Genomic DNA, 56,483 nt, shown 5'->3' on the forward strand with positions numbered 1-56,483 from the left:
GTTCTAATGTCTATGACCCCATCAGATCCTTGGCTGATCGCGTGGCCAAGCTCGCTGGCCAAGGCGAACAGTGAACCTTCTGCCAACTCAACATGCCGGAACAGCGACTTCGCTTGCGTGAAGTCGATCACGAAATCATGGCAAGGGTAGTCCTGAGCTAAGCTAACCACAGCATCTTCGTCGGCATTGCCTGACAGCGATGCCAATTGGATTCCGTACTTGATTCCCTGCTCCGTTCCGCGTTTCTGTCGGCCGAGAATTGCGGGGTCTACTCTGGCTACCAATGGCGAAACGATGTTCGTGGCCATCGAACCACATATTTCTGCAGCGAGCTTGAAGCTGACACTACCCTGGCTTAGCAGGATAAGATTGGCGACAGAGGTTTCGAAGAATTTCGCTGACGCCTGCATGATAGCTTCGAGGGAGGCCCGCGTAGACAGACTTGAATCCACGATTCCGAGCTCGTCTCGCTGCAACCCTTGAGCATCAATGGGACCTAGTTCCGCGAACGGAGACATCCACAGACGATTGGCGCCAAGTGCAACGATCGTCCCGGCACTCTTGCACTGAGCCGGAAGCAAGATATCGAAGCTGTCGTAGCAAGTTTGGAAAATTCGGGAGATTTTGAAAGCGGCGGTATCAGAGCCGCCGGGAGTGATCAGAATTAGTAGGACTTTGTCTGATCGTCGGGCAAATAGCACTTCTTTGCGAAGCGCCTCATACCCTGTTTCGTCTATTTTCCCAGCGTACAAGTAGATGTCGCTGGAGTGTTCTTTTGAGGCCTTCAGGCCAAGTTTACCGAGCTTAGTTTTCGAGGATGTCGATCCTGCCATGCGTTTACTAGTCCCTCCGTTGGCGCCTTGCAGAGGTGTCCCCGCAGGCGGACCGGGTAGATAGGTGCGACAAGTGGTCGGCGCAAGTACCCCTTAAATAAAAATTTGCGAAAATTTGCGACCGCTCCTTCCCGCCTCCGGAAATGCCCGTCGGCGCCCATTTGGCAAACGCATGGTCGAATCGGTGGATCACCGTTACGCTACTTGGATGGAACCGTCGTTTGACCACTCGAAGTATTCGTCGATCGTCTTCATCGACAGCATGATTGCTCTTGAAGGCAAGCCACTGGAAAAGCTGCCGTGGCACGAGCTTGATGCAACCGGTCCTATCCTCGTTCTCGTAGTTCCCCAGGTAAATGCGGAGATAGACAAGCGGAAACGAGATGGCCGATTGGCGAAGCGTGCTAGAACCTTCAATCGCCTAATCGCTCCTGCCGCTGAGACTGCGGCGCCGCATCAGATAGCCAGCGGTCCTCCTGCTGTCGAGATCGCAATTGCCAGACCCACCCGCATTAACTGGGATCAGTATGATGATCTCGACCCCGGTGAGGGTGACGATCGTGTCGTCGCCCAAATTCTCCATGCACGAGACGTGCCGGAAGAGCGTAAGCGACTGCTTACACATGATACAAATCCAATCGCGATTGGATCACGTCACGGGCTGAAGTCCTGGCGGATGCCTGATCATTGGTTGTTAGAGCCCGAGCCGAGCCTGAGCGACAAGGAGGTCGTCCGGCTGAAAGCCCGAGTGCGCGAACTGGAGGAAGCGCAGCCGTCGATAGACGTTTCCCTGCAATTTCCCTTGCCTCAGCCCAAAACGATCTTCCGTGTTGAACCGGTGCCTAGCGATGCCAGGAGGGCGATCACCGCGCACGTCATCCAACGGAACCCCAGTCAGGACGACGATTCTCCATATAGTCTCCGCCGTGACTACAGCTATGGGGATCGCTATCGCGACTACCGGGCCAAGGTCGTGCCGGCATACACCGCGTCAGTCCACCGGTTTCTTGAAGTCCTCTACGCGCAAATTCCCTTCACGTTCAACCTGAAGAACGTCGGGAGTTTGCAGGCTGAAAGCCTGGTGATCAGGCTTACGAGCAAAGGCGGCTCTCTTCACAACCGCTTCACCTATTATCCGATCTTTGGCCCGGCTGCCCCTAAGCCGAGATCAAGCATCTATCCCATTCGGTTTGCTGAGAATGCCCGTAGTCCATTAGTCGTTGGCAGGCATGAGATGCAATTTGCTATCGGCCCGAACCGAACTCCCATCGTTGAGATCCATTGTGCTGATTTCCGGCATGGTCGCAGTTGGCAATTCGAAGGGATTGCGACGATCGATCCCCAGCACGAAGGACCGTTCGCGATCGAAGTTGAGGTCACGGCGTCCAATATGCGCGGAATTCGGACTGAGGTGTTCGATTTTGCCCGCACAGTTGAGAATGCAAGAATTGGCGATCTCGTTGATCTGTTAGGAACAAGCTACAAGATTGCCTTCCCCATGATGGAACGCTTCAAGGCCGAGGTCCGAGCCAAAAATTGGGACTGGATCGAAGCTGTCGACGTTGATGGCCAAGAGGCGGAGGTCGACGAAGACGATGATGAACCGTACGATGAAGATACTGACTGAACAAGCTTGGATCACTTTGCCCGATCAATGCAAGGATGCTTGTCCCTTCGGGATCGGCAGAACCCTGAAATCGTCGGCCACCAATAGCTCTGAATTGTTGTGCCCTATGAATTTTGCCATGTACGAGGTAGCACGACCCTCACCCGTCGAATTTCGATGATCGTGATCGAGAGCCTGGATATCCATCTCCCTTATCGAGAACCGTTCCTTGATGGCTGAAAACCGTTGTTCGTCGGCTATAAGTTTTCGAAATCCCTCTCGAACTTGATCCGTGAAAATCCAGATCGAATGGATATGAGGATTCTCAAGCTCTCCGATCGATTTCCAGTATCTCGATCCGTTCATGTCCAGGCAACCGATTGCTAACGGCTTTAGCGGGTAGAAGAACGGTCGATGGTAGTTCCGTCCGATCAGGTGCCGGCAGATGTAGTTGTACAGGTCGGTGAACGTACCAAGCTCCGATTTCGCCTGTGAGCTATCGATCCATGCGGAACTTTCAGGCCGCTGATTTCGACGGTTGTGATCGAAGGAGATTGTGATCAGAAACCCGTTCCGTCTCTTGAATGTTGAGACGGAATCGAACCTGCCTTTGTGCTCGTCAATGAATTGATTGATCCGGTCATCGAACCACGATGCGTATTGAGACGTGATGGTCGTTGGAGAGGGATTTGAGAAGGACTGCAACATGAGAGTGGCTTTTTTCAAAGGGATATAGACCCATCGGAATCCGGTGGGCGGGAAATGGATTTGGGTGTTCGGAGTCGTGCGAGGATAAGCCGTCGGCACGGGTCGAAAACCGATGTCGGATGGGAACACTGGGAAAATCGGAAAAGGTGGTTCTAGGGGTTCTGAGAAGATAGCCGGTTAACCGGCACGGCTATTTATGGCGATGAGATCGCAAGGGTTTTCGTCGGGAATAGAAAAAATCTCTCGGTCACTGAGCCGAAGCAGGCTCGTCGAATACGTTGTCCCATCCGTCAGACCAGCCAATAGGCATCCCGCGATCACTGCCGGAGATCGTACCGTCTTTGTCGACCAGAACCTGTGCAATGATGTCTGTTGGTTCCTCGCTTCTCACGATTACATAGCGCGAAACACCATCGGCCAGCTCCACTTTGAAGCTACGATTGTACCGTTGCCCTTCCTCGTTGGACCTTTCGATGTGGTCGATCAATCGATCCCGTTCATCGGCATTCAGCTCCTGGCCCTCCAAGAAGGTCCTGATCCTCTCCATTTTAGGCCGTCTACCATCTGCCGCTATCCTCAATGACGTAACCAAAATGCTCAGGCGATTAGCCACTGCTGCTCGCCGCTCATAAATGTCTGGAGCGGACATGTCCTGAACCGACGCGATCAATGTACGCAACTCGTCGGCGGAGATGGTTGGCAGCATGTCGGCTGTGGATTTTTGCTCACGGATTTGCGCGATCAGTGCTTCCTCGGCAGCGATTGACGCTTCACATTCGTCAAGCTTGCCCTTGATGAAGGCCGTGGATGATCCCGGTTCGGTCAACAGTTCGAAAATCCGCTCCCGCTTGGCACTGAGTTGGCGAATCTTATCCTCGATCGCCGTGATTTGCTGTTCGACCGATACACGCTCGGAATTCTCGGCCGCAGCCCTCAACGTAGCGGTGAGGTCGATCTCTTTGACGAAGTAGAGAAAAGACGTCTCGAAATCGGAATATCTCCAACTGACGCTTTCACACCCGAGACCGCGAACCGCGTTTGTGCATTTCAGTGCCTGCGATCCTTTGGGCGGGCGTCCTTTGTGGACGAACCTCATCGGGGCGCCGCAGTACTCGCATTTGGCTATCTTCGTGAACAGATTCCGGTATTCAGGGCCTTTTCGTCCTGCCCCTTCAACCAGTCTCTTTCGGCGCGACGCTTGGACGCGATGAAACTGGTCTTCGTCGATGATCTTCGGAAAGTAGTCCGCCACCGGTTCGCCGTGCGGAACACGATCCCCGTGGTCGTCATAGCGATGCGGCTGAAACTCTCCGAGCACGGCTCGATTGTTGAGAATCTTTGTGATGTAGGATTCGTGCCAGCCGTTCGATTTGGTGAATGTTGGTATGGCTGACTGATTGAGGCGACGCGCGATGGAAAAGGACCCGTTACCTGTGTCGGCCAACTGAAAAATCTGACGAACAATTTCGACCCTGTCGGGAACTAGGTCAAACCCCGCTCGGTCTTCCTGCAATGATAACCAAGCCGGGCAGACCTTGGTCAGTTTCCTACTGCCAGCATTCTTCCGCTTGTTCTCCCAAGCTGCACCAACGCGCATGCTCTTGGTCTTGGATTCCTCATATGCTCGACCCAGGACGACAACCGAGTAGATCACATCGGCGAAATTGGTATCGCCGGCTCGATAGACGTGATTATCGGCGAGGGTAACGACATTGATTCCGCCCTTCACGATATCGAAAAATATGGGCACGGAATCGAGTATCTGCTGACGGCTGATACGATCAAGCGACTCGACCAGTAGATACGAGCCTTTGGCGATTTGCCCGCCCTTCACAAGGTCCAGAAATCTCCCGAGTGCCCCAGAAGAGAAGTTGGCGCCCTTGAAAGCCGAGACGCCTATATCCTCAAGCTTGAAATGTTCAACGAGCTGTAGGCCGTGTTGTTCGGCATACCTCTTTGAGGCCTGCTCTTGCCTTCGGAGACTATCACCTCGCAATTGAATGTCGGTGGACATTCGGATGTAGGAATAAGCCAGCGGACCGGGAAAATCAGAAGCCATACGAAGCTATGTAGACCGGCCGAAAGTCAAGCTCAACGAGCTTTGGCATCAGCGGCTGACGAGAAATTAATCCGCCTTACCATCTGCATGCCGACCTTGCCCGGCCCGACCATCACCTGGACATCGACCGGCACGGCCTCGATGCCCTGGAAAGCGACCGTGCGAACCCGCGCCACCATGTTTCCCGCCCCCGGATTCAGGCTCCTGCACGGCGCTGCGATCAGCCCGCCCAAGACCTCACGCCAGACAACCACAGATTTGTCGCTGAGGCAAGAACATTACAAGAACATCGATTCGGCCGCGGCAACGGTGCGTGGCCGAACCGGTATATTGTCGCCTCCCCAGCCTACCGGTCCAGCCACACCTTCTCGAAATGCTGCTCGAGATTGGGATGCGCCGGATTGTCCTTCACCGCCGCCACCGAATGGGTGAACAGCGAGCGCCAGTAAGGCTGGATGAGGATGCCGGAATCCTGGAGGATCTGCTCGACATCCTTCATGATCTCCTTGCGCTTTTCGACGTCCGGCACGGCAAGCGCCTCGTCGAGCTTCTTGTCGAACGCGGGATTCGCGTAGCCGGATTCGTTCCACGCCTCGCCGCTGCGATAGGCGAGCGCGAGGTTCTGGACGCCCAGCGGCCGCATGCCCCACGACGTCATCGAGAAGGGATATTTGGTCCAGTTGTTCCAGAAGGTCGAGCCCGGCAGCACGGTGCGCTTCACCTTGAAGCCAGCCTCGCGCAGCTGCGCGGCGATGGCGTCTCCGGTGCTGCGGTGCCAGTCCTCGTCGCCGGTGATCAGCTCGTGCTCGAAATCGAGCTGCCCGGCCTCCGCCATCAGCTTTTTGGCGCCTTCGAGGTCGCGCGCCTTCTTCGGCAGCGCGTAATATTCCGGATGCAGCGGGCTGACATGGTGGTTCTCGGCGACCGTGCCCTTGCCGCCATAGCCGAGCGTCAGCACGGCCTGATTGTCGGTCGCCATTTGCAGGGCGCGGCGCACGCGTATGTCGTCATAGGGCTTGTTGGTCACATTGGTGCGGGCAAGGATCGTCGCCGCCGTCACCACTTCCGACTTCACCAGTCCCAGGCCGTCCATGATCGCGACATAGTCGGCGGTGGTCTCGAAATTGATGTCGATCTCGCCGGCTTCGAAGGCGCTCACCCAGGCGCCCGGATCGGTGCCGTAGTCGATGAACTCGATGCCGTCGAGATAGGCCTCGCCACCCCACCACTTGCCGTTCTGGCGCCGCTTGACGACGGCCTTGGTGCCGACGTCGTAGGAGACCAGTTCGAAAGCGCCGGTGCCGACCGGATGCGCGACGAGATTGGCGCCGGCCTTCTCGTAGCCGCGATGCACGATCAGCGCCAATATTCCGTCATCGACGGTATGATCGAGATGTCGGATGAGGACAGTTTCAGCATCACCGTGTGGTCGTCGGTCCTGATGATGGCGCCGTCGCGCGCCTTGCCGGTCTTGGCGTCGATCAGCGCGGTCATGCGGCCGGCCATGGAATTGCCTTCGGCCGCCTTGTCGCACCAGCGCTCGAGGTTGAAGACCACGTCCTCGGCGGTGAAGTCGTCGCCATTGTTCCAGGTCACGCCGCGTCGCAGATTGAGCGTGTATTCGGTGGCGTCGTCATTGACCTTCCAGCTTTCGAGCAGCGAAGGCTTGAACGTGTAGTCGGTGTCGTAGCGCACCAGCGTGTCGAGGAACTGGCGCGCGATATTGGCCATTTCCGGCCAGTCATAGGCGCGCGGGTCCTTCTGCTCCTTGACGAAGGTGGAAACGCGCAGCACGCCGCCCTTCTTCGGCTCGGCGGCTCGCGCCGGCGTCGGCGCGGCGAGCCCGATCAGGCCATAGGCGGCCACCGCCGATGCGCCGAAAATGCTTGCCATCGCCAGGAACTCGCGCCGGTGAAGGCATCCGCCCCGGACCTCCGCCGCCAGGCCCTCGACCAGCGCATGATGGCGGTCGAATTCGCAATGCTCGCTATCCTGCCCCATTTATCTCCCAGCTCCGAAAAGATCGACGAACCAGTCCCAGAAGCCGTCGACGTCGATATCGACGGCCACCCGCGCGTTTGGCGGCCTCTTTGATACATTGTTGAAATCGGCGATGGTCATGCCGCGGGTGACCTCGCCGCCGGTTTCCAGATGCACGTAATAGCTTTCGAACCTGAACAGCGACGGTTTTACGATCGCGGCGAGCGCAATCACGTCATGCAGGTTCGGGTCGTCGGCGCCGAATTCGTCCTTGCGCCGCATCATGAAGTCCAGCACCCGCACCACCACATCCGCTTGCGGACCTGATGCAGCCCTTATCCGGTCGAACACATGGCGCGGCAGCTCCGGCTTCAGCGTGACGTCGAGGCCGACCATCGTCAGCGCGCAGCCGGATTCGAAGACGATGCGTGCGGCTTCGGGATCGCAATAGAGATTGAACTCCGAGGCCAGGGTCATGTTGCCGCCGCGGATGGCGCCGCCCATGATGGTGATGCGTTTGATCAGCGACGGCAGCTCAGGGTGTTCGATCAGCGCGGTGGCGATGTTGGTCAGCGGCCCGACGGCGAGGATCTCGAGCCTGCCCGGGTGCTGCTTCGCCGCCTCGTGGATCAATTCCGTTACGCCGCCCTCGGCAAAGCCGCGCCGCGCGGCGGGCAGCACCACGTCGCCCAGTCCGGTCGTGCCGTGGCTGACGGCGGTGCACAATGGCCTGGCGAGCGGGCGAGAAGCGCCGACATGCACGGGCGCGTCGCAGCCGAGAAAATCGATCAGATCCAGCGTGTTCCTGGCCGTCTTCTCGATCTCGACATTGCCGCAGACGGCGCCGATCCCGACCAGCTCGATCCTGTCCGCGCAGAGCGTCGCCGCCGCGATGCAGACGGCATCGTCGGTGCCGGTGTCGACATCCATCACCAGCGGGATTCTGGAAAGCATGGTCACGTCGCGGTCTCTTGCGTTGCCGGGCTTGCACTGTGGGACAGCGGAACGGGCATTGGAAAGTCTCATATATCGAGGGAGTTAAACGTTTACCTACGGCAATGCCAGCCAGCTGTCAACACGATCGGCCGGCCGGAGCCCCTGCTCGCCACCTGTGCCGGTCGACTTTGCCGACGTAAGAGGCTACGGGATCAGGACGACGGTGCTTGGCAAGCAATGCGAGGACATGTGGCGGCGACCATCAAGGATATTGCGAGAGGTGCCGGCGTATCCATCGCCACCGTCTCCAAGGTCCTCAACCGCAAGGACGCCTTCATCAGCGAGGAAACGCGCAGCCGCATCTGGTCGCTGGCGCGCGAGCTCAACTACACGCCCAACTCCATCGCCCGCTCGCTGGTCACCCGTCGCTCGCAGGTCCTCGGCATCATCGTTCCGGATATTCTCAACCCCTATTTCACCGAGCTGGTTCGCGCCTGCGACGACGCTGCCCGGCAGCGCGGCTATACGACGATCCTGTGCAACTCGGATGGCATTCCGGATAAGGAGGAGGCGCATCTGGCCTTCCTCGCCGGCCATGGCGTGGACGGCATCGTGCTGGCGGCGAGCGGCGTGATCCCGAATGCCGGCCTGCTGCGGGGCCTGAACATCCCGTTCGTGTCGATGGACCGCGAGGTCCCGGAGCTCGATTGCCTGGCGGCGACCGTCGATACCGACTATCGTAACGGCGCCTTCCAGTCGGCCGGCTACCTGATCGCCAAGGGTCATACGCGCATCGTCTTCCTCAGCGGTTCGGCGGAAAGCTCGAACACCAGGATCAGGCTCGCCGGCTTCGAGGAGGCGCACCGCCAGGCTGGCATCGCCGTCGATCGCGACCTCGTCCGCTGTGGCGAGTTCCAGCACAGTTTTGGGCGCCAGGCGACGCGGGAGCTGCTGGAAAGCACCCGGTTTTCGGCCATCTGCTGCATGAGCGACATGCTGGCCATCGGCGCCACGGTTGCGCTCCGCGAAAAGGGGCTTGTTGTCCCCGACGACTGCGCCGTCATGGGCTTCGACAACATCTATCTGGCGCCGCTGCTGGAACGCCCGCTGTCGACGATCGACCGCCGCATCTTCGAAGCAGGCACCATCGCCATCGACGCGCTGGTCGACTTCCTCGAAGGGCCCGACCGGCGTCGCGCGGCGATCGTGATGGAGCCAAGCGTGGTCGAGCGCAAGACGGCCTAATTAGCGCAGTGGGACGACGCCCGGAGCGCTACCTAATGCATGTCGCGCAAAACCGAGGTCACTTTTGCGCGACATGCATTAGGCGGTGATGAAGGCATCGACCGTACCTGAAAGCGATCGATCGATTGCGATGTGGGGTGGAAGCCACTCCATGACAGGATATCGGAAAGGCCAAGGCATGGCGATCCGGCGCAAAGAGCCGCTTTCCAGAAAAATCTCATTTACAAGGTCTATGAACCGCCCGCGGTCTCGTTCAACTCGTTTCAAAGTTTGCGAACGAATATAAGCCCGGGGGATTCGTCGCTCCTTCAGCGCTAAGACAGCCTCCGCGATGGATCGAGGATCGGGTGGAACTGTAAGCGAATAATCGTCATCCAGATAAAGGTCTCGGCCACCATGGTTCGGGGTCGTGACAACAGGTAGCCCCGCGAGAAGATATTCTGTGCTGGCGAACATTGGTCCCTCCATTTCAGAGAGACAAATTCCCACGGCTGCACGATTTAGATGCATGTTCACGTGAGCCGGCGCCAATCGGACAGGCTTGCCGGTGCTGTCAAACTCATTGATAAACACGTGACCCGGCGCGAACTCCTTGTGCCGATTTATTCGCGCCCTTTCCGACTCCGTCGTAGATGATCCGACTAAGTCACGATAAAAGACAAACGCGCAACGCTCGATGCCAAGAGACAAGTCGTGGCGTTTCCACGAAGCCAGTTGCGCATTGTAGATTGCATCAAATTCTACAGGGACGTTCTTGAGGGGCCTGAATATGTATTCGGAGGTTGTTGAAGTCTTGTTGTGCAGGACAGCCGCCTCACCGGACTGGTTCAAGAGGTCAGCCTCGGCTTGTGTGTTGCATAGGAAGATCAGCGAGTGACGGGGGTTCCTAAGTCTATGCAGAACGGCATAGGTCCGGATCGTTTTGACGCTGGAATTGTTTTCGATGGACCAGGTTGGCGAGATGAGAAACCAGGCACGGTGGCTGCGTGGAAGGAGAGGTATGTGACTTGCCAATCCGAGGGGCGTACCGGACATTCCCGAATAGGATATGAACGGATCGTCCGACAGCAAACTTGCCTGAAGAGCAGGTTGCGACTTCGCGGAAGGGTACCCTTTCCGGAGATAGCGGCGATGACGCAGCATTGCTCCGACAATTTCGAATAGGGTAGGAGGGCGATACCCGTGCTGTAGAGTCAACATGCGGCAACTACGCGGCCGACTTCAGCCGCTTCTCCTCCACGCAATCCCAGAACAGGGCAGCTATATCGGCGCCGCCGAAACGCTGCACCTCGCGCACGCCGGTCGGCGAGGTCACGTTGATCTCGGTCATGTAGTCGCCGATCACGTCGATGCCGACCAGGATGAAGCCGCGTTCCCTGAGCGCCGGTCCGATGCGGGCGCAGATCTCGCGCTCGCGTTGCGTCAGCTCGGTTTTTTCGGCGCGGCCGCCGACATGCATGTTGGAGCGGGAATCGTGATCGGCCGGCACGCGGTTGATCGCGCCCACCGGCTCGCCGTCGATCAGGATGATGCGCTTGTCGCCCTTGAGTTCCGAGAACTCGGTGACGAAGATCTTTTTCCGGGCGACCGTGCGAATCCGCGCCACCATCTTTTCTCAAGCCCCCGGATACCGGCTCGCTCGCGGCCCTGCGTCAGGTTGCGAGCGAGATCAAGCCAGACAACCACAGATTTTTGCTTTGGGCAAGAACATTACGGGAACATATCGACGCTGAGGTTATGCCAGCCACGCACGATCCTAACGGTGTCCAAGCTGGGGCGGGAGGCACGCGAAAGTCGCGGCATCAACGGCCTCGCCAAAGAAAAACCCTTGTCCGAAGCGGCAATTCATATCCCGTAGACGTGCGCAGTCATCGCCCGTTTGTATCCCCTCCGCTACAACACGAAATCCGAGTTCGTTCGAGATCCTGATGATCGATTCGACGATGATCTGCTTGGAGCGGCTCTCTCCAAGCCCCGTGACAAAGGTGCGATCGATTTTGATCTCCGTAATTGGAAGCTCTTCCAGGTAGCGCAGGTTCGCGTAGCCCGTCCCGAAGTCATCGATCGAGAGCCCGACCCCAAGTTGACGAAGGTCTCTCATTATCGACAGCATTTCAGCGGAGCTTTCGACCATCAAGCCCTCGGTAAGCTCAAGCGTGATCCAGGCGGGATTGACCTCGCGTTCCGACAGAACCTCGGAAACGAATTGCGGCATATCGCGAAGCTTGAATTCGATCGCCGAGACGTTCATCGAGAACTTGAGCGCAGTCGACCGGCCGTCGTTTGTCCGCTGCGCATAGTCCACGACTGCCCGCAAACCGCGGAACCCGATGTCAAGTATGAGGCCCGTGTCTTCGGCGTGCTCGATGAATCTACCGGGCTGCTGAGTTCCGAACAGGCCGTGATGCCATCGCAACAAAGCCTCACCGCCGACCAGAGTTCCCGTGTCCAGCTCGACCTGCGGCTGATAATAAAAACCGAATTCGTCATTGGCCAATGCCTGCTGCATTTCGCGGGTCAGGCGCAGCCGATTGCGGGCCTGCCGCTCATCCTCGGGTTTGAATTCGCGAACCTCCAGGAAAGCCGATGATTTTGATCTGCGCAAGGCAACGCCGGCTTGGCGGGCCAGAGTCATCGCATCGGCCTTCGGGTGTCCGACGACATAACCCATGGCGAACCGCATGTTGATGGTGGCGCCGGCAACGACGAAGCTTTGCGAAAGGACCGACCGGATCGTCGCATTGGTGATCTCAGCACTTTGGCCGGGCGTCAGCGGATGCGCGACGCCAAATTCGTCTGAGCCGGTCCGCGAGACGACGGCGATGCTCGCTCGGGCGAGCCGCTGCGCAATCTGTTTCAGGACCTGATCGCCGACGTCGTAGCCGTAGCCTTCGTTGATGTCATGGAACCCTGCCATGTCGATCTTGGCGATCAGGATCTGTTCCTGCCGGCCAACCAGGAGATTTCCAATTTCCTCGATAAAGGCATACCGATTGAGGGCCCCGGTCAGAAGGTCTGAGCGCGCACTATGCTCGATCTGCTCAGCGGCGTTCTTCCCTGCGGTCACATTGCGGATCAATCCGATGTAGTGCGTTGTCTCCTGCCCATCCGCACTGACCGGCACGAGCCGAAGATCATTCCAGAACAGACTGCCGTCTTTGCGATAGTTCCTCAAAGTGACGGATATGCTCGTCCGCCTCGCAATTGCCTTGCTAACCGCATGTATTTCAGGCTGGAGCCGGTCGCTACCTTGCAGAAAGCGGCAGTTTTTCCCGACAAGCTCGTTGCTGACGTAGCCTGTAATCTCCTGGAAGGCCCGGTTGACGTACACCAGCGCGCAATCCTTGTCGCGGAGATCACTGATGGCCACGCCGTCTCGTGAGAGATCAGGCAGCCTATTCGTGATTGTTTCCGGTAAGTGGTCGCGAAGCCAGTCCGAGCGTTCATTCCCTGTCGAGGTAACCAGCGCGCCGAAACCGGCCTTGAATTTTGGTGGCATGGCTCGCCTGCAAGACATGTGGGTTCAGGCAGAAAGTATCAGCCGCCATCACACTTTCTACTGGGAGGAATAACAGGGCAGATGTTCACGTCCAGCGTAGCGGCGCCAGTCTGGTGCGCCACTTGGTGAGGCGGGAGCGCGAAAAATGAGTACTCCGCTGGCAGACTGGCGGACCTTCCGAAGTCCGTCGGGAATGAACCTTGCTGTGTTCGTTCGCGCTAATCGCTCAGGACGATGCGAAGCAGGTCGACGGTGCTCCTCGCCCCGGTCTTCTTGATTAGGTTCTCGCGGTGAAACTCGACGGTTCGGGGGGCGATGTTCAAGATGCGGGCGATCTCCTTGCTTGAGTGCCCTTTGACGATCTGGGCCAGCACCGTCCGCTCTCTTGACGTCAGCGCATCATGTCCCGGAAATGAATTCGGCAGAATGTCCGGCGCGCCGTTGGGCTTCTTCCCGCCCTGCTGTTTTGGTTGCCTGAGCTCAGGGGACTCAAGAAACTCCCAATCATTGTTTTGCCTGATAATCGTGCCCTGATGGGCGCGCGCCACCTCGAGAAGGTCCACGATCCCGCTTTTCGCCATGGAATAAGTGCACAAGACGAGCATTTTCTGGCCAGCGACGGACCGGTCCAGGTCGTGCTCATATTCGCAAAACTTCTCCCAATGGTCGGTGCCGAGCCAGAATGCGTTCCCGCTGATCCGTATTCCGTCATAGCCTTTCGTCAGTGCGTTCCGAAGCTTTTCGTTCCAGCTTCGGATAATCCGTTTCAGGTCAAATTCACCGCCGGGCAGGTACCACTCGGCAGCACACACCATTTCGATCTGGCCGGCAGATAGCCGCGCGTCGATATCGGGAATGGAACCTCGCAGCGCGTTTCTGGCTTCTTCCTCTGTGATCGGCTCGGAGATCGCCCATAGGCAAAACTCGTTGTTCTCCAACCCGGCCTGAAAGTATGCGACGTTGGCATCTAGCAAATCTTGTGCGGCTTCGTAGAAAACGCACATATGCATGCCCCAAGAAATCTCGCCGAAAACGCCTATCCCTGACTTGCGCTGTGGGCCGGTCCCATCGCCGTCATGCCATTCTGAGGAGTGCCTGGAGGTCATCGGAAAATCACCTGCAGCGCAGGCGTTGCATCTCCTTAATCGCAACATAGGGTCGCACATGGACCGGAAAGCGACGAGGCGCTCGCCGCGACATGAAAACTCAAGATGGGCATCCCTTGCCTATCACTCAAATAGATTATACTGATGTCATTAAGCGATTTGATAGCTTAATTAAAGGACGTTTCCTTGGAAATTCGACAGCTGCAGCATTTCGTAGCCGTGGCGGAGGAAAAGCACTTCACCCGTGCCGCGCAGCGCGTGAACATCGTGCAGTCGGCGCTTTCAAATTCGATCCGGTTGCTCGAGGAAGAACTCGACGCCAAATTGTTTATCCGGAGCACGCGTCAAGTAAGGCTGACTGACGCTGGACGAATCTTGCTCGACAAGGCGAGGAGTGCGCTGGATTCCATCCGGGATGCGCGCGAGTCGGTTGCAGCTGTCCGCAATCTGGAACGAGGAACATTGAGCATCGGTACGGTCCAAAGTCTGCCGGCGTTTCTTGATCTGCCCTCGCTCATCGAAAAATTCCACGCCTTGCATCCCGGCGTTGAGGTCAAACTCCGCCAAGGCAGCTCTTCGGAACTCATCGAAAGAATGAGAAACGGTCGTCTCGATCTGGCGTTTTTCCCCCTCAGCGAGTCACCAGCCGATATCAAGACCGATATGATTGCCTGCGAGCCTCTCGTCCTGGCATGTGCTCCAGGGCATCCCCTCGCGGGGGCGCAAGGCGTCTCTTTTGCCGCTCTGAAAGATGAGCCCTTTGTCGATTTCGAACCGACCTGGGGGACGCGATGGCTGGTTGACCAAGGATTTCTCGGCGCCGGCATTGGCCGACACATTGCCTTCGAGGTCAGCGATCTCGAAACTCTCTTCGAGTTGGTGAGGCGAGGCATGGGCGTGGCTCTTTTACCCGAAGCGATCGCGGAAGCTCGTCTCCCCTCGCTCGGAATTGCTCAACTCGCCGGGCCGGAGATTTGCTGGGAACTCGTGGTGGCCTACCAGACAGTAGAAGGCGACGATGAGGGACCGCCAGATCATGCTGCGCGAGCCTTTTTGAATCTATTGGATATGCCATAGGGTCAGTCGAACGCCACTGCCCGAACTGACCCATAGCGCAGGCCGAAGCTACCCCCGCTTGCCTTCCACGCAATCCCAGAACAGGCTGGCTATATCCGCGCCGCCGAAACGCTGCACCTCGCGCACGCCGGTCGGCGAGGTCACGTTGATCTCGGTCATGTAGTCGCCGATCACGTCGATGCCGACCAGGATGAAGCCGCGTTCCCTGAGCGCCGGCCCGATGCGGGCGCAGATCTCGCGCTCGCGTTCCGTCAGCTCGGTTTTTTCGGCGCGGCCGCCGACATGCATGTTGGAGCGGGAATCGTGATCGGCCGGCACGCGGTTGATGGCGCCCACCGGCTCGCCGTCGATCAGGACGATGCGCTTGTCGCCCTTGCGCACGTCCTTGAGATAGCGCTGCACGATATAGGGCTCGCGGAACAGCTGGCCGAACATCTCGAGCAGCGAGGCGAGATTGCGGTCGGCTTCAAGCAGATGGAAGATGCCGGCGCCGCCATTGCCGTAGAGCGGCTTGACGATGATGTCGCCGTACTCCTTGCGGAAGGCGGCCACCTCCTGAGGGTCCTTGGTGATCAGCGTCTCCGGCATCAGGTCCGGGAATTCGGTGACGAAGATCTTTTCCGGGCTGTTGCGCACCCAGGCCGGGTCGTTGATCACCAGCGTCTTCGGATGGATGCGCTCCAGTATATGCGTGGTGGTGATGTAGTTCATGTCGAAGGGCGGGTCCTGCCTCAGCAGCACCACGTCCATCTCGGAGAGGTCGGTGCGCACCTTCTCGCCGAGCGAGTAGTGGTTGCCCTTCTCGTCGCGCACCTGCATCTCCTCGATGCGCGCGAACACCTTGCCGCCCAGCATCGACAGCCGGTCCGGCGTGTAGTGGAAAAGCTTGTAGCCGCGCCGCTGCGCCTCCAGCGACAGCGCGAAGCTGGTGTCGCCGACGATCGACACGGTCGAGACATGGTCCATCTGGACGGCGATCTTCAGCGGCATTTGCGGTCTCCGGGGAACTCAGACGCCCGATATAGGGAAATCGGCGGCGCCTGCCAATCGTGCTCGCTTGGTGCAGACGCTCAGAGACCCGTTTCGAACTTCGCTCTGGCGAGTCATATGGTGGTGGTTTCGAGAACCGGAGCGGAGCGGACGTTTGGGTCCGTGAGCACCGGAAGCGCAGAAACCGCCATCAGATGGCCGCCAGAGTAGAATTTCCAAACGGTCTCAGCGGTCGAAGACCAGCCTGGAATAGCCCATAAACGACAGCGCCATCGCGACGATCGAGGCAAAGGCCAGAGCCGCGAGCGGCGGCAGCGTCGGCAGGGCGAACAGGATGGCGCAATAAACCAGGTAGTTGACGATGCCGGTGGCGATGCCGACGCCGCCATAGCGCGCACCCTCATGCGCCAAGCCTCGGCTCGACGGCGAGAAGGTCAAATGGCGGTTGATCTGCCAGGTGACGCAGAGCGCGAAGCCGATCGACAGCACGCGCGCCGCCATCGGGCCGAGCGGCGTCGCGGCAAGCAGCAGCCAGAGCGCCGCCGCGTCGGCGACGAAACCGATGCCGCCGGTAAGGATGAAGCGGACGAGGCGGCCCACTATGCCGCCCGCGAGGCCTTGCCCGGCTCGCTTTTCGATGAGGCCTGCCCGGATATCCCGCGCTCGGCCCGGCCGGAGGAAATCGACAGGTAGAAGATGCGCTTCTGCTCGGCCCGGCCGCGCGACACCGAATCGAGGATCAGCCCGGTCATCATCGAGAGCATGGCCAGAAGCAGCATGCCGATCGACAGCACCCAGGTCGGCATGCGCGGCACCAGTCCCGTCTCGGCGAATTCGACCAGCACGGGTATCATCAGGCCGATGCTCGCCGCCAGGAAGAACAGCGCGAACGTGCCGAAGAAGCGCAGCGGCTGCGTCTCCTTCACCAGCATGGCGAACATCCACAGGATCCTGGCGCCGTCGCGGAAAGTCGACAGTTTCGACGACGAGCCCTCCGGGCGGCGGCCGTAATCGAGCGCCATCTCGCTCACCGGCAGCTTGAGCTGCGAGGCATGCACCGACATCTCGGTTTCGATCTCGAAGCCGCCGGACACGGCCGGGAAACTCTTGACGAAGCGGCGCGAAAACACCCGGTAGCCGGAGAAGATGTCGGTGAAGTCGGTCCCGAACAGGCCCTTGTACAGGCGGTTGAAGACGCGGTTGCCGAAGGCGTGGCCGTTGCGGCCGGCATCGTCGGTGACGCCGCGCCTTGTGCCCACCACCATGTCGGAGCGCTCCGTCTGCAGCACATTGATCAGCTGCGGCGCATCTTCCGGCGCGTAGGTGCCGTCGCCGTCGGCCATCACATAGATGTCCGCGTCGATGTCGGCGAACATGCGCCGCACCACATTGCCCTTGCCCTGGCGCGGTTCGCGCACGACGGTGGCGCCGGCGGCGCGAGCTTTCAGCGCCGTGAGGTCCTTGGAATTGTTGTCGTAGACATAGATCGCGGCTGAAGGCAGCGTCTCGCGGAAGCGCCGCACGACCTCGCCGATCGTCAGCTCCTCATTGTAGCAAGGCAGGAGCACGGCAATAACCGGCTCGTGGCGGACTGCATGCGGCATGTCTGTCTCCGGACGCTCGACCAGCCTCCGGCCGTCCCTGTGCCGGCCCCCTCGAGCCGTTTTACTATTTATTGAAGCCGTTAAGGCTAGGTTTAAAACCGATCCTCTCCCTGCAAAGGCCACCGCAATGGGCACAGCCGAAACCGGCGCCGCCACCTGGAAGTCCGATCTGGCGCTGGCGCTGCTTGCCGCCCTGCTCGCTTTCGCCGTCGATGCGTGGGCCGGCTTTGGCCAACTGACCGATGCCGGCGGCGACAACGACAATCTGCTGCGCCTCGTCGAGGTTCGCGACCTGCTGGCCGGCCAGGGCTGGTTCGACCTGCACCAGTACCGGATGGGGCTGGAAGGCGGCTTCGTCATGCACTGGTCGAGGCTGGTCGACGCGCCGATCGCCGCCATCGCGCTTGCCGCCTCGGCGCTCACCGGCAGCAGGCCGCTTGGCGAGGACGTGGCGCAGGTGCTGTGGCCGGCGCTGCTGCTTTGGTCGGCCTTGTTCTTCACCGCCCGCGCCGCGCGCAGCTTCGGCGGCGGCGCGGTGCTGCCCGCCATCCTGATTGGCGCGGCCGGCTACTATTTCATCGGCATCTACGACCCCGGCGCGCTCGATCATCACAACGTCCAGCTGATGCTCACCATGGCGAGCCTCGCTTTGCTGCTCGAGGCGCCTTCCCGGCGCTGGGCCGCGCTGATGTCCGGCCTCTGCGCCGCGCTGACGCTCGCCGTCGGCATGGAAACCGTGCCCTACGTCGCCACCATCGGCCTTTGCGTGTCGTTGTTGTTCGTCGCCGATCCGGGCGGCGAGCGGGCGATCGCCCGGGATTTCGGCCTCGGCTTCGCCGGCGTCGCGGCGCTTGTCTTCCTGGTCACCATCCGTCCGTCTGATTGGGGCGCGGCGCAGTGCGATGCCTTCTCGGTCGCGCAGTTCGCCGTCGCGGCCATTGCCGGCATCGGCCTGGCGGCAATCGCCTCCGCCGAACCCGCCGCAGGCAGCTGGCGGCGCAGGCTGGCGTCGCTTGCCGCGCTGGGCGTCGTGCTCGGCGTGGTCGTGGCGGTGCTGTTTCCGCAATGCCTCTCGGCGCCCTACGCCTCGCTTGACCCGCGCCTCAAGGAATTGTGGCTCGACCATATCGATGAAGCCCAGTCGCTGTTCACCCTGCTTGTCCGCGATCCGGCGCGTGTCGCGGCGCGTTATGCCACGCCGCTGGTCGCGATCGTCCTGATGGCACGGCACTTGCGCCGCGGCGGCTGGCGGCGGCAGGACAGCCTCGTTGCGGCACTGCTCGCCGTCGCCTTCGCGGTCGGCGCCTGGCAGGTGCGCGGCACCACCTTCTCGATCGCCTTCGCGGTCGTCCCGCTGTCGGCGTGGATCGCCAAATGGCGGGCGCGGGCCGAAACCAGTTCCTCGCTTGGCGTGGCGCTGCGCCTTGCGGCTGTCTGGCTGGTCTCGATCAATCCGGTATGGACAGGCGTCGCCGCGGCCGCCTCGGTCGCGTTCGAAAAAGGCAAGGCCGTCGCTGACGGCACCACGACGGATCAGACCTGCGAGAAGAAGGCCACCTTCGCGCCGCTTGGCGCCATGGCCGATACCACCGTGCTCACGATTTCCAATCTTGGAGCGCCGGTCCTCGTCTATAGCGACCATCGCGTCTTCGCCGGTCCCTATCACCGCAATGTCGCCGGCAATCTCCTGGCGCTGGACGCCTTTCTCGGCTCGGCCGACAACGCGCGAGCAATCGTCGAGGCGCATCGCGTCGGCCTCGTCGCCGTCTGCCCCGGCAATGTCGAGACCCTGATCCTGACCCGGAAAGCCCCGCAGGGCTTCCTTGCCGGCCTGCTGCGCGGCTCCGTGCCGGACTGGCTCGAGCCGGTCAGCGGGAAAGGCAGCCCGATCGAGCTCTACCGCGTAAAGCAAGCCGGCTAAAGCAATGTCCCGAAAGGTGCGAAGCGCTCATCCGTTCGCCTCAAACGGGAGCATCCCGGAAAAGATCGTTCGATATTTCTATTAGAGATTACGCATGAACGACTATTGGGCTAGATTACCGTTTTTTGCCCGAAGCTGAACAACCGCCAGCGAGGCAAGCAACTTTTGCATAACGGAAAATCGATTTTCCGATACTTTTCCTAAACGCTTTGCTGCCAGTGTGGCCGAAAATACCGACATCAGAACAGAGGCATGATGCAAACGACGTTTGGCACCAGTCAGCCAGGCAAGGAAAATACGGATCTGGCCTTCACGGATTCGTTGACCGGGCTCGGCAACCATCGTCGCTTCTTCGACAAGGTCGATCGCCTGATCAGCGACCGCGCCGACGATCCCGCGCCGTTCACCGTCGGCATCCTCGACCTCGACGGCTTCAAGCCGATCAACGACCTGTTCGGCCACAAGGCCGGCGACGACATCCTGATCCAGGTGGCGATGCGGCTGCGCGCCTCGATGGATGGCTACTCCACCGTCTGCCGCATCGGCGCCGACGAGTTCGCCTACCTCTACCCGATGGTGTTCTCGGAGGAGCAGGCGGCCGAGAAGTCGCGCATGCTGATCGAGATTCTGTCGGCGCCCTATGATGTCGGCGAACGCACCGCCAGGCTTTCGGCCTCGGTCGGCTGCTCGCTTTTCTATTCCGGCGACGAGACCACCGAGATCCTCATCAACAAGGCCGAGACCGCGCTCTATCATGCCAAACGCTCGGGCCGCGGCCGCGTCGTCGTCTACACCCGCGAGATGGAAGAGGCGGCCAAGCGCGTCACCCGCATCGAGCAGGCGCTGCGCCGCGCCGTCTCGGCCGGCGAGGTCGAACCGCATTTCCAGCCGATCGTCGACTTGAACAGCCGCCGCACCATCGGCTTCGAGACGCTGGCGCGCTGGACCGACCGCGACCTCGGCGTCGTGCCGCCATCCGTCTTCATCCCGATCGCCGAAGAACGCGGCATCATCGGCCCGCTGTCGCAGCTGGTGCTGCGCAAGGCGACCGAGGCGGCGCGCAGCTGGCCGAAGGAATTGTTCCTGTCCTTCAACCTGTCGCCGTCGCAGCTCGTCGACCAGAACACCGGCCTGCATATCCTGGCCATCCTCGACCGTACCGGCTTCGATCCGCGCCGGCTGGAGATCGAGATCACCGAGACCGGCCTGATGAACGATCCGGCCTCGGCCGAGAAGATCGTCGAGGATCTGCGCCGCGTCGGCATCCGTGTTTCGCTCGACGATTTCGGCACCGGCCAGTCGTCGCTCGGCCGCCTGCGCGAGTTCCATTTCGACAAGCTCAAGATCGATCGCGCCTTCGTCTCCTCCATCCTCGACGATCGCCCGTCCGAGCACATCATCCGCGCCATTCTTGCCATGTGCGAGGGGCTCGGCATGGATGTCGTCGCCGAAGGCATCGAGGACGAGGCGCAGGCCGACCGCCTCGTCCAGTTCGGCTGCGCCGGCGGGCAGGGCTATCTGTTCGGCAAGCCGGCCGACGCCGACGCCACGCTCGGCTATCTGCGCGATTCCTATCGCGGAGCGCTGCACGCCAAGGCAATCTGACAAGGTCTGTTGATATTCAGGTGAGGCCGGTCTGCAAATGGCGGTCTCCTGCGCTTCCGGTGCTCACGTACTTTAGGTACGCTCCGCTCCGGTTCTCGGAACCCACCATTTTCGATTCGGCCTGACCTGAATCTCAACAAACCTTGAGCTGCTTCCGGGAGGCGGAAGTGCAGACCTCATTTGTCGGACATAAGCTTCCGAAATCCGACGTTTCTCCCTTGCTCCCGCGCTTTGTCTGGCTAGGATGCGCGCCGGCAAAACGGGAGAACGGATCATGATGCCATCGGCGCGTTTCGCCGACCTTGACGGCGCCTCGGTGCTGATCACCGGCGGCGGCTCCGGCATCGGCGCCGCGTTGACGGAAGGCTTCATGCGGCAGAACGCGAAAGTCGCCTTCATCGATATCGCCGACAAGCCAAGCACTGCCCTTGCCGACCGGCTGGAGAATGAGATTGGCCGCCGCCCGCTCTATCTCAAGGCCGATCTGCGCGACATCGAGGCGCTGCGCGCCGCCGCGGCCAGGGCGGCTGAAGCGCATGGCGACGTCACGGTGCTGGTCAACAATGCCGCGCTCGACGAGCGTCACGCGGTGGAAGACGTCACCGTCGAGTTCTGGGACAACAATCTCGCCATCAACCTGCGCCCGCATTTCTTCACCGCCCAGGCCGTGGCGCCCGGCATGAAGCGCGCCGGCGGCGGCTCGATCATCAACTTCACCTCCACCTCCTATCTGATCAACCACCCCGACATGCCGGCCTACACCGCGGCCAAGGCGGGCATACTCGGCCTGACCAAGGGCCTTGCCGGCAAGCTCGGCGCCGACCGCATCCGCCTCAACGCGGTCGCGCCGGGCTGGGTCATCACCGAACGGCAGCGCGAGCTTTGGGTCACCGATGCGGGGCTTGCCGCCCATGTCGCCAAGCAATGCATCAGGCAAGTGATGCAGCCCGACGACATGGTGGGCACGGTGCTGTTCCTGGCGTCGGATGCTTCGCGCATGCTCACCGCACAGATGTTGATCGTCGACGGAGGCTTCCTGTGAGCCCGGCACCCGCGGTCGCCGCGCTCGACTGGGGCACGACCAGGCTCAGGGCTTGGCTGCTCGATGGCACCGGCAAGGTTCTTGCCGAGCGGCGCGGCGACGACGGTCTGATCACCGCCCGCGAAAAAGGGTTTGCCAACGTGCTGGAAGGCCATCTTGGCGCCATGGGCGCGCCGGACACGCTGCCCGTCATCATCTGCGGCATGGCCGGTTCCCGGCAAGGCTGGATCGAGGCGCCCTACGTCACCGTGCCGGCGCCGATCGGCGCCATCTTGCGCGGCGCCGCCCGCATCGAGGGCTCGAGCCGCGACATCCGCATCGTGCCAGGCCTCGCGCAGCGCCTGGCCGAAGCGCCGGATGTCATGCGCGGCGAGGAAACCCAGCTTGCCGGCGCCGGTTTGCCGGCAAAGGGACACCATCTCGTCTGCATGCCCGGCACGCATTCCAAATGGGTCGCGGTCGACGCTGGCGCCGTCGAAGGTTTTGGCACCTGGCCGACCGGGGAATTGTTTTCGGTGCTCGCCACGCACTCGATCCTGAAACATTCGCTGGGCGAGCATCCCGCTCCGGTCGCCGCGGACAGCCCATTCTTTCGTCAGTGGTGCGAGCGGGCCCTGGGCGAGGGTGGTGATGTCACCTCGAAACTGTTTGCCATCCGCGCAGCCGGCCTCTTGCAGGATCTGCAGCCCGCCGATGCGGCGGCATGCCTGTCCGGACTTCTGATCGGCGGCGAGATCGCCTCGGCAAGGCGCCGCTATGGCGCGAGCGACGCACCGGTGGCGCTGGTCGCTTCGGGCGCGCTGGCCACGCTTTATGGCGCGGCGCTCGGCCTTTCCGGCCTTGCTTTTCGCACTGTCGACGCCGATGAAGCGGTGCGCGCCGGTCTCGTCGAGGCCGCGCGCGAGAACGGCATGATTGGAGGCGCTTGATGAGCCAGACCGCACCCTTCCCGAAGCTGAAACGCGGCCTTGTCGCCATCCTGCGCGGCCTCAAGCCGGCGGAAGCGGTGGCGATCGGCCGGGCGGTCCACGACGCCGGCATCGAGGCGATCGAAGTGCCGCTCAATTCGCCGGAGCCGTTCGCCTCCATCGCCAGCATCGTCGAGGCGTTGCCTGAGACCGCGCTGGTCGGCGCCGGCACGGTGCTGACGGCGGCCGACGTCGATGCCTTGCACAAGGCCGGCGGCCGCCTGCTGGTCAGCCCCAACATCGATCCCGAGGTCATGGGCCGCGCCATGCATCATGGCATGGTGACGATGCCAGGCGTGTTCACGCCCACCGAGGCTTTCCAGGCGATCCGGCTCGGCGCCTCGGCGCTGAAATTCTTCCCCGCCAGCGTGCTTGGATCGAGCGGCATCGCGGCGATCCGCGCCGTGCTGCCGGCAACGACGCTGGTCGGCGCCGTCGGCGGCGTTTCCGACAAGGATTTTGCCGGCTACAAGGCGGTCGGCGTCAGCGTCTTCGGACTGGGGTCGAGCCTCTACAAGCCGGGCGCCAGCGTCGAGGACGTGGCGCAGCGCGCCCGCGCCGCGGTCGCCGCCTGGGATGAAGCTTTCGGAGTGGCGTGATGGACGGCGTTTCGGTTTTTTCCGACCATATCTGCGAGCTCGGCGAAGGCCCGAGCTACGATCCCGCCACCGACACGCTGTTCTGGTTCGACATCGTCAACGGCGAGCTTCTGGAAAAGCCGCTTGCCGGCGCGCTGAAGGTGCATGATCTCGGCGTCATGGCCAGCGCCATCGCCGTCATCGACGACGACCGCCAGCTCATCGCCACCGAGGTCGGCCTGCAGGTCCGGGACGTCAAGACCGGCAGGCTGACGCTGCACACGCCGATCGAGGCCGACAACCCGCTGACGCGCTCCAACGATTCCCGCGTTCATCCCTGCGGCGCCTTCTGGACCGGCACGATGGGCAAGGACGAGGAGAAGGGCGCCGGCTCGATCTACTGGTTCTTCAAGGGCGAGCTGCGCCGGCTGTTTTCGGGCATCACAGTCTCGAATTCCATCTGCTTCTCAGAGGACGGCAAAATCGCCTACTACACCGACACTGCGACCGGGCTTCTGATGCGCGTCGCCTGCGATCCGGCGACCGGCCTGCCGGCCGGTGAAGTGAAAGTGTTCGTCGATCATCGCTCCTCGAAAGGCTATGTCGACGGCTCGGTCGTCGACCGCGACGGCGTGCTGTGGAACGCCGTCTGGGGCGGCAGGGCGGTGAAGGCCTATGCGCCCGACGGCACGCTGCTGCGCGAGATCGCCATGCCGGTGACGCAGGCGTCCTGCCCCGCCTTTGTCGGCCAGAAAGCCGACCGCCTAGCGGTGACCTCGGCCTGGAAAGGCAAGGACGAGAAGCAGCGCGCGCTCGATCCGCAGGCCGGCATGACCTTCCTGCTCGATATTCCGGTCAAAGGCCGCTTCGAGCCGCGCGTGCTGATCGCCTGAGCGGAACGGCGCGCAGCTGTCGCGCAACCGTCCGGCCCGGTCGGTTTCCCGCAAGCCAATCATCGGCGCCATGCGATGGTGGCGGCCGACGTCCCTCCAGAGCAGTCCACCCATGCCGCGTAGCAATCCCAAGCTGATCCTCGTCCATGAGCCCGAGAAGGCTTGTTTCGACCGGCTGGTCGCGGACGGCCATGCGCCGGATCGCGCCGCCGAGATATCGTCCTACCTGGCGCAGTCGACCGATCTCGCGCCCGATTTCGATGCGCTGGCCGTCGCCTGCGACAAACGCGGCCTCGCCTTCGTACCGGTGGAACTGGATGCCGCCGCAAACGCGCTCGCCGGGGCTGACCCAAACGTCACGCTGGTCTGGACGCTGACCGACGGCATCGCCTATTTCCGTGGCGGCGCGGCCCCTGCGCTCGCCCGCCTCAACGGCCTGCGCACCATCGGTGCCGACGATTCGCTGTTCGCGCTTTGCCAGGACAAGTTCCGCTGCGGCGCCGTGCTTGGCGCTCTCGGTCTTCCGGCGCCGCAAGCAGGCCTTGCCCGACACGGCGAATGGCTTGTCGAGCCGCCGCCGTCGCCTGCCGGTTGGTTCGTGAAACCCAACCGGCTCGGCGCCAAGATCGGCATCTGGCCGGATTCCCGCGTCACCGATCTCGGCCATGCGTCGGAGCTTAGCCGGCGTGTCTTTTCCCATTATCGCGACGATGTCGTCGTCCAGCCCTATGTCGCCGGCCGCAACGTGCGCGCGAGCTTCCTCGGGTTGAAACCCGAAACCGGCGTCGAAGCTTTGGGCATCTTCTTCGTCGATTCCGGCGGCGACTTTCAGACCATGGCCGATAGCATGGCGCTCTATGGTGAAACCGGCCAGGCCGCGAAGGATGCGGGCACCTATGCCGAGCCGGAGCTCGAGCCGGTCGGCTCGAGCCAGCCGGCGGCCGACCGGAAAATCCGCGCCATTGCGCAAAAACTGATAAGCGGTCTTGGCCTTCGGGATGTCTTTTCCGTCGATTTCAGGGTCGAGGCCGACGACACCGTGCATCTCATCGAGTTCGAAGTGTGCCCCGGCCTGCCCTGTTTCGATTTTCGCGACTATTGCCGCACGCAGTGGGACCTGAGCCTCGCCGATGCGATGGCGGAGACAGCGGCCAACAGGCTCTTTGGTTGAGACAGGCTCTCGGCGCGATAGCCGCGCCTTGACGCTTGATTCATCGCCTCTACTGTCGCGGCTGTGTCAACGAGAGCCGCGCAATGAACACAACGCCCGTCAGCGTTCAAAGTCTCCACCATCATTTGAAGCGCATGAGCGGCCGCGACCCGCATGAGGAGCATCGCGTCGCCACGCCGCTCGAGCTGCTCTTCGACCTGACTTTCGTCACCGCTTTCGGCCTCGCCTCCTCGCAGCTGGCGCATGCCCTGGCCGAGGGCCATTATGCGGCCGGCCTGCTCGGCTTCGGCTTTGCCAGCTTCGCCATCTGTTGGGCCTGGATCAATTTCTCCTGGTTCTCCTCGGCCTATGACACCGACGACTGGGTCTTCCGCCTCATCACCATGGTGCAGATGATCGGTGTGCTGGTGCTGGCCATCGGCCTGCCGCGCATGTTCGCCTCGATCGAGCATGGTGAGCATCTCGACAATTCCGTCATGGTGCTGGGCTACGTCATCATGCGCGTCGCCATGATCTTCCAGTGGCTGCGCGCGGCCAGGCAGGATCCGGCGCGGCGCGGCATCTGCCTCACCTATGTCACGGCCATCGCCATCGCCCAGGTCGGCTGGGTGGTGCAGATCCTGGTCGATTTCTCGATCGAGACCAGCGCCGTGCTTGCAATCATCCTGCTGCTGGTCGAGCTTGCCGGGCCCGTGCTCGCCGAGCGCAGGAATGGCGGCACGCCCTGGCACGCGCATCACATGGCCGAACGCTACAGCCTGTTCGCCATCATCGCGCTTGGCGAAGGGGTTGTCGGCACGTTGGCCTCGTTGTCGGCCGTCGTCGAGGAGCAGGGCTGGAACCTCGATGCCGCGCTTGTCGGCGTCGCCGGCACCGGTCTCACCTTCGGCATGTGGTGGTGCTACTACATGCTGCCGTCGGCACCGGTCCTGCATGCGCACCGCGACCGCTCATTCGTCTGGGGCTACGGCCAGATGCTGATCGTGGCCGCGATCGTCGCCACCGGCGCCGGCCTGCATGTCGCGGCCTATTTCCTCGAGCACAAGGCCCATATCGGTCCGCTGGCGACGCTGCTCTCAACCGCGATCCCGCTCGCCATCTTCCTCGGCATGATCTATGTGCTCTACTATTATCTCGTGCGGCGCTTCGACCCGTTCCACATCTGGCTGCTGCTGGCCACGGCGGCGGTCGTGACACTTGCCGTCGCCGCCGCCATTGCCGGCGTCGACATGGCGGTGTGCCTGATCATCCTGACGCTGGCGCCGGCGGTCACCGTCGTCGGCTACGAGATCCATGGCCACCGGCATGAGGCGGAATCGCTCGCCATCGACGAGCGGCACACGCTGCACTGACGGGTTTTCGAGGCTGGTCAGATGCCTTCGACCAGCACGATCTCGCCGTCGGCCACTTTCTGACGGATGGCGACGGCGCGCTGGTATTCCGGCGAGTGGTAGCAGTCATGCGCCGCCGCAAGCGATTCGAATTCGATGATGACGTTGCGGGCGCGGCCCGGCCCTTCGGCCTTTTCGTGCTCGCCGCCGCGCGCCAGGAACTTCGCGCCGAAGCGGTCGAAGGCGAGCTTCGCGGCGGCGACATAGTCCTTGTAGCCCTCGGCGTCGCGCACATCGACACGGGCGATCCAATATCCCTTCGGCATTCTTTTTCTCCTGTCTTTCTTTCGCGACCGAGGACCGGACCTCAGGCCGATTGCATTTCGGCGAGTATCGCTTCGGCCGCGGCGCGCCGGTCCGGCGCCGCGACGATCGGCCGGCCGACGACCAGGTGGCTGGCGCCGTTGCGGATCGCCTGCGCCGGCGTCACCACGCGTTTCTGGTCGCCATGGTCGCTGCCCGCCGGCCGGATGCCCGGCGTCACCACCGCCATGTCGGGTCCGACGATCCGTCGCACCGCCTCGGCCTCCTCGGCCGAACAGACGATGCCGCCCATGCCGGTGTGCAGCGCCTGTTCGGAGCGTCTGAGCACCAGCGTGTGCGGGTCGTATTCATAGCCGGCGTCGATCATGTCCTGCTCGTCCATCGAGGTGAGCACGCTGACCGCCAGCAGGCAAAGCTCGCTTCCCCTGGCCGCCTCCACGGCGGCCCGCATGGCCTTCGGATAGGAATGGATGGTGAGCATCGTCATGCCCATCCTGACGATGTTCTCGACCCCTTTGGCCACCGTGTTGTCGATGTCGAGCAGTTTCATGTCGAGGAACACCTTGGTGCCGCCGCTGGCCAGTTCCCGCGCGAAGTCCAATCCGCCGGCGAAGGCGAGCTGGTAGCCGATCTTGTAGAAGGAAACGGCGCCTTCGAGCTCGCGCACCGCCTTCTCGGCCTCCTTCAGCGTCGGCAGGTCGAGCCCGACGATCAGCCGCTCCCGCATTGCATCGGCCTCCGCGAAATTGATCACGCCTCGATCCGGGTGGACAGCATGCGCGAGGTTTCGATCAGTGTACGGCATAGGCGCTCCATCGATTGGTGTAGTCTGGCGTCCTTGAACTGTCCGTCCTCGGCGAACGCCGTGTCGGCCTCGGAGACCGAGCATTCCGGCGTGATCACCTCCATCTGGCAACGCACCAGCACCGCGCGCAGATGATTGATGCAGCGTATGCCGGCGAATTTGCCCTCCGATGACGAGCAGAGTCCGACCGGCTTGCCGGCAAACGGTCTGTACGCGCGGCTGCCGTCGCGCCGTATCCGGCTCACCCAGTCGATGCTGTTCTTGAGCAGGGGCGGGATCGAGCCGTTATATTCGGGCGTCGCGATCAGCAAGCCGTCATGGGCGGCGATCTGCCGGCCGAGCTTGACCGCGTTCTCGGGGATGCCTTTTTCCTTTTCCAGGTCCTCGTCCATGATCGGCAGCGGATAATCGCCGAGCGAGATGCGCGTCACCTCGGCGCCCTGCATGGCGAGTTCCTTCTGCGCCGCATCGGCGGTCCGGCCGCTGAAGGCGCCGGTCCGGACCGAGCCGGCGAAGACGAGGATTCTTGGGATCACGGGCATTGCTTCGCAAAAGGCAGTAGGCAGTAGGGGATAGGCATTAGGAGAGTGGTTTCCTGACTATTCCCTACTGCCTACTGCCTTATCCCTCCCTTCGGTAGATCCAAAGCTGCGTCGGCGGGATGTTGCGGATGATGAAATCGAAATGCTTGACCGTGTAGTTGCCGCGGCCGGGCGGGATCGGCGACAGCGGGCCGTAGGTCAGCTGCACGATCGGCCTGCCGGCGGGAATGCGGTCGAGCAGGCTTTCGATATAGGCGATGCGCTGGGCGACCGGGAAGTTGAGCAGCGGCACGCCGGAAACGACCGAATCGAACACCATGTCGCGCTTGTCGCCGAGCGTGGCATTGAGATTGAAGGCGTCGCCCTCGATCACGTTGACGCCCGGATAGAGCCCGCGCAGATGGCGCACGAAGTCGGTCGAGTATTCGACCGCGTAGAGGTTTTCGGGCTTCACGCCCTGGGCCAGGATGGCGCGGGTGATGACCCCGGTGCCGGGCCCGACCTCGAGCACCGGCAGGCCCGATCTCGGATTGACAATCGACGCCATCTTGCGGGCGGTGATGGAACTGGTGGGAACGATCGAGCCGACGGTTTTCGGCTTGTCGATCCAGCCTTTGAAGAACTTCAGCTCGTCGTCGAATTTTTCCGCCAGCGCTTTGCGCAACCCGGGACTACGTGCCATGCGAGCTCTCCTCAATGCTCACCCCCCGATCCGCTACTTAGCAGTTGGGTGGGACAAGGCAAGGCGTCAACCTGGCATAAGGTGTTGACGACGCTTGGGAAGCCGAACGCAAGTCGCTCAAAAGCGCGAAGCGGTTTTGGGACAACGACTTGCGTCAAAAAGACCTCAGCCTTCGCCGAACGACTCGAGGAAGTCCTTCATGCGGGCGAAAAAGCCGCTCGACTGGGGCGAATTGTCCTTCGAGGAGAGTTGCTCGAACTCTTCCAGCAGTTCGCGCTGGCGGCGCGTCAGGTTCTGCGGCGTCTCGACCGCCGTCTGGATATAGAGGTCGCCGACATTGGGCTGGCGCAGCACCGGCATGCCCTTGCCCTTCAAGCGGAACTGGCGGCCGTTCTGCGTGCCTTCCGTCACCTTGACCTTGGTCTGCGTGCCATCGAGCGTGGTGACCTCGAAGGAGCCGCCAAGCGCGGCCGTCGTCATCGAGATCGGCACTTTGCAGTAGAGATCGGCGCCGTCGCGCTGGAAGAATTCATGCGGCTTGACCGCCAGGAAGATGTAGAGGTCGCCGGACGGTCCGCCGCGCAGGCCGGCTTCGCCCTCATTGGCCAGCCGGATGCGGGTGCCGTCCTCGATGCCGGCCGGGATGTTGACCGACAGCGAGCGCTCCTCGGTGACGCGGCCCTGTCCGGCGCATTTCGGGCAGGGGTCCTTGATCGTCTGGCCGCGGCCCTGGCATTGCGGGCAGGTGCGTTCGATCGAGAAGAAGCCTTGCGTGGCGCGCACCTTGCCGTGGCCGTGGCACATCGAGCAGGTCACCGGCTGCGTGCCGGGCTTGGCGCCGCTGCCGGAGCATTCCGAGCACGAGATCGAAGCCGGCACGCGGATCTGCGCCGTCTTGCCGGCAAAGGCTTCTTCCAGCGTGATTTCCATGTTGTAGCGCAGGTCGGCGCCGCGTTCGCGGCCGCCGGAGGAACGGCGCTGGCGGCCGCCCATCATGTCGCCGAAAATATCCTCGAAGATGTCGGCGAAGCCGCCGGCGCCGAAACCGTGTGCTGCGCCGTTCATGCCGCCCTGCTCGAAGGCGGCGTGGCCGAAACGGTCATAGGCGGCGCGCTTCTGCGGGTCCTTCAGCGTCTCGTAGGCTTCGTTGATTTCCTTGAACTTGTGCTCGCAGGCACCGTCACCCGGGTTGCGGTCGGGATGGAACTGCATGGCGAGCTTACGGAAAGCGCTCTTGAGTTCCTTGTCGTCGGCGCCTTTTTGCACGCCCAGCGTTTCGTAGAAATCAGCTTTCATTTTTTCCCGCTGTCCGGATGCTCAATGTCTTCAAGCATTGTTGGCGACGTTTGCCGGCACGTTCTTGGATTTAGGAGCGATGTTTCCCGGATGCTAGTACCAAGCCGGCGCCACTCCGGGTTTTTCCGTCACATTTTCAGGCAGATCCGCACTTTTTCAACGAAGGTTGCAAAAAAGCCCGGCCTTGCGCCGGGCTTTTGCACTTATTCGCCGTCAGCCGGCTCAAGCCGACTTCTTCTTGTCGTCGTCTTCGTCGATTTCCTCGAAGTCGGCGTCGACCACGTCCGAATCCTTGGCGGCATCCGCCTTGGCGTCGGCTTCGGCCGCTTCCTTCTGCGAGGCCTCGTACATGGCCTGGCCGAGCTTCATCGAAGCTTCGGCAAGCGACTGCGACTTGGCCTCGATATCGGCCGGGTCGTCGCCTTCGGCCGCGGCCTTCAGCGCGGCGATGGCGTCGGCGATCGCGGTGCGGTCAGCCTCCGAGACCTTGTCGCCATAGTCCTTGAGCGACTTCTCGGAAGAATGCACCAGCGCTTCGGCCTGGTTGCGCGCCTCGACGAGGGCACGGCGCTTCTTGTCCGCGTCGGCATTGGCCTCGGCGTCCTTCACCATCTTCTCGATGTCGGCGTCGGACAGGCCGCCCGAAGCCTGGATGCGGATCTGGTGCTCCTTGCCGGTGCCCTTGTCCTTGGCCGAGACGTTGACGATGCCGTTGGCATCGATGTCGAAGGTGACCTCGATCTGCGGCACGCCGCGCGGGGCCGGCGGGATGCCGACCAGGTCGAACTGACCGAGCATCTTGTTGTCGGCCGCCATTTCGCGCTCGCCCTGGAAGACCCGGATCGTCACCGCCGACTGCGAATCCTCGGCGGTCGAGAAGGTCTGGCTCTTCTTGGTCGGGATCGTGGTGTTGCGCTCGATCAGCCTGGTGAACACGCCACCCAGCGTCTCGATGCCCAGCGACAGCGGCGTCACGTCGAGCAGCAGCACGTCCTTGACGTCGCCCTGCAGCACGCCGGCCTGGATGGCGGCGCCGAGAGCGACGACCTCATCCGGGTTGACGCCCTTGTGCGGCTCCTTGCCGAAGAACTGCTTCACGATCTCCTGGATCTTGGGCATGCGCGTCATGCCGCCGACCAGCACCACTTCGTCGATCTCGCCGGCCTTCAGGCCGGCATCCTTGAGCGCCGCCTTGCAGGGCTCGATGGTGCGCTGCACGAGGTCCTCGACCAGGCTTTCGAACTTCGCCCGGGTGAGCTTCATCGTCAGGTGCTTCGGGCCGCTGGCGTCGGCGGTGATGAAGGGCAGGTTGATTTCGGTCTGCGTCGTCGACGACAGCTCGATCTTGGCCTTTTCCGCGGCTTCCTTGAGGCGCTGCAGGGCAAGCTTGTCGTTCTTCAGGTCGATGCCCTGTTCCTTCTTGAACTCGGCTGCCAGATACTCGACGAGCCGCATGTCGAAGTCCTCGCCGCCGAGGAAGGTGTCGCCGTTGGTCGACTTCACCTCGAACACGCCATCGCCGATTTCCAGCACGGAAATATCGAAGGTGCCGCCGCCAAGGTCATAGACCGCGATGGTCTTGCCGTCCTTCTTCTCCAGGCCATAGGCGAGCGCCGCGGCCGTCGGCTCGTTGATGATGCGCAGCACCTCGAGGCCGGCGATCCTGCCGGCGTCCTTGGTCGCCTGGCGCTGGGCGTCGTTGAAATAGGCCGGAACGGTGATGACCGCCTTCTCGACCTTCTCGCCGAGATAGGCTTCCGCCGTCTCCTTCATCTTCTGCAGGATCATGGCCGAGATCTGGCTGGGCGACTGCTTCTTGCCGCCGGCCTCGACCCACGCGTCGCCATTGTCGCCCTTGACAATCTTGTAGGGGACAAGCTTCTTGTCCTTCTCCGTCACCGGGTCGTCATAGCGGCGGCCGATCAGGCGCTTGACCGCGAAGATGGTGTTTTCCGGATTGGTGACCGCCTGGCGCTTGGCCGGCTGGCCGACGAGACGTTCACCGTCATTCGAGATGGCGACGATGGAAGGCGTCGTGCGCGCGCCTTCAGCGTTCTCGATCACCTTGGGGTCTTTGCCATCCATGATGGCGATACAGGAATTGGTGGTGCCGAGATCGATACCGATAACTTTTGCCATTGTTCTAGTCTCTCCTCTAAGCAGGCTCTCAGGACCCTTCAAAAGGCGTTCCGACGAAAGCCCCTGTTCACAAGAAATCCCATCGCGGTCCCCGCTTTTCGAGGCCGGACGGCTGGCGCGTATATAAGAACAGGCGACACAAGGCGCAAGCATTCTGCGCAAGGTGTCCGTCGTCTCGACGCGGGCCGGAAGGCGAGCCGCCGCGCCTTGCGGCAGGACCGGCGCGAGATTGCGCTATCGCATTGTTCCGGATCGCTTTTTTGAAACAGGCGCAGTTGACGGCGCGCGGATAGGCCTTCCGGGCAGGGCAAGGCTTGCCCTGGCGGGCGTGACTTTCGGTCGCGAAAGAGCCGGAAATCCGCGTTGCCGCCATGGTTTCGGCACCTGGCGACGAAATTGAAGAGCGCCCGGCGCCCAGGCAAAAGCCCTGCCGGGCGCGTGGCCCGGCAGGGTATCCCGGGCTTAGAGCCCGTTGTCCTTGAGAATCTTGGCGGCGTTGTCCTTGGTGACCTTTTCCGTCGGCAGCGTGATGGTCTTCTCGACCTTCTCGCCGTTCAGGAACTTGATCGCCTGGCGCAGGCCCTCGGCGCCCGGCGTGACATAGGTGAAGGTCGCCGTCAGTTCGCCCTTGTTCACCATCTGCACGCCTTCGTTGGGCAGGCCGTCGATGCCGATGAACTTGATGTCCTTTTCGCGCCCGACATCCTTGGCCGCGAGATAGGCGCCATAGGCCATCGGATCGTTGTGACCGTAGACGAGGTCGATCTTCTCGTTGGTCTTCAGCGCGTTGGCCATGATGTTGTAGGCCTGGTCCTGCTTCCAGTCGCCCGACTGCTGGTCGAGCAGGTACTTGATGCCCGGCTCCTTGTCGGTGAACTCATGGAAGCCGTCATGGCGGTCATGCGCCGGCTGCGTTCCCATGCCGCCCCAGATCTCGACGACATTGCCGGCGGCCTTGCCCTTGCCGCCGAGGAGCTCGACGGCGTATTCGCCCGCGGCGCGGCCGATCAGCGCGTTGTCGCCGCCGACGAACTGCGTGTAATCCTTGGTGTCGACATTGCGGTCGAGCACGAAGACCGGGATCTTGGCGTCGATCGCCTGCTGCACCACGCCGGTGAGCCCGGCCGATTCCTTCGGCGACACCAGCAGCGCGTCGACTTCCTGGCGGATCAGGTTCTCGACATCGGCGACCTGCTTTTCGGTCTTGTCTTCGCCGTCGGTGATGATCAGCTCGACTTCCGGGTGCTTGGCGGCCTCCGCGATGATGTCCTTGTTGAACTGGGCGCGCCAGGGCTCGATGGTCGTCACCTGCGAGAAACCGATCTTCCACTTCTTGTCCTGGGCAAAGGCATGGTTGCCAGACAAGATTGCGGTGGTCGTCAGCAGTGCCGCCGCGAAAGTGGCGAGCTTCAGCATATCACGTCGTTTCATGGTCCTGTTTCCTCCGGATTATAGAGACGAGGTCTCCTGTGACGGTCGCTTGGCCGCGGCCGTTTCCTTTTGCGCCGCCCGTCCGTTGGGCAGGCGCAGATAGCTGAGAAGGTCGCCGGCGTTGCGCTCCTGCACGAGCACGGTGCCGATGATGATCGCTCCCTTCAGCACCAACTGAAGGTTGGAATTGATGTTGTGCAGTTGCAGGATGTTGGACAGCAGCCCGAAGATCAGCACGCCGCAGAAGGTGCCGATCAGGCTGCCGCGCCCGCCCATCAGGCTGGTGCCGCCGATGACCACGGCGGCGATGGCGTCGAGCTCGAGCCCCGCGCCGGCATCGGGCTTGCCTTGCCGGTACTGCGCCACGTAGAGCACCGCCGCGATGCCGGCGAGCAGGCCGGACACGGCATAGGTGGCGATCTTGACGCGCCCCGCGGCGATGCCCGAAAGCCGCGCCGCCTCCTCATTGCCGCCGATGGCGTAGACATAGCGGCCGAAGGGCGTGAAGCGCAGCACCGCGCCGTAGATCACGATCGCGCCGAGGAAGAACAGGCCCGGCATCGGTACGACGCCGAACACCAGCGAACGCAGGATCTCGAATTCGGCGGTGGCGTTGGAGCCGGTATAGACCGGCAGCACCGCATTGTTCTGGCCGGCGGTCAGCCTGGCGATGCCGAGCGCCGTCACCATCATCGCCAGCGTGACGATGAAGGGCTGCAGCCGCCCGGCGACGATGATGAAGCCGTTGATGGTGCCGAACAGAAGGCCGACGCAAGGCGCCACCAGAAGCACGCCGAGCACACCGAACTTGGTCTCGACCTGCGGCAGCAGGTACCACAGCGAAAGGCAGCATAGGATGACGCCGACCACGCCCGGGATGACCAGCCCGCGCGCCTTGTCCAGCCGCACCTCGCGGCCGGCTTCGGCGCCGGCGCGGGATTTCTCGATGTTGAGCAGGATGAAGCGGGTGACGAGCGCGCCGAGGCACAAGGCGACCAGAGCCGTTGTCGGCACGCCGAGCGCCGCCGACGGCGTGACGCCCGGCACCGTCAGCAGCATGGCGCAGACGACCGAGCAGATCGCCATCAGCGAGCCGACGGAAAGATCGATGCCGCCGGTCAGGATCACCGCCGTCATGCCGGTGGCGATGAGGCCGGTGGTCGACACCTGGCGCAGCACGTCGAGCAGGTTGCCGTAGGACAAGAAGATGTTGTTGCCCTTGGAACTGATCGGCGAGCCGAACACGCCGATCAGGAAGATGGCGATCAACCCCCAGTAAAGCTTGGTGCGGGAGAGAAGGCTGATGAGGTTCATGCGGCGGATCTCGCTGTGCGTCTCGGCGCGGCGAGCCGCATGATCGCTTCCTCGCTGGCGTCGGCGCGGGACAGGATGCCGCGCTGGCGGCCTTCCGCCATGACCAGGATGCGGTCGGCCAGATGCAGAAGCTCGGGCAGTTCGGAGCTGATCACGGCAATCGCCAAACCGTCGCCGGCGAGCTTGAAGATGAGGTCGTAGATTTCGCGCTTGGCGCCGACATCGATGCCGCGCGTCGGCTCGTCGAGCAGAAGCACGCGCGGCCGCGTCGCCAGCCATTTGCCGATCACCACCTTCTGCTGGTTGCCGCCCGACAGCGTGCCGGCGGCCTGCTCGATGCTCTCGCAGCGTATGCCGAGCGCGCCGACCGCCTCTCGCGCAAGGCCTTGCTCGCCCGAGCGCGAGCGCAGGCCAAAGCGCGCCAGCGCGCCGACCAGAGGCAGGGCGACATTGTCGGTGATCGAGGCTTGGAGATGCAGGCCTTGCGTCTTGCGGTCCTCGGTCACCAGGGCGATGCCGAGCCGTCGGGCCTCGCGCGGCGAGCCGATCTCGACCGGCGCGCCGTCGAGCCGGATCTCGCCGCCGGACCTGCCGCCGCTGGAGCCGAAGATCGCTTCCAGGATTTCGGTGCGGCCGGAACCCAGCAGCCCGCCAATGCCGAGGATCTCGCCGGCGGCAAGGTCGAAGCCGACGCCGTCGATCACCGTGCGCCAGCCATGGCGGTCGGGCTTCGACAGCGACAAGTCCCTGACCGAGAGCACCACCTTGTCGCCGGGGCCGCCTTCGTGGCCGGAGGAAGCGAGGAGGTCGCGCCCGACCATAGCCGAGATGATGGCGTCTTCGCCCAGTCCCGCCATGTCCTCAGTCAGCACATGGCGCCCGTCGCGCAGCACCGTCACCCGGCTCGCCAGATGCATCACCTCGTCGATGCGGTGCGAGATGTAGACGATCGCGACGCCGCTTGCCGCAAGCTGGCCGATGATGCGGAACAGCCGCTCGCACTCGGCCGGCGACAGCGCCGAGGTCGGCTCGTCCATGATCAGGATGCGCGCCGATTTCGACAGCGCCTTGGCGATCTCCACCAGTTGCTGCTCGCCGACCCTGAGCGTGCCGACCCGCGCTTCCGGATCGAGCTCGATGCCCAGCCGCTGCAGCAGCGCGCTGGCGGCGCGGCTGCTCGCCTTGCGGTCGACGACCAGCCCGGCGATCAGCTTTTCGCGGCCGAGGAAGATGTTGTCGGCGACGCTGAGCTCGGGAACGAGGTTGAGCTCCTGGTGGATGATGGCGATGCCGGCATCCTCGGCGTCGCGGACGCCGGTGAAACGCACCGCCTGACCGTCGATCGCCACGGCGCCTTCGTAATCGGTATAGACACCGGAGAGGATCTTCATCAGCGTCGACTTGCCGGCGCCGTTCTCGCCCATCAGCGCATGCACCTCGCCGGGCCTGAGGTCCAGGCTCACATCGGACAGCGCGGCGATGCCGCCAAATCGCTTGGAAATGCCGGTCGCGCTCAGGACGACGGCGGGACCGTCGGCGGCCGCAATGCCAGTCGTGATGGAATCAGCGCGCTGCATGGCAAAAGGACGGCCTCCCTCCGTCGTCTTCAACTGCCCGAACGCTAATCTAAACGTTTCGAACGTGTCAAGCGTCTATCTCCTCACCGAGGATTGATGCATTTCAATTCTTGCGAAAAACGCCGGGTTTACGTAGGTTTAGCCAAATAAGGGTGGCTAAACGTTTCGAAAATGACGGTATCAGGGCGGAAAAAACAGCGGAAATCCACGGCGCCGACCATGCTGCATGTGGCGGAAGCGGCGCGTGTGTCCGTGGCTACCGTGTCGGCATTGCTGAACGGCACCGCCACCGTCAGTCCGGAGCTTACCCAGCGCATCGAGCAGGCGATCCGCGACATCGGCTACAAGCGCAATGCCATCGCCCGCAGCCTCAAGATGGGCACCACGCGGACCATCGGCCTCACCGTGCCGCACATCACCAACCCGTTCTTCACCGATGTCGTCTCGGTCATCCAGCAGGCGTTCGACCGCGCCGGCTATGCCGTCATGCTGTGCTGCACGGACGAGGATTTGAACACGCAGGACGAGCAGATACGCCTGCTGCTCGACCGCATGGTCGACGGGCTGATCGTGGCCCGCGTCGGCGACGGCGGCATTTTGAAGAGCATCGTCGAGGACGCGAATGTCCCGGTGGTGCTGCTCGACCGTCTCTGCGAAGGCGTCGACACCGATGCGGTGGTGCTGGACAACCAGCGCGCCGTGTTCGACGCCGTCACCTATCTGATCCATCTTGGCCACCGGCGCATCGGCTACATCACCGGCACCTCCGACATATCCCCCATGCATGACCGCATGATCGGCTACCGCGAGGCGCTGCAGGCGGCCGGCCTGCCGGTGGCTGAGGAGCTCGTGCGCTCCGGCAATTTCCACGAGATCGACGGCTACAACGCGACCATGCAGCTCTTGTCGCTGCACGACCGGCCAAGCGCGATCTTCTCGGCCAACAACCCGATGGTGATCGGCACCATGAAGGCGATCCGCGACATCGGCCTATCCTGCCCCGAGGACATCTCGGTCGCCTGCTTCGACGATTTTCCCTGGTCGGACGTGTTCGTGCCGCAGCTGACCACCGTGGCGCAGCCCGTGCAGGCGATCGGCGAGCAGGCGGCGAACCTTCTGCTCGACCGGCTGGCCGGCAATCGCGACGCGCCGCCGCGCAAGCTCGTCCTCAAGGGCCGGCTGATGATCCGCAATTCGTGCCGGCCGCTGGGAGCGGTCGCGCAGACAGTCAGCGCGTAAATCCGAAGGCGGTCTCGCAAAGCAGCTGCAGCTTGGGGAAGATGTGTTTGCCGCCGGTGATCACCCGCGTGCCCTGGGCGAGCACCCTCTTCGGATCCGCTTTCAGCACCGTGCCGCCGGCCTCTTGGACCAGCAGCATGCCGGCCAGGCAGTCCCAGGCATTCATGTGCTCCTCGATATAGCCGATCAGCCGGCCGGACGCCGCATAGGCAAGCATCAGCGCTCCAGAAGCATTGCGGTAGAAGACGCCGCCTTCGCCCATGATCAGGCCGATGAGCACGACGACATTCGTGGTCGAAGCGCGGTTGGAGAGCCCGGTCCCGACCGAACCTTCCGAAAGCGAGGTGGCATCGCTGGCCTTGATCGGCTTGCCGTTGAGGAAGGCGCCGCCGCCGAGCCGGCCGTAGAAGGTCTCGTCGGTCGAAGGCTCATGGATGACGCCGACCTCTGTCTCGCCATCCCTGGCACAGGCGATCACCACGCACCAGGCGGGAATGCCACGCACGAAATTGGCGGTGCCGTCGATCGGGTCGATCACCCAGACATGACCGGTTGTTCCGGCCACGGCCGCGTGCTCCTCGCCAACGATGCCGTCTTGCGGATAGGCCTCGGCAATCGCCGCGCGGATGAACAGCTCGACCTCGCGGTCGCCTTCGGAAACCAGGTCCTGGTGGCCCTTGCTCTCGACGGTCAAATTGTCGAGGTCGCGAAAATATTTGAGGCCCAGCTCGCCGGCGCGCCGCGCCAGGTCGATGGCAAAATGCATGCGGTCGTCGAGGTCGTGGGTCACGGGGGAAATCTTTGTTGAGGAAAGGCCGTCCGCGCCCTTAGCAGACCGGTGTGTCATTCAAAAGCGGCCCTCTCAGGCCGCCTTCGACGTCGATTTGTGCACGTCGGCGAGGATCTCGAAGGAACGCACGCGCGCCGCGTGATCGAAGCACTGCGCCGTCACCATCAATTCGTCGGCGCCGGTGCGGCCTATGAAGGCGTCGATGCCCTGGCGCACCGTTTCCGGCGAGCCGACGACGGCGCAGGACAGCGCCTGGGCAAGCATGCTCTTCGCGACGGCATCGAGATCGCGGTCGTAATTCTCGACCGGCGGCGGCAACTGGCCGGGCCGGCCGCTGCGCAGATTGACGAAGGCCTGCTGCAGCGAGCTGAACAGAAGCTTCGCTTCGGCGTCGGTCGGCGCGGCAAAGACATTGAGGCCGAGCATGACATAGGGTTTGTCGAGCTGCGCCGAGGGCTGGAACCGCGTGCGATAAACCTCCAGCGCATGGTCGAGCTCGGCCGGCGCGAAATGCGAGGCGAAGGCGTAAGGCAGGCCGAGAAGTGCCGCGAGCTGCGCGCCATAGAGGCTGGAGCCGAGGATCCAGACCGGTACGGTCTGGCCTTCGCCGGGCACCGCGCGGATGCGCTGGCCTTCCTCGGCCGGCTGGAAATAGCCCATCAGCTCGACCACGTCCTGCGGGAAGTTATCGGTGGACTCCAGGTTGCGGCGCAGCGCTCGCGCGGTCAGCATGTCGGTGCCCGGCGCGCGGCCGAGACCGAGGTCGATGCGGCCGGGAAAAAGCGCGGCCAGCGTGCCGAACTGCTCGGCGATCACCAGTGGCGCATGGTTGGGCAGCATGATGCCGCCGGCGCCGACGCGGATCGACTTGGTGCCACCGGCGACATGCGCGATCACGACGGACGTCGCGGCGCTGGCAATGCCCGGCATGTTGTGGTGCTCGGCCAGCCAGTAACGCTTGTAGCCCAGCCGCTCGGCATGGCGGGCAAGGTCGAGCGAATTGGCGAGCGACTGCGTTGCGGTGCTGCCTTGCGTGATCGGCGACAGGTCGAGAACCGAAAGGTCCGTCATTGGTCAGGTCTCCACGATGCGTTTTTCCCGCAGCCTTGTCTCGAAGGCGGCGCGGTCGGGAATGACGATGGCGAGCTGGTTCTCCAGCACGTCGGCGAGTTCGGCGGCCATCGCGATTTCGCGCTGCTCGCTGCGGCCGCCGGCATGATGTGTCGACAGCCGGTTGTTGCGCAGCGCATAGCGTCGGTCGGGCAAGGCGAGCGCGGCCACCAGCGTCGTCAGGAAATGCGAGCTCGGATGCGTCGACAGGAAATGGCTGGCGACCCGGTAATCGACCTCATAGGCTTGGCTCATGTCGAAGCGGTAGAGCGTGCGCCAATCACCGCCAATGCCTGCCTGCAGGCGGAAATGGTCGCCGGTTCCGACGACGCGGAAGGCCTCGTGCGGCGTCTGCTGTTCGAGGCCCGGCTCCAGCAGCAACGGCGCCGTCAGCGTCAGGCCGCCGAAGCCAACATCGGCGATATAGGCACGGCCGCCAAGCTCGATGCGCAACAGCATATGGCTGCGCGCCGTAATGGCGTCATCAGGCTGGCCCCAGAGCACGCGGGCGGCGAGCCCGCCGACGGTGAAGCCCAGCGCGTCAAGCGCATGCATGAAGATCAGATTGTGCTCGAAGCAATAGCCGCCGCGGCCCTGGCTAAAAATCTTGTCCTGCAGCGAAGCGATGTCCAGGCCGACGGAAACGCCCATCAAGGCGTCGATGTTCTCGAACGGGATCGCCCGCGGGTGGATTGCGTGCAGCGCCTGCAGCGTGGCGAGCGAAACGTCGGTTGGCCCGTCATAGCCTATCCGGGCGAAATAGCCATCGAGATCGAAGTCGCTCATTCAGGGGACAGGTCCGGCTTGACCGGTCCGATATAGGCACTCGCCGGCGGTGCCGCAAACAATGTGCGAGGTTTGAGATTATGCCAGGGTTTCAGGGCGCGGATTTGTGATTGTTCTCGGTCGCTTCCTCGTCCACGGCCATGGACTGCTGCGCCGCGAGGAAGTTGCCGACATGGCTCAAGCCCTCGAAATGGTCGCAGAAGACCTTGATGACGACCAGCAACGGCACCGCCATCAGCGCGCCGACGAAGCCCCATAGCCATGACCAGAAGGCGATGGCGATTAAGATCGCCACCGCGTTGATCTCGAGGCGCCGGCCGACCACCGTCGGCGTCACGAACTGGCCTTCGACGATATCGCACAACACCACGAAAGCCGGCGGCAGCAGCGCATAGGCGATCGTGTCGAAGCTGATCAGCGCGATGATGGCGACGAGCAGGACGGTCATCAGCGCGCCGACATAGGGCAGGAAATTGAGCAGCGCCGCCGCCGCGCCCCACACCAGCGGGGTGGGCATGCCGAGCCCCCAGAGGCCCAGCCCGATTGTCGTGCCGAGGCCGGCATTGATCAGGGCAACGGTAAGCAGATAGTGCGAGATTTCGTGCTCGACGTCATAGACCACGCGCAGCGCCCGCTTCTTCTGGGTCATGCTGGTGAAGGACTGCACGATCTTCTCGTAGAACAGCGTGCCCGAGGCGAGCAGGAACAGCGACAGCACGAAGACGATGGTGATCGAGGTGCCGGCTTCCAGGATATTGCTGGCCGCCGTGGACAGAACGCCGGAAGGCGCCACCGCGACCCGCTGCACGCCTGGCTCCTGCGAAGTCTCGGTCAGCGCTTCGAGCTGATGCGCGAGATCCATCACCCGTTCGAGCGGCCGCTTGAACGGTGCCAGCCGCTCGGTGAGCTGCTGGCCGATCGAATAGGAGTTGTTGATGAGGTCGATGACCGGACCGCTGAGCAGATAGCCCGCGACGACGAAAACAAAGATGGAAAGCAGCACCAGCAGCGTCGCCGAAACCACCTCCGGTACGCCGTGCTTGCGCAGGAAGCGCACGATCGGCGTCAGCGTCAGCGCCAGCAGGAAGGCGAGGATCACCGGCATGAAGAAGTCACGGGCGAAGTAGAGCGCTGCGATCGTCAGCAGAATGAAAATCCCGATCACCAGCGACCGCGTCAAGCGCATGTCCGCCCGGGCGTTGGCACGCGGATCAGGGCTTTCGGCAACGCTCGCGCCCGAAGCAATCGGTTCGGTTTTCATCGGTTCCCCTTGCAGCCCGTCACCCAAACAATGAATGCATGGCAGGCTTCTGCGCGAAACGCGGGAGTTCCGGGCAAGGTTCCATGAGCCGGCTTTCCCCGGCATCGCTCATGCGGTCGCGCTATTACATGACGTGTAATTGAGCCGCCGCGCCGGCCTGGCCTAATACGGGGCAGGCTTTCGCGACGACAGATCGAGCCGCAAACCGTCGCCGCCCAGGAACCGCGTGTCGAGTGCATGTTCCCGGCCGATGAGACAACCGAGACGCTCCATGCCGAAATGGCCGTCGGCGCCGGGCATCCAGAGGCCTAGCGCGTTTCACCGTTTCACGGAAACGGCGAACCGCTCTATCTCTTTGTTTCTACGCAATTCCGGACGGAAAACCGCTCACACTTTTCCTGGAATTGCTCTAGCATCTGGAGACCGGCTTCGACTGCCGCTCAGGCGACGGGCGCCAAGATGGCGGGCGCGGCCTTCGCCGTCTCCTTGCGCACGATCGGCGCCACCCTGGTGCCGTAGAGCTCGATCGCCTTCATGATCTTGGCATGCGGCATGGTGCCGATCGCCATCTGCAGCAGGAAGCGGTCGTTGCCGAAGATCTTGTGCTGGGCGACGATCTTTTCCGCCACAGTTTCAGGATTGCCGACGAAGAGCGCGCCGTTGGGTCCGCGCGCCTGGTCGAAATGGGCGCGCGAGGTTGGGCCCCAGCCGCGCTCGCGGCCGATGCGGTTCATTACTTCGGCCTGCGGTCCGTAGAAATCGTCGGCCGCCTGTTCGGTCGTCTCGGCGATGAAGCCGTGCACGTTTATGCTGGTGGCAAGCGTTGCGGGGTCGGTGCCGGCGCGCCGCGCCGCCTCGCGATAGATATCGAACAGCGGCGCGAAACGCGCCGGCTCGCCGCCGATGATGGCCAGGGCCAGCGGCAGGCCGAGCACGCCGGCGCGGGCGGCGGATTGCGGCGTGCCGCCAATGGCGATCCAGACCGGCAGTTTTTCCTGCAACGGTCGCGGATAGACGCCGCGGCCGTTGATCGGCGCGCGCAGCTTGCCCTGCCACGTCACTGTCACCTGGTCGCGGATGGCGAGCAACAGGTCGAGCTTCTCGGCGAAGAGCTCGTCATAGTCCTCGAGATTGTAGCCGAACAGCGGGAAGGATTCGATGAAGGAGCCGCGCCCGGCCATGATCTCGGCGCGGCCGCCGGACAGAAGGTCGAGCGTCGCGAATTGCTGGAAGACGCGCACCGGATCGTCGGAGGAAAGCACCGTGACCGCGCTGGTCAGGCGGATGCGCTTCGTGCGCTCGGCCGCCGCGGCCAGCGCCACGACCGGAGCCGAGGCGGCATAGTCGGGGCGGTGATGCTCGCCGAGGCCGAACACGTCGAGGCCGACCTGGTCGGCCAGCTCGATTTCCTCGATGAGGTTGCGCAGCCGCTCATGCGGGCCAATCGCGCCGACACCCGGCTCCGGGCTGACATCGGCGAAAGTGTAGAGACCGAGTTCCATCTGGTTTTTATCCTGAGGTGTTCATATGGGTGTTGCTTGTCGGCACTAGAGGTAGCCATCTACCGTTCTGCCCGCCAGAGGTGCGATCTGTGAACAGTGCATCGCGCGCTGCCGAGCCGTATCCCTTCGGCAACAAGCCCGGATTTTTCATGGCTGGTATACCGTTTTGGCGCTTGAACTTGCCGCTTTCACGCGTATGTAAGCGTCGCGAATAGACTGCAGGGAAGTGCACTTGGCTATCTACAGGGAAAAAGACATTTTCGAGCGGCGCAATGCCGCGAACGAGGCAAAGAAGGCGCTGCTCGAGCGCTTCAAGGCAAAACCGGCGGCGGATGATCCGACAGTGCTGGCTCGCCAGGCCGAACGCAAGGCTATCCTTGAGGCCCGCGCCATCCGCGAGGCGGAAAAGGCAAGGCTGAAGCAGGAAAAGCTGGCGCGCGAAGCGGCCCAGAAGGCCGAGCGCGAGGCGATTGCTGAAGCGGCGCGTCTTGCGGCGGAAGCTGCGGCGGCCGAAGAGGCCAAGCGCCGCGAGGCCGAGGACTCCGAGCGCATCGCTTTCGAACTCGCCGATGAGGCCGCGCGCAAGGCCAAGCGTGACGCACGCTACGCCGCTCGCAAGGCACGCGTCGGCCGCACGCCTCCGGGCTTCTCCGCCCGCTAGAGCAATTCCAGGAAAAATGGTTCAGGGTCGCCGAAAGCGGCCCTGAACGCGTTTGTGCTGCGGATAACGGGCTAATGCATGTCGCGCAAAAGTGACCTCGGTTTTGCGATAACGACATGCATGAAAACAAAGGCTTAAAGCGCATCGCGTGAATCCGTTTCGACGCGACGCGCTTTTAGGCGACCAGTTTCAGCCCGACGATGCCGCAGACGATCAGGCCGATACAGGCGAGCCGGACAATCGTCGCGGGCTCGCCGAGCAGCCAGATGCCGAGCAGCGCCGTGCCGACGGTGCCGATTCCGGTCCACACCGCGTAGGCCGTGCCGACGGGCAGCGTCTTCAGCGCCAGCCCGAGCAGGCCGAGGCTGACGATCATCGAGGCAATGGTGAGAAGGGTCGGCAGCGGCTTCGAGAAGCCGTCGGTATATTTGAGGCCGATCGCCCAGCCGATCTCGAACAGGCCGGCGAAGAAAAGAAGAATCCAGGACATCGAAGACACTCCGTCATTCCGGCATCACTTGAGATGCCTGGTGGCGGGTCGTCCCGGCCGGTTTTCGGGGAAGCGAGGTCGTCCTCGCCCTTGATATGGGGTGGCCTGTTTCCCGATCAACAAAACACCGGCAGCATTGTCATGCCGCCGGTTCAAAGTCTGCATTGAGCCGGATCGACCGAATTTCGGCCGCTTACTTTTCCTTTATGCGCATCGCCTTGACCGGCGGCGCCTTCGGAGCCGGGGCCGCAGCGGGCTTCTTGGCGTCCTTCTTCGGCTTGCGGGCTTCCTTGCCCGCCTTCATCGCACCTTTAGCCATGATTCGCTCCTCCGATTGTGGACGTGCAAGTGAAACAAGAGAAATGCCGGACCGCAAGAGGCCCCGCCTCGCTTGCGAAGCCGTCCAGCCGGATGTCAACCGGTTTCCCGACGCCATGCTGGCTCGAGCGCGCTGTGGTGGCTTGAACTTCGGACTGCCTGGCGCATTGTCTGTGGAGTTTCGCCCGGGTGGGCATCAATGCTCGGGCGCGCCGGGAGATCGAATGGCAGGACATAGCGGGTCAAGACGAGTGATCTATGCCGCGCTCGCCGGCAATTTGGCGATCGCGCTGACCAAATTCGCGGCGGCGTTCTTCACCGGTTCGTCCTCCATGCTGTCGGAAGGCGTGCATTCGCTGGTCGACACCGGCAATGGCGGGCTCCTGCTCTATGGCATGCACCGCGCCGCGCGGCCGCCCGACCGCACCCACCCGCTCGGCCACGGACGCGAGCTCTATTTCTGGAGCTTCATCGTGGCGCTTCTGGTGTTCGCGCTGGGCGCCGGCGTTTCCTTCTATGAGGGCGTTATCCACATCATGGCGCCCGAACCGGTCGTCAATGCCAAGGTCAACTACATCGTGCTTGCCCTCTCCTTCGTCTTCGAGGGCAGCTCATGGCTGGTGGCGCTGAAGGAGTTCCGGCAGCAGAAGGGTAAGCAAGGCTGGCTGCAGGCTGTGCAATCGAGCAAGGATCCGAGCGTCTACACGGTGCTGTTCGAGGACAGCGCCGCGCTGCTTGGCCTCATCGTCGCCTTCGCCGGCATCCTGTCGGCCGAACTTCTGGAAATCCCCGAGCTCGATGGCGTCGGCTCGATCGGCATCGCCATCATCCTGGGCGCCACGGCCATCTTCCTGGCGCGCGAGAGCAAGGGCCTGCTGCTCGGTGAACCTGCCTCGTCCGAAGTGCAGAAGAAGGTGCTGGCGATCGTCCAGGAGGATCCGGCGGTCCAGCGGGCGAACGGAATCCTGAGCGTCCATATCGGTCCGGAGGAAATCGTCGCGGGTTTGAGCATCGAATTCGAGGATCATCTCACCGCGCCCGAGATCGAGGCCTGCGTCGAGCGCCTGGAGGCAAGGCTGAAGCAGGAAATGCCGCAGATATCCAGGCTCTTCGTCAAGCCGCAAACGACTGGCACATGGGAGCAGCGGCGCGAGGCCATCGCCGAGGCTTCGGACGAGAGTTAGGTTCAACGCAACGAACTTCGTGAGGAGGAAAGCTGATGAAGATCGACGGCGGATGTCATTGCGGCGCGATCGCCTATGAGGCGGAGGTCGATCCGCAAAAGACCTCGATCTGCCACTGCACCGACTGCCAGCAGCTGACCGGCACGGCCTTTCGGGTGACCGTTCCGGCGCCGGAAAGCGACTACCGGATCACCAGGGGCGCGCCGAAGATCTACATCAAGGTCGTGGCAAGCGGCGCCAGGCGCGCCCAGGCTTTTTGTGCCGACTGCGGCTCGCATCTTTATGCAACGTCGGTCGGCGATGGTCCGAAGGTTTATGGGATCAGGGTCGGGACCGCGCGGCAGCGTCAGGACTTGGTTCCCAGACAGCAGAAATGGCACCGGTCGGCCCTGCGCTGGCTTCCGGAATTCGAGGGCATGGCGACGACGGAAGAGCAATAGCGCTATCGGATCGGCCAGCTGGCGCGAGCCTTGGCGATTGGCCGAATCTTCCGCGACTACTCGTCGCCTTCGACGACGCGCAGCCTGAGCTGACCCGTCTTGGAATCGGCCACGCGCGCCCCGGCCTCGACCTTGGCCGGCCCGTTGCGCGGCGGCTCGGCCTCGCCCTCGGCAAACTCCAGCGCCTCGATCTTCTGGCCGCGCTTGGTCACTTTCGACGTCGACACCAGGATGTCGTCGATGTCCTTGGTTGCCTGGCCGAAATGCGTCTGCAGCCGGCGCACCCGCTCGTCGACCCGCGCCACATCCTCCATCAGCCGGATGACCTCGCCCTGGATCAGATGCGCCTGCTCGCGCATGCGGGCGTCCTTCAGGATCGACTGGATGACCTGGATCGACAGCATCAGCAGCGAGGGCGAGACGATGACGACGCGGGCGCGGTGCGCCTTCTGCACCACCGCCTCGAAGTTCTCATGGATTTCGGCGAACACCGATTCCGACGGCACGAACATGAAGGCGGTGTCCTGCGTCTCGCCCTGGATCAGGTATTTTTCGGCGATATCGCGGATATGTATCTCGATGTCACGCCGAAAAGCCTGCGCCGCCGCCTTCTGCATGTCGGCGCCCTCGGCGGCCCGGATGGCGTTCCAGGCTTCCAGCGGGAACTTGGCGTCGACGGCCAGCATAGGCGCGCCGTTCGGCATCCGCACCAGGCAGTCGGGCCGGCTGCCATTGCTCAGACTGGCCTGGAATTCGTAGGCGCCGTGCGGCAGGCCGTCGGCGACGATCGCCTCCATCCGCGACTGGCCGAAGGCGCCGCGCGTCTGCTTGTTGGAGAGGATCGCCTGCAGTTGCACGACCTGGCCGGCCAGGGACTGGATGTTGCCCTGCGCGGTGTCGATCACCGCCAGCCGCTCCTGCAGCTTGGCCAGGCTCTCATGCGTCGACTTGGTCTGCTCGGCCATGGTCTGGCCGAGACGCCCGGTCATGGCGTCGAGCCGTTGTCCGAGCGACTGGGTGAGCTCGGCCTGCCGTGCCCCGAACACTTCGGCGATCGCGCCCATGCGCCCCTGCATCTCGGCCTGCGCCTGCATAATGTCGGCCATCCTCGCCTCGGCATCGCGGGCATGGTCGGCGGCTTCGGCGGCGGCCACCGCGCGCGCCCCGGCCGCGCGCCACAAGGCGACCACGAGCGCCACGAACAGCGCAAGCAGAAGGATTGCGCCGAAAGCCAGCGCCTGGCCAAGCGTGATGGTCGTGGCGCCAAGCCGCGCGATGGGCTCGGAAAGCATGGAGGTCATGTCGTTCATTTGGCCAGCATAACCGATTCGGCCTCCTGGCACAGATCAAAACGTGAACAAGCCAAAGATGCCCCGGTTGACGCTTTTCAAGCGAGGTCTTAGGTGAGACGCCATGTCGATCAAGCCTCTCATCATCCTTCCCGATCCTGTCCTGCGCCAGGTTTCCGAGCCGGTCGAGCGCGTCGATGCCGATTTGCGCAAGCTCGCCGACGACATGCTCGACACCATGTATGACGCGCCGGGCATCGGCCTTGCGGCGATCCAGGTCGGCGAGCCGCGGCGGCTGCTGGTCATCGACCTCGCCAAGGAAGGCGAGCCGCCGGAGCCGCATGTCTTCATCAATCCGGAAGTGCTCGAAAGTTCCGACCAGCGTTCCGTCTATGAGGAAGGCTGCCTATCGATCCCAGACTATTATGCCGAGGTCGAGCGCCCGGCTTCGGTGCGGGTGAAGTATCTCGACCGCGACGGCAAGTTGCAGGAGATGCAGGCGGAAGGCCTGATGGCCACCTGCCTGCAGCACGAGATCGACCATCTCAACGGCGTGCTGTTCATCGACCACATCTCGAAGCTGAAGCGCGACATGGTGGTGAGGAAGTTCAAGAAGCTCGCCAGGGACAAGGTGCCGGGCAAGATGGTGGGCTAGGGGCGGTCTGGACCGCGCGAGCACCTGGAGCTGCCACGAGACAGGATCGCAGGACGTCATGCCGCTTCGCGTCATCTTCATGGGCACGCCGGATTTTTCCGTGCCGACCTTGCGCGCCATCGCCGAGGCCGGCCACGAGATCGCGGCCGTCTACACGCAGCCGCCGCGCGCCGCCGGCCGGCGCGGGCTGGAATTGACGCCCTCGCCGGTGCAGCGCGAGGCCGAGCGGCTGGGGCTCGAAATGCGCACGCCGACATCGCTGAAAGGCGAGGCCGAGCAGCAGGCCTTCGCCGCCTTGCGGGCCGATCTCGCGGTCGTCGTCGCCTACGGATTGCTATTGCCGAAAGCCGTTTTGGACGCGCCGAGGCTAGGCTGTCTGAACGGCCACGCCTCGCTTTTGCCACGCTGGCGTGGTGCTGCTCCCATCCAGCGCGCGATCATGGCCGGCGATGCGGAGACCGGCATGATGATCATGCGCATGGAAGAAGGTTTGGATACCGGGCCGGTGGCAATGGTTGAAAAAGTCGCCATCGCACCCGATATGACGGCCGGCGAATTGCACGACCTCCTGATGGTTCAGGGCGCTTCGCTGATGGTTGAGGCGCTCGCCCAGTTGGGGATAAATTGTCTGACATTTACCCAACAGGCGACGGCAGGGGTGACCTACGCCCGAAAGATCGATAAATCGGAGACACGCGTAGACTGGACGCGGCCTTCTGGCGAAGTCCACAATCACATTCGCGGCCTCTCGCCCTTTCCGGGCGCGTGGTGCGAGGTCGAAATTGGCGGCCGCATGGAGCGGCTGAAACTGCTTCGCTCGACGCTCTCGGATGGCGTCGGCGAGTCGGGAGGAATTCTCGATGACCGGCTGACGGTCGCCTGCGGGTCGGGCGCGGTCAGGCTGGTCGAAGTTCAACGGGCGGGCGGAAGGCCTGCCGCCGCGCAGGAGTTTTTGCGCGGAGCCAAGATCGAAAAAGGAACGAAACTCACATGAGCATGATGTCGATACGCGCGGCGACGCCGCGGGATCGCGAGGCGATCCGCCTCGTCGAAGAGCATGCCTTTGGCCAGCAGGCGGAAGCCGGCCTGGTCGACGCGATTGTCACTGGCGGCGATGCCGTCGTCGAACTGGTTGCCGAGGAAGACGGCCAGGTCGTCGGCCATATTCTTTTCTCGCGGCTTTTCGTGCAGAACGGCGCCAAGCAGTTCGCCGCTGTCGCGCTGGCGCCGCTGGCGGTCGAGCCCTCCTTCCACGGCACCGGCATCGGCGGCGCGCTGATCCGCGAGGCGCATGTGCGGCTCAAGGAAGCCGGCGAGACGCTGGCCGTGGTTTTGGGCGATCCGGTCTATTACGGCCGCTTCGGCTACACCCACGCCCGCGCCGGAAAGTTCGAAAGCGAGTACCAGGGCGAGGCGCTGCAGGCGCTGGCCTGGGGCGACTCGCCCGAGACCGGCAAGCTGGTCTACGCTTCAGCCTTCACCGCTTTAGCCGCCTAGGTTAAGGCGAAAGCACAGCTGGCATGCCGCGTTTTCGGCTCGATATCGAATATGACGGCAGCCAGTTCGCCGGCTGGCAGCATCAGGCCGACCAGCCCTCGGTGCAGCAGGCGATCGAGCAGGCGATCGAAAAGTTCTGCGGCGAGGCCGTAAGAATACGTGCCGCCGGCCGCACCGATGCCGGCGTGCACGCCACTGCCCAGGTGGCGCATGTCGACCTGGCCAAAGCGTGGTCGGGCGACAAGGTGCGCGATGCGGTGAACGCCCATCTGCAGGCGGCCGGCGCGCGCGTCGCCGTCCTGAATGCGGCCGTCGTCGCCGACGGTTTCGACGCGCGCTTTTCCGCCACCGGCCGCCACTATCTCTATCGCATCCTCAATCGCCGGGCGCCGGCGGCGCTGGAAAAGGGCAAGATCTGGTGGGTGCCGAAGCGCCTCGACGCCGAGGCCATGCATGAGGCTGCCAAGGTGCTCCTCGGCCGGCATGATTTCACCACCTTCCGCTCGACCCAGTGCCAGGCCGAAAGCCCGGTCCGCACGCTTGACCGCCTCGACGTCAGCCGCGATGGCGACTTCATCCAGGTGCGCAGTTCGGCCCGCTCTTTTCTGCACAACCAGGTTCGCTCGATGGTCGGCTCGCTGAAGCGCGTCGGCGACGGCTCCTGGGGCGCCGCCGATCTCAAGGCGGCGCTCGAAGCACGCGACCGCGCCGCCTGCGGCCAGGTAGCGCCGCCGGATGGGCTGTTTCTTGTCGGGGTGGATTATGCGGCGGCAACCCAAGAGCCAAACGCCGCAGCCGAGGATACAGTGACCTAACCCGTCGTGCCGTCCGGTATGTCGATGCCGAGCAGTGCCTGCAAGCCAAACAGGACGAGCAGCGAGGCAATGAACATGCCGACGAACACGGTGGTGCCCACGGCGGCGCCCCTGCCGATCGATGCATTGGTCATGCGCCATGTCAGCACCATCGAGAGCGCGAACAGGAACAGCGACACGAGGCTGTTCACGTCGCTGGTCGAAGGCAGGAAGAGCCTGAGCAGCGCCGAGGGCAGCATCAGCCAGGCGATGATCGCCGACGTCCAGTTGGAAGCGACGACATAGTGGACGAAGCGGCCGCCGATCCCGGCGCGCGGCGCGACCAGCGCGAGCGCCACCAGCGGCAGCACCCAGGAGCCGATATCGACGGTCGCCAGCCGTATCAGCATGCCGAGGCGTCCGGCGAAGGCGTCCGGATCGCCGATCTCATTGGCTATCCCGACCCAGCCGACGATCAGCGCCGGCGCCGCCACGACAATGGCGAAGAAGGAATTCCAGAAACCGTCGGCCGAAAGGTCGAGCAGGCGCAAGCCGTCGGCCTTGCCGAACATCAGCCGCCAGGCGCCGGCCAGCGAAGCATAGGTTTCGTCCGCCGAAAGCATGGTCACGAAAGGCCTTGTCCGAACCAGTCTTCGATGAAGCGTTCGTAGATTTGCGTCAGCGTCTCGAGGTCGGCAAGCGCGACGCGCTCGTCCACCATATGCATGGTCTTGCCGACCAGGCCGAACTCGACCACCGGGCAATAATCCTTGATGAAGCGCGCGTCCGACGTACCGCCGGAGGTGGAGAGCGCCGGCGTCTTGCCGACCACCGCCTTGACCGAGCTGCCCAGCGTATCGATCAGCTTTTCGTCACGCGTGAGGAAGACATGGCTCGGCCGATCGCGCCAGACAAGCTCGTACTCGACCGGCGCCTTCTTGCCCGGCCGGTATTTCTTGCGCCCGGCGGCCTGGTCGAGCCGGTTGTGGATATCGGCCTGGACGGTCTCCGCATCCCAGGTGTCGTTGAAGCGGATGTTGAAGATGGCCGTCGCCTTGGCCGGGATGACGTTGGTCGCCGGATTACCGACATCGATCGACGTCACTTCGAGGTTGGTCGGCTGGAAATCCTTCGTTCCCTTGTCGAACACCGGATGGAGCAGCGCGTCGACCAGGCTGATGAGCCCGCGCACCGGGTTGTCGGCAAGCTGCGGATAGGCGGCATGGCCCTGGCGTCCATTGACGGTCACGCTGCCCGACAGCGAACCGCGCCGGCCGATCTTGATCATGTCGCCGAGCGCATCCGGATTGGTCGGTTCGCCGACGATCGAGGCGTCCCACTTCTCGCCCTTGGCCGCCGCCCAGTCGAGCAGCTTCGTCGTGCCGTTGATGGCCGGTCCTTCCTCGTCGCCGGTGATCAGCAGCGACACCGAGCCTTTCGGCCCGCCATTCTTCGCGACATGGCGCGCCACCGCGGCAATGAAGCAGGCAATGCCGCCCTTCATGTCGACGGCGCCGCGGCCATACATCTCGCCATTGGCGATTTCGGCGGCGAAGGGCGGATGCGTCCAGGCCGCCTCGTCGCCCACCGGAACCACATCGGTATGGCCGGCAAACATCAGATGCGGGCCGTTGCCCGAGCGCCGCGCATAGAGGTTTTCGATGTCCGGCGTGCCGTCTTCCGAGAAGACCGGTCGCTCGATCGAGAAGCCGAGCGGCTTCAGCATACCCTCCAGCGCGGCAAGCGCCCCGCCTTCGGCGGGCGTCACGGAAGGGCAACGGATCAGGGCGGCAAGATTCGCGGCGGGATCGGTCGGCAATGTCATGGGCAAAGCGATAGTCGAAAGCGTTTGTCGTGTCACGATGGCAGATCATCGCCGGTCATGCCGCCGACAATATGGTTTTCGTGGCGTATAAATGCATGTCGCCCGGAAGTGTGGGCGGCGTTTCTGGGAAAACGACATGCATAATAGCAAGTTGCGGGCCAAGCCAGGACGAATGCATGGCCAGTGAAACAAGCGCCATCGCGATAGCCGGCGCCGGCAGCATCGGCTGCTATGTCGGCGGCTGCCTGGCGCTCGCCGGACGCAAGGTCGTCTTCCTCGGTCGCGGCCGCGTCGTCGAGGCCATGCGCGAAAGCGGGCTGCGCGTCAGCGATCTTGACGGCCGCGACCGCCGCGTCGAAGCGCGAGCGATTTCGGCCACGGACGATCCGGCGGAAGCACTCCCCGATGCGGACGTCATCCTGGTGACGGTGAAGAGCGGCGCAACCGCGGAGATGGCCGGGCTGATCGCCGCCCACGGGCGCCCGGATGCCGTGGTGGTCAGCCTGCAGAACGGCGTCGACAATGCGGACAGGTTGCGCGCCGCGCTCCCTGGACGGCGGGTGCTGACCGGCATGGTCATGTTCAACGTCGTCCAGTCGCCCGACGGCGAGGCGCCGTTGCGTGCGCATCGCGCCAGCCAGGGCGAGGTGATGATCGACGATGGCGTCGATGGCCTTGCCGGTCTGCTCGACGTCGACGGGCTTGCCGTCGAAGCGCGCGCCGACATGAAGGCGGTGCAGTGGAGCAAATTGCTGATGAACCTCAACAATGCCCTGGTGGCGCTCTCCGACCTGCCGCTGGCGAGGCAACTGGCCGACCGAAGCTGGCGCGTCATCCTTGCCGCCGAGATCGACGAGGCGCTCGCCGCGATGAGGGCGGCGGGCATAGCGCCGGCGCGTATCACCGGCCTGCCGCCGGCGCTGCTGCCGAAAGTGCTGCGGTTGCCCGACTGGCTGTTCGGGCTTCTGGCGCGCCGCATGCTGGCGATCGACCATCAGGCGCGCTCGTCGATGTGGGACGACCTCAAACGCGGCCGCCCGACTGAGATCGACGAATTGCAGGGCGCGGTCATTCGCCTGGCCAGGCGAACGGGCGCCCCGACGCCGGTCAACGAACACGTCACCGCGCTGGTGCGTCAGGCGGAAGCGGCAAAGCGCGGTCCGCCTGGTCTTAGGCCGGAAATGGTCAGCGGCGGTCCTCGATCAGCGTGATCTTCTGCCAGATCTTGCGCGACAGGTTGGAGGACAGGTTCTCGATGTCGTTGACCGCATTGACGACGACATCGTCGTTGACCGACTGCGCGAACAGCGCCGCGATCTTGCCGGTGATCGACAGCATCTCCGAGCAATAGTCGAGATAGCGCGCCAGGTCGGCGGGGTTGGTGATGCGAGCGGGTGAGTGCGAGGTCGGCTTGAAGTCGGCCGACAGCGTCGCCGGATCCTTGGTCAACTGGTGCATGTCGATGACATGGATCAGCGAGCGCAGCCCGTGCAGCTGCCGGAACACTTTCTTGCGCTTGATCCGCTCCTCGGCGCGGATCAGCGCCAGCAGGCCGAGCACCGCCAGGATGACCGTGTTGATCGTCGCCTCGATGCCCTGCATCGACTGCACGGCATCGTCGGCGCCCGAAATGCGGTCGAGCGGCAGGATGGTGCCGACGAACAGGAACATCGCCACGCCGGCGATGAAGGCCGCGACGATGACGCCGCGCAGCCACCAGATCGGCGCTTCCAGCTGCTTGGCGGCCTTGGCGAGGTCCCGCGACAGCGACACCAGTTCGGCGGCGACGGCGCGCAGGCCCTTTTCCGGGAACCGCTCGGCGACACGCTCCTCCAGCCTTTGGGCGGTCTCGATGATCCGCGTCGGATCGAGCGTGCGGTAGCGCATGGCGACCTCAGCTATCGCCCGGCGCGTTGGTGCGCCTGCCGTAGCGGTTCGGTCCGGGATCGCTGCGGAAACAGGCGAGGATGATGAGCAGGATGGGACCGATGATCAGCGAGATCAGCGCAAAATAGGTCGGCTTGCCGAAATCATGGAAGCGCTTCGCCGTCACCGCGAACGTTGCCCAGGCCGAGATGAGCAGCACGCCCCAGCATATCATGGCCCAGTTCTGGCTGGCGCTTGTGTTCAGCTCCACCCGCGCGAACTGGTAGAACGGGAAAAACTGGACAAGCACCAGCAAAATCCCGGCCAGCGCATAGGCGACCGGGCTCAGCCGTCCCGAAAGGCTGAAGAACAGCCAGAGGAATTGCGATCTTTCAGACACTAGCGTCCGCTCCGTGGTGGAGGATCAATCGCGCAGCAATTCGTTGATCGAGGTCTTGGAACGGGTCTTGGCGTCGACGCGCTTGACGATGACGGCGCAGTAGAGACTGGGACCTGGCTCGCCATTGGGCAGCGGCTTGCCCGGCAGCGATCCGGCGACCACCACCGAATTCGGCGGCACTTCGCCGTAAAAGACCTCGCCGGTGGCGCGGTCGACGATCTTGGTCGACTGGCCGATGAACACGCCCATGCCGAGCACCGAGCCTTCGCGCACGATGCAGCCCTCGACCACTTCGGAGCGCGCGCCGATGAAGCAATTGTCCTCGATGATGGTCGGGCCGGCCTGCATCGGCTCCAGCACGCCGCCGATGCCGACGCCGCCGGAAAGATGCACGTTCTTGCCGATCTGGGCGCAGGAGCCGACCGAGGCCCAGGTGTCGACCATGGTGCCCCTATCGACATAGGCGCCGACATTGACGAAGGACGGCATCAGCACCGCGCCCGGCGCGACATAGGCCGAGCGGCGCACGATCGAAGACGGCACGGCGCGGAAGCCGGCCTTCTCGAAGTCGACTTCGCTCCAGCCGTCGAACTTGGATGGCACCTTGTCCCACCACACCGCCTGGCCGGGACCGCCCTTGATGATCTCCATCGGGTTCAGCCGGAAGGAGAGCAGCACCGCCTTCTTCAGCCATTGATTGACGTGCCACTTGCCGTCGTCCCGCTTTTCGGCGACGCGGGCGACGCCGCGATCGAGCAGGTCGAGCGCCGTCTGGATGGCGTCGCGCGTCTCGCCGCGCGTCGCGGTCGAAATCGTGTCGCGCTCCTCGAAGGCCTTTTCGATGGTCTTTTCGAGGCTCGCCAGATCGGGCTTCGACATGATTTCGCTCCATTACCAAGCTGTTAAGGGGCTGCGCCTTAACCTGTTTAAAAGTCGCGCGGACCCTATGTTAAGGCTCAATGGGGGTCAATCGCGCCTGCGTCACGGGACGGCGCAAGTAAGGGAATTGGACGGGTGGATTCGATGACTCCCATGGAAAAGGCGGGATGGACGCCGCTGCCGCATTCGGACGAGGATCTGGAACGCTCGAAAGGCGTGCCGGATACCCCGCAGA

General features: G+C 63.1%; 54 protein-coding genes and 2 pseudogenes (1 of these 56 running past the window's edge). 21 read left to right on the forward strand and 35 right to left on the reverse strand.

Annotated elements, in window-relative coordinates; genetic code table 11:
* Positions 1-833: pseudogene (locus tag FJW07_RS29110) on the reverse strand (hypothetical protein); the annotation flags it as partial.
* Positions 834-1,005: 172 nt separating this feature from the next.
* On the opposite strand from FJW07_RS29110, the gene FJW07_RS29115 reads away from it, so the two are divergent.
* Positions 1,006-2,460 carry a hypothetical protein gene (locus FJW07_RS29115; protein WP_140859635.1) on the forward strand — a complete coding sequence of 485 codons (1,455 nt, stop codon included), beginning with the start codon at positions 1,006-1,008 and terminating at the stop codon, positions 2,458-2,460.
* A 24-nt stretch (positions 2,461-2,484) separates the two neighbouring features.
* Here FJW07_RS29115 and FJW07_RS29120 read toward each other — a convergent pair whose 3' ends face one another.
* The 5 genes and pseudogenes from FJW07_RS29120 to FJW07_RS29140 form a co-directional block, all read right to left on the reverse strand.
* Entirely contained in the window at positions 2,485-3,276 is a 792-nt protein-coding gene (locus FJW07_RS29120) for a hypothetical protein (RefSeq protein ID WP_181182749.1), read from the reverse strand.
* Between the two features lie 118 nt (positions 3,277-3,394).
* Positions 3,395-5,206 (reverse strand): recombinase family protein, encoded by a 1,812-nt coding sequence (locus tag FJW07_RS29125; protein ID WP_140859637.1) that lies wholly within the window; start codon positions 5,204-5,206, stop codon positions 3,395-3,397.
* A 32-nt stretch (positions 5,207-5,238) separates the two neighbouring features.
* On the reverse strand, positions 5,239-5,439 hold the full coding sequence (locus FJW07_RS29130; protein ID WP_140859638.1) for a hypothetical protein: 201 nt from the start codon (positions 5,437-5,439) through the stop codon (positions 5,239-5,241).
* Positions 5,440-5,552: 113 nt separating this feature from the next.
* Positions 5,553-7,207: pseudogene (locus FJW07_RS29135) on the reverse strand (ABC transporter substrate-binding protein).
* The gene (locus FJW07_RS29140; RefSeq protein ID WP_246680897.1) at positions 7,208-8,140 is read right to left on the reverse strand and encodes a nucleoside hydrolase; all 933 of its coding nucleotides are present in this window, start codon (positions 8,138-8,140) and stop codon (positions 7,208-7,210) included. It abuts the pseudogene before it with no gap.
* 231 nt (positions 8,141-8,371) lie between these two features.
* On the opposite strand from FJW07_RS29140, the gene FJW07_RS29145 reads away from it, so the two are divergent.
* The gene (locus tag FJW07_RS29145) at positions 8,372-9,367 is read left to right on the forward strand and encodes a LacI family DNA-binding transcriptional regulator (protein WP_181182067.1); all 996 of its coding nucleotides are present in this window, start codon (positions 8,372-8,374) and stop codon (positions 9,365-9,367) included.
* A 78-nt stretch (positions 9,368-9,445) separates the two neighbouring features.
* Here the strand turns inward: FJW07_RS29145 and FJW07_RS29150 are convergent, their stop codons facing one another.
* From FJW07_RS29150 to FJW07_RS29165, 4 genes are all read right to left on the reverse strand, one after another.
* A complete protein-coding gene (locus FJW07_RS29150) occupies positions 9,446-10,198 on the reverse strand; it encodes a glycosyltransferase (RefSeq protein ID WP_140859641.1) in 753 nt (250 codons plus the stop codon).
* A gap of 376 nt (positions 10,199-10,574) precedes the next feature.
* Positions 10,575-10,976, reverse strand: coding sequence for a hypothetical protein (locus tag FJW07_RS29155; RefSeq protein WP_281405347.1), 402 nt, complete (start codon positions 10,974-10,976; stop codon positions 10,575-10,577).
* Between the two features lie 147 nt (positions 10,977-11,123).
* A complete protein-coding gene (locus FJW07_RS29160) occupies positions 11,124-12,866 on the reverse strand; it encodes a GGDEF domain-containing phosphodiesterase (protein WP_181182752.1) in 1,743 nt (580 codons plus the stop codon).
* 218 nt (positions 12,867-13,084) lie between these two features.
* Positions 13,085-13,972 (reverse strand): MEDS domain-containing protein, encoded by an 888-nt coding sequence (locus FJW07_RS29165; protein WP_181182753.1) that lies wholly within the window; start codon positions 13,970-13,972, stop codon positions 13,085-13,087.
* A gap of 186 nt (positions 13,973-14,158) precedes the next feature.
* Between FJW07_RS29165 and FJW07_RS29170 the strand changes: the two genes are divergently transcribed.
* On the forward strand, positions 14,159-15,049 hold the full coding sequence (locus tag FJW07_RS29170) for a LysR substrate-binding domain-containing protein (protein ID WP_140783111.1): 891 nt from the start codon (positions 14,159-14,161) through the stop codon (positions 15,047-15,049).
* Positions 15,050-15,097: 48 nt separating this feature from the next.
* On the opposite strand, the gene gshB is transcribed toward FJW07_RS29170, so the two are convergent.
* From gshB to FJW07_RS29185, 3 genes are all read right to left on the reverse strand, one after another.
* Positions 15,098-16,039, reverse strand: a complete 942-nt coding sequence (gene gshB / locus FJW07_RS29175; protein WP_140859644.1) for a glutathione synthase — start codon at positions 16,037-16,039, stop codon at positions 15,098-15,100.
* A 225-nt stretch (positions 16,040-16,264) separates the two neighbouring features.
* Positions 16,265-16,639, reverse strand: a complete 375-nt coding sequence (locus tag FJW07_RS29180) for a GtrA family protein (protein ID WP_140859645.1) — start codon at positions 16,637-16,639, stop codon at positions 16,265-16,267.
* A complete protein-coding gene (locus FJW07_RS29185; RefSeq protein ID WP_140859646.1) occupies positions 16,639-17,643 on the reverse strand; it encodes a glycosyltransferase in 1,005 nt (334 codons plus the stop codon). Before FJW07_RS29185 ends, FJW07_RS29180 begins: the two co-directional genes overlap by 1 nt.
* 127 nt (positions 17,644-17,770) lie before the next feature.
* Between FJW07_RS29185 and FJW07_RS29190 the strand changes: the two genes are divergently transcribed.
* The 8 genes from FJW07_RS29190 to FJW07_RS29225 all read left to right on the forward strand — a co-directional run bounded on the left by FJW07_RS29190 (position 17,771) and on the right by FJW07_RS29225 (position 27,173).
* Positions 17,771-19,564 carry a GtrA family protein gene (locus FJW07_RS29190; protein ID WP_140859647.1) on the forward strand — a complete coding sequence of 598 codons (1,794 nt, stop codon included), beginning with the start codon at positions 17,771-17,773 and terminating at the stop codon, positions 19,562-19,564.
* Positions 19,565-19,819: 255 nt separating this feature from the next.
* Entirely contained in the window at positions 19,820-21,169 is a 1,350-nt protein-coding gene (locus FJW07_RS29195) for an EAL domain-containing protein (protein ID WP_140654624.1), read from the forward strand.
* 274 nt (positions 21,170-21,443) lie between these two features.
* A complete protein-coding gene (locus FJW07_RS29200) occupies positions 21,444-22,211 on the forward strand; it encodes an SDR family oxidoreductase (RefSeq protein ID WP_140859648.1) in 768 nt (255 codons plus the stop codon).
* On the forward strand, positions 22,208-23,140 hold the full coding sequence (locus FJW07_RS29205) for a 2-dehydro-3-deoxygalactonokinase (protein ID WP_246680896.1): 933 nt from the start codon (positions 22,208-22,210) through the stop codon (positions 23,138-23,140). Before FJW07_RS29200 ends, FJW07_RS29205 begins: the two co-directional genes overlap by 4 nt.
* On the forward strand, positions 23,140-23,778 hold the full coding sequence (locus tag FJW07_RS29210) for a 2-dehydro-3-deoxy-6-phosphogalactonate aldolase (protein WP_140859650.1): 639 nt from the start codon (positions 23,140-23,142) through the stop codon (positions 23,776-23,778). Before FJW07_RS29205 ends, FJW07_RS29210 begins: the two co-directional genes overlap by 1 nt.
* Positions 23,778-24,650, forward strand: a complete 873-nt coding sequence (locus tag FJW07_RS29215) for an SMP-30/gluconolactonase/LRE family protein (RefSeq protein ID WP_140783106.1) — start codon at positions 23,778-23,780, stop codon at positions 24,648-24,650. The genes FJW07_RS29210 and FJW07_RS29215 overlap by 1 nt, the downstream gene beginning before the upstream one ends.
* A 112-nt stretch (positions 24,651-24,762) precedes the next feature.
* Complete coding sequence (locus FJW07_RS29220) at positions 24,763-25,821, forward strand: D-alanine:D-lactate ligase-like protein (protein WP_140859651.1); 1,059 nt, start codon at positions 24,763-24,765, stop codon at positions 25,819-25,821.
* Positions 25,822-25,904: 83 nt separating this feature from the next.
* Positions 25,905-27,173, forward strand: coding sequence for a low temperature requirement protein A (locus FJW07_RS29225; protein WP_210239922.1), 1,269 nt, complete (start codon positions 25,905-25,907; stop codon positions 27,171-27,173).
* A gap of 17 nt (positions 27,174-27,190) precedes the next feature.
* Here the strand turns inward: FJW07_RS29225 and FJW07_RS29230 are convergent, their stop codons facing one another.
* The 9 genes from FJW07_RS29230 to FJW07_RS29270 form a co-directional block, all read right to left on the reverse strand.
* The gene (locus FJW07_RS29230; protein ID WP_040986451.1) at positions 27,191-27,478 is read right to left on the reverse strand and encodes a DUF1330 domain-containing protein; all 288 of its coding nucleotides are present in this window, start codon (positions 27,476-27,478) and stop codon (positions 27,191-27,193) included.
* Positions 27,479-27,519: 41 nt separating this feature from the next.
* Positions 27,520-28,203 (reverse strand): orotidine-5'-phosphate decarboxylase, encoded by a 684-nt coding sequence (gene pyrF, locus FJW07_RS29235; protein WP_140709428.1) that lies wholly within the window; start codon positions 28,201-28,203, stop codon positions 27,520-27,522.
* 23 nt (positions 28,204-28,226) lie between these two features.
* On the reverse strand, positions 28,227-28,823 hold the full coding sequence (locus tag FJW07_RS29240) for an NADPH-dependent FMN reductase (protein ID WP_140641995.1): 597 nt from the start codon (positions 28,821-28,823) through the stop codon (positions 28,227-28,229).
* A gap of 79 nt (positions 28,824-28,902) precedes the next feature.
* Positions 28,903-29,505 (reverse strand): phospholipid N-methyltransferase PmtA, encoded by a 603-nt coding sequence (gene pmtA, locus FJW07_RS29245; protein WP_140654565.1) that lies wholly within the window; start codon positions 29,503-29,505, stop codon positions 28,903-28,905.
* A 165-nt stretch (positions 29,506-29,670) separates the two neighbouring features.
* Positions 29,671-30,801 (reverse strand): molecular chaperone DnaJ, encoded by a 1,131-nt coding sequence (gene dnaJ, locus FJW07_RS29250; RefSeq protein ID WP_140859652.1) that lies wholly within the window; start codon positions 30,799-30,801, stop codon positions 29,671-29,673.
* Between the two features lie 222 nt (positions 30,802-31,023).
* Positions 31,024-32,940, reverse strand: a complete 1,917-nt coding sequence (gene dnaK / locus FJW07_RS29255) for a molecular chaperone DnaK (protein ID WP_140641989.1) — start codon at positions 32,938-32,940, stop codon at positions 31,024-31,026.
* A gap of 462 nt (positions 32,941-33,402) precedes the next feature.
* Positions 33,403-34,371 carry a substrate-binding domain-containing protein gene (locus tag FJW07_RS29260; protein ID WP_140859653.1) on the reverse strand — a complete coding sequence of 323 codons (969 nt, stop codon included), beginning with the start codon at positions 34,369-34,371 and terminating at the stop codon, positions 33,403-33,405.
* An 18-nt stretch (positions 34,372-34,389) separates the two neighbouring features.
* The gene (locus FJW07_RS29265; RefSeq protein ID WP_140641985.1) at positions 34,390-35,685 is read right to left on the reverse strand and encodes an ABC transporter permease; all 1,296 of its coding nucleotides are present in this window, start codon (positions 35,683-35,685) and stop codon (positions 34,390-34,392) included.
* The gene (locus FJW07_RS29270; protein WP_140859654.1) at positions 35,682-37,262 is read right to left on the reverse strand and encodes a sugar ABC transporter ATP-binding protein; all 1,581 of its coding nucleotides are present in this window, start codon (positions 37,260-37,262) and stop codon (positions 35,682-35,684) included. Before FJW07_RS29270 ends, FJW07_RS29265 begins: the two co-directional genes overlap by 4 nt.
* A gap of 219 nt (positions 37,263-37,481) precedes the next feature.
* On the opposite strand from FJW07_RS29270, the gene FJW07_RS29275 reads away from it, so the two are divergent.
* The gene (locus FJW07_RS29275) at positions 37,482-38,501 is read left to right on the forward strand and encodes a LacI family DNA-binding transcriptional regulator (protein WP_140641981.1); all 1,020 of its coding nucleotides are present in this window, start codon (positions 37,482-37,484) and stop codon (positions 38,499-38,501) included.
* Here the strand turns inward: FJW07_RS29275 and FJW07_RS29280 are convergent.
* From FJW07_RS29280 to FJW07_RS29305, 5 genes are all read right to left on the reverse strand, one after another.
* Positions 38,491-39,291 (reverse strand): inositol monophosphatase family protein, encoded by an 801-nt coding sequence (locus FJW07_RS29280; RefSeq protein WP_140859655.1) that lies wholly within the window; start codon positions 39,289-39,291, stop codon positions 38,491-38,493. The genes FJW07_RS29275 and FJW07_RS29280 overlap by 11 nt on opposite strands.
* A 72-nt stretch (positions 39,292-39,363) precedes the next feature.
* Positions 39,364-40,362: an LLM class flavin-dependent oxidoreductase gene (locus FJW07_RS29285; protein WP_140859656.1), complete on the reverse strand. Its 999-nt coding sequence runs from the start codon at positions 40,360-40,362 to the stop codon at positions 39,364-39,366.
* A gap of 3 nt (positions 40,363-40,365) precedes the next feature.
* Entirely contained in the window at positions 40,366-41,187 is an 822-nt protein-coding gene (locus FJW07_RS29290) for an arylamine N-acetyltransferase (protein ID WP_140859657.1), read from the reverse strand.
* A 91-nt stretch (positions 41,188-41,278) separates the two neighbouring features.
* Positions 41,279-42,448: an AI-2E family transporter gene (locus FJW07_RS29295; RefSeq protein WP_140641971.1), complete on the reverse strand. Its 1,170-nt coding sequence runs from the start codon at positions 42,446-42,448 to the stop codon at positions 41,279-41,281.
* Between the two features lie 440 nt (positions 42,449-42,888).
* Entirely contained in the window at positions 42,889-43,950 is a 1,062-nt protein-coding gene (locus FJW07_RS29305) for an LLM class flavin-dependent oxidoreductase (RefSeq protein WP_140859658.1), read from the reverse strand.
* A gap of 232 nt (positions 43,951-44,182) precedes the next feature.
* On the opposite strand from FJW07_RS29305, the gene FJW07_RS29310 reads away from it, so the two are divergent.
* Positions 44,183-44,611 carry a DUF6481 family protein gene (locus FJW07_RS29310; RefSeq protein WP_140641967.1) on the forward strand — a complete coding sequence of 143 codons (429 nt, stop codon included), beginning with the start codon at positions 44,183-44,185 and terminating at the stop codon, positions 44,609-44,611.
* A 175-nt stretch (positions 44,612-44,786) separates the two neighbouring features.
* Here FJW07_RS29310 and sugE read toward each other — a convergent pair whose 3' ends face one another.
* Together sugE and FJW07_RS32320 are read right to left on the reverse strand one after the other, a co-directional pair.
* Positions 44,787-45,101, reverse strand: a complete 315-nt coding sequence (sugE, locus tag FJW07_RS29315) for a quaternary ammonium compound efflux SMR transporter SugE (protein WP_140709213.1) — start codon at positions 45,099-45,101, stop codon at positions 44,787-44,789.
* A 193-nt stretch (positions 45,102-45,294) separates the two neighbouring features.
* Complete coding sequence (locus FJW07_RS32320; RefSeq protein WP_095819016.1) at positions 45,295-45,420, reverse strand: hypothetical protein; 126 nt, start codon at positions 45,418-45,420, stop codon at positions 45,295-45,297.
* Positions 45,421-45,643: 223 nt separating this feature from the next.
* Here FJW07_RS32320 and FJW07_RS29325 point away from each other — a divergent pair, with 223 nt between their 5' ends.
* Positions 45,644-46,603, forward strand: coding sequence for a cation diffusion facilitator family transporter (locus FJW07_RS29325; RefSeq protein WP_140641963.1), 960 nt, complete (start codon positions 45,644-45,646; stop codon positions 46,601-46,603).
* A gap of 35 nt (positions 46,604-46,638) precedes the next feature.
* A complete protein-coding gene (locus FJW07_RS29330) occupies positions 46,639-47,043 on the forward strand; it encodes a GFA family protein (protein ID WP_140641961.1) in 405 nt (134 codons plus the stop codon).
* 56 nt (positions 47,044-47,099) lie between these two features.
* Here FJW07_RS29330 and FJW07_RS29335 read toward each other — a convergent pair whose 3' ends face one another.
* A complete protein-coding gene (locus FJW07_RS29335; protein ID WP_140709209.1) occupies positions 47,100-48,353 on the reverse strand; it encodes a DNA recombination protein RmuC in 1,254 nt (417 codons plus the stop codon).
* A 103-nt stretch (positions 48,354-48,456) separates the two neighbouring features.
* Between FJW07_RS29335 and def the strand changes: the two genes are divergently transcribed.
* The 4 genes from def to truA are packed head-to-tail and all read left to right on the forward strand — an operon-like array spanning position 48,457 to position 51,299.
* A complete protein-coding gene (gene def, locus FJW07_RS29340; RefSeq protein ID WP_140709207.1) occupies positions 48,457-48,987 on the forward strand; it encodes a peptide deformylase in 531 nt (176 codons plus the stop codon).
* A gap of 58 nt (positions 48,988-49,045) precedes the next feature.
* Entirely contained in the window at positions 49,046-49,981 is a 936-nt protein-coding gene (fmt, locus tag FJW07_RS29345; protein ID WP_140859659.1) for a methionyl-tRNA formyltransferase, read from the forward strand.
* The gene (locus tag FJW07_RS29350; RefSeq protein ID WP_140641953.1) at positions 49,978-50,484 is read left to right on the forward strand and encodes an N-acetyltransferase; all 507 of its coding nucleotides are present in this window, start codon (positions 49,978-49,980) and stop codon (positions 50,482-50,484) included. Before fmt ends, FJW07_RS29350 begins: the two co-directional genes overlap by 4 nt.
* A 23-nt stretch (positions 50,485-50,507) precedes the next feature.
* Positions 50,508-51,299, forward strand: coding sequence for a tRNA pseudouridine(38-40) synthase TruA (truA, locus tag FJW07_RS29355; protein ID WP_140859660.1), 792 nt, complete (start codon positions 50,508-50,510; stop codon positions 51,297-51,299).
* On the opposite strand, the gene FJW07_RS29360 is transcribed toward truA, so the two are convergent.
* Both FJW07_RS29360 and dapE read right to left on the reverse strand, forming a co-directional pair.
* A complete protein-coding gene (locus FJW07_RS29360) occupies positions 51,296-51,901 on the reverse strand; it encodes a transporter (RefSeq protein WP_140642079.1) in 606 nt (201 codons plus the stop codon). The two genes, truA and FJW07_RS29360, sit on opposite strands and share 4 nt — an antisense overlap.
* Positions 51,902-51,903: 2 nt before the next feature.
* Positions 51,904-53,103, reverse strand: a complete 1,200-nt coding sequence (gene dapE, locus FJW07_RS29365) for a succinyl-diaminopimelate desuccinylase (protein WP_140859661.1) — start codon at positions 53,101-53,103, stop codon at positions 51,904-51,906.
* Positions 53,104-53,279: 176 nt separating this feature from the next.
* On the opposite strand from dapE, the gene FJW07_RS29370 reads away from it, so the two are divergent.
* Complete coding sequence (locus FJW07_RS29370; RefSeq protein ID WP_140859662.1) at positions 53,280-54,314, forward strand: 2-dehydropantoate 2-reductase; 1,035 nt, start codon at positions 53,280-53,282, stop codon at positions 54,312-54,314.
* On the opposite strand, the gene FJW07_RS29375 is transcribed toward FJW07_RS29370, so the two are convergent.
* Genes FJW07_RS29375 through dapD form a run of 3 tightly spaced genes read right to left on the reverse strand, consistent with a single transcriptional unit; the run spans position 54,289 to position 56,248 of the window.
* Positions 54,289-54,990 (reverse strand): hypothetical protein, encoded by a 702-nt coding sequence (locus FJW07_RS29375; RefSeq protein ID WP_140859663.1) that lies wholly within the window; start codon positions 54,988-54,990, stop codon positions 54,289-54,291. The genes FJW07_RS29370 and FJW07_RS29375 overlap by 26 nt on opposite strands.
* A 7-nt stretch (positions 54,991-54,997) precedes the next feature.
* Positions 54,998-55,369, reverse strand: a complete 372-nt coding sequence (locus FJW07_RS29380) for a DUF805 domain-containing protein (RefSeq protein WP_140641942.1) — start codon at positions 55,367-55,369, stop codon at positions 54,998-55,000.
* A gap of 24 nt (positions 55,370-55,393) precedes the next feature.
* Positions 55,394-56,248, reverse strand: coding sequence for a 2,3,4,5-tetrahydropyridine-2,6-dicarboxylate N-succinyltransferase (dapD, locus tag FJW07_RS29385; protein WP_140859664.1), 855 nt, complete (start codon positions 56,246-56,248; stop codon positions 55,394-55,396).
* 144 nt (positions 56,249-56,392) lie between these two features.
* Between dapD and FJW07_RS29390 the strand changes: the two genes are divergently transcribed.
* Positions 56,393-56,483 carry the 5' end (the start) of an LOG family protein gene (locus FJW07_RS29390; protein ID WP_140859665.1) on the forward strand. Its footprint extends 749 nt past the window's final position, so 91 of the gene's 840 nt are visible here — the first part of the coding sequence; its start codon is at positions 56,393-56,395; its stop codon lies beyond the right edge, outside the window.

The sequence above is a fragment of the Mesorhizobium sp. B3-1-9 genome, from assembly GCF_006439595.1.
Lineage (GTDB): Bacteria > Pseudomonadota > Alphaproteobacteria > Rhizobiales > Rhizobiaceae > Mesorhizobium.

Bases quoted from the DNA above. Each gene is read 5' to 3' on its own strand.
- FJW07_RS29115 (WP_140859635.1), top strand. From the start codon at position 1,006: ATGGTCGAATCGGTGGATCACCGTTACGCTACTTGGATGGAACCGTCG.
- FJW07_RS29125 (WP_140859637.1), bottom strand. From the start codon at position 5,206: ATGGCTTCTGATTTTCCCGGTCCGCTGGCTTATTCCTACATCCGAATG.
- FJW07_RS29140 (WP_246680897.1), bottom strand. From the start codon at position 8,140: ATGCTTTCCAGAATCCCGCTGGTGATGGATGTCGACACCGGCACCGAC.
- FJW07_RS29155 (WP_281405347.1), bottom strand. From the start codon at position 10,976: ATGGTGGCGCGGATTCGCACGGTCGCCCGGAAAAAGATCTTCGTCACC.
- FJW07_RS29160 (WP_181182752.1), bottom strand. From the start codon at position 12,866: ATGCCACCAAAATTCAAGGCCGGTTTCGGCGCGCTGGTTACCTCGACA.
- FJW07_RS29165 (WP_181182753.1), bottom strand. From the start codon at position 13,972: ATGACCTCCAGGCACTCCTCAGAATGGCATGACGGCGATGGGACCGGC.
- gshB (WP_140859644.1), bottom strand. From the start codon at position 16,039: ATGCCGCTGAAGATCGCCGTCCAGATGGACCATGTCTCGACCGTGTCG.
- FJW07_RS29185 (WP_140859646.1), bottom strand. From the start codon at position 17,643: ATGCCGCATGCAGTCCGCCACGAGCCGGTTATTGCCGTGCTCCTGCCT.
- FJW07_RS29190 (WP_140859647.1), top strand. From the start codon at position 17,771: ATGGGCACAGCCGAAACCGGCGCCGCCACCTGGAAGTCCGATCTGGCG.
- FJW07_RS29195 (WP_140654624.1), top strand. From the start codon at position 19,820: ATGCAAACGACGTTTGGCACCAGTCAGCCAGGCAAGGAAAATACGGAT.
- FJW07_RS29200 (WP_140859648.1), top strand. From the start codon at position 21,444: ATGATGCCATCGGCGCGTTTCGCCGACCTTGACGGCGCCTCGGTGCTG.
- FJW07_RS29210 (WP_140859650.1), top strand. From the start codon at position 23,140: ATGAGCCAGACCGCACCCTTCCCGAAGCTGAAACGCGGCCTTGTCGCC.
- FJW07_RS29215 (WP_140783106.1), top strand. From the start codon at position 23,778: ATGGACGGCGTTTCGGTTTTTTCCGACCATATCTGCGAGCTCGGCGAA.
- FJW07_RS29220 (WP_140859651.1), top strand. From the start codon at position 24,763: ATGCCGCGTAGCAATCCCAAGCTGATCCTCGTCCATGAGCCCGAGAAG.
- FJW07_RS29225 (WP_210239922.1), top strand. From the start codon at position 25,905: ATGAACACAACGCCCGTCAGCGTTCAAAGTCTCCACCATCATTTGAAG.
- FJW07_RS29230 (WP_040986451.1), bottom strand. From the start codon at position 27,478: ATGCCGAAGGGATATTGGATCGCCCGTGTCGATGTGCGCGACGCCGAG.
- pyrF (WP_140709428.1), bottom strand. From the start codon at position 28,203: ATGCGGGAGCGGCTGATCGTCGGGCTCGACCTGCCGACGCTGAAGGAG.
- FJW07_RS29240 (WP_140641995.1), bottom strand. From the start codon at position 28,823: ATGCCCGTGATCCCAAGAATCCTCGTCTTCGCCGGCTCGGTCCGGACC.
- pmtA (WP_140654565.1), bottom strand. From the start codon at position 29,505: ATGGCACGTAGTCCCGGGTTGCGCAAAGCGCTGGCGGAAAAATTCGAC.
- dnaJ (WP_140859652.1), bottom strand. From the start codon at position 30,801: ATGAAAGCTGATTTCTACGAAACGCTGGGCGTGCAAAAAGGCGCCGAC.
- dnaK (WP_140641989.1), bottom strand. From the start codon at position 32,940: ATGGCAAAAGTTATCGGTATCGATCTCGGCACCACCAATTCCTGTATC.
- FJW07_RS29260 (WP_140859653.1), bottom strand. From the start codon at position 34,371: ATGAAACGACGTGATATGCTGAAGCTCGCCACTTTCGCGGCGGCACTG.
- FJW07_RS29265 (WP_140641985.1), bottom strand. From the start codon at position 35,685: ATGAACCTCATCAGCCTTCTCTCCCGCACCAAGCTTTACTGGGGGTTG.
- FJW07_RS29270 (WP_140859654.1), bottom strand. From the start codon at position 37,262: ATGCAGCGCGCTGATTCCATCACGACTGGCATTGCGGCCGCCGACGGT.
- FJW07_RS29275 (WP_140641981.1), top strand. From the start codon at position 37,482: ATGCTGCATGTGGCGGAAGCGGCGCGTGTGTCCGTGGCTACCGTGTCG.
- FJW07_RS29285 (WP_140859656.1), bottom strand. From the start codon at position 40,362: ATGACGGACCTTTCGGTTCTCGACCTGTCGCCGATCACGCAAGGCAGC.
- FJW07_RS29290 (WP_140859657.1), bottom strand. From the start codon at position 41,187: ATGAGCGACTTCGATCTCGATGGCTATTTCGCCCGGATAGGCTATGAC.
- FJW07_RS29295 (WP_140641971.1), bottom strand. From the start codon at position 42,448: ATGAAAACCGAACCGATTGCTTCGGGCGCGAGCGTTGCCGAAAGCCCT.
- FJW07_RS29305 (WP_140859658.1), bottom strand. From the start codon at position 43,950: ATGGAACTCGGTCTCTACACTTTCGCCGATGTCAGCCCGGAGCCGGGT.
- sugE (WP_140709213.1), bottom strand. From the start codon at position 45,101: ATGTCCTGGATTCTTCTTTTCTTCGCCGGCCTGTTCGAGATCGGCTGG.
- FJW07_RS32320 (WP_095819016.1), bottom strand. From the start codon at position 45,420: ATGGCTAAAGGTGCGATGAAGGCGGGCAAGGAAGCCCGCAAGCCGAAG.
- FJW07_RS29325 (WP_140641963.1), top strand. From the start codon at position 45,644: ATGGCAGGACATAGCGGGTCAAGACGAGTGATCTATGCCGCGCTCGCC.
- FJW07_RS29330 (WP_140641961.1), top strand. From the start codon at position 46,639: ATGAAGATCGACGGCGGATGTCATTGCGGCGCGATCGCCTATGAGGCG.
- FJW07_RS29335 (WP_140709209.1), bottom strand. From the start codon at position 48,353: ATGAACGACATGACCTCCATGCTTTCCGAGCCCATCGCGCGGCTTGGC.
- def (WP_140709207.1), top strand. From the start codon at position 48,457: ATGTCGATCAAGCCTCTCATCATCCTTCCCGATCCTGTCCTGCGCCAG.
- fmt (WP_140859659.1), top strand. From the start codon at position 49,046: ATGCCGCTTCGCGTCATCTTCATGGGCACGCCGGATTTTTCCGTGCCG.
- FJW07_RS29350 (WP_140641953.1), top strand. From the start codon at position 49,978: ATGAGCATGATGTCGATACGCGCGGCGACGCCGCGGGATCGCGAGGCG.
- truA (WP_140859660.1), top strand. From the start codon at position 50,508: ATGCCGCGTTTTCGGCTCGATATCGAATATGACGGCAGCCAGTTCGCC.
- FJW07_RS29360 (WP_140642079.1), bottom strand. From the start codon at position 51,901: ATGCTTTCGGCGGACGAAACCTATGCTTCGCTGGCCGGCGCCTGGCGG.
- dapE (WP_140859661.1), bottom strand. From the start codon at position 53,103: ATGACATTGCCGACCGATCCCGCCGCGAATCTTGCCGCCCTGATCCGT.
- FJW07_RS29370 (WP_140859662.1), top strand. From the start codon at position 53,280: ATGGCCAGTGAAACAAGCGCCATCGCGATAGCCGGCGCCGGCAGCATC.
- FJW07_RS29375 (WP_140859663.1), bottom strand. From the start codon at position 54,990: ATGCGCTACCGCACGCTCGATCCGACGCGGATCATCGAGACCGCCCAA.
- dapD (WP_140859664.1), bottom strand. From the start codon at position 56,248: ATGTCGAAGCCCGATCTGGCGAGCCTCGAAAAGACCATCGAAAAGGCC.